Source organism: Mesorhizobium sp. M6A.T.Cr.TU.017.01.1.1 (assembly GCF_004023115.1).
Lineage (GTDB): Bacteria > Pseudomonadota > Alphaproteobacteria > Rhizobiales > Rhizobiaceae > Mesorhizobium > Mesorhizobium mediterraneum.
Genome location: NZ_RZTA01000037.1, coordinates 1 through 54,107, shown reverse-complemented (window position 1 = coordinate 54,107; position 54,107 = coordinate 1). Strand labels below are relative to the sequence as shown.

The following is a 54,107-nucleotide window of genomic DNA, read 5'->3' as shown; positions in this document are numbered from 1 at the left end:
CGGGCTGGCACCCTGCGGGCGACGACCCTGAACCCGGCGCGAGCGAAGGTGGAGGCGTATCCACAGCCGGAGGCGCTGGGCGATACATCGGCATCAAAAGGATAGGCTTCGAGCGCAGGGGCATTCGCACGCCTTGCAGCTTCCAGCGCCGCTGCGATCAGGTGTGACGTGACGCCATGCCGGCGGTACCTTTTTCGCACGTAGAGGCAGGACAAGGACCAAACCGGCGCATCATCCACCCGCCTGAGCTGCCACAGCCGATCGAGCCAAGGCACGGCATCTCGCGGTGTCACCTGGCACCAGCCGACAGCAGTCTCGCCGTCGAAAGCAAGTATGCCTGGGGAGGGACTATTCTCGACGGCTTGCCGGAACGCGGCCTTGTTTTCCTCACCTGGTCGCTTTCGATAAGAACTGCCAATACGCCCGTACATACACCAACAGCGACTGCAGACGGCGCTCTCACCGAACAGGTCCCCGAGCGCGGGCCATAGATCAGGCGTCAGAGGGTGAAAGGTAAGCTTCATGTCAGGTGCTTCACGATGAAACCACAGGTCTGCATGATGGACGCGGGCGGCTTCGGAATTCAGGCTCTACCATAGACGGCGCACGCCTCTGGCGTCACTGAGGCTTCCGGCTTCCCTTGTGAAAAAGGTGACTGGCCCTCAAGTCCTGTTGCTTTTAGGCGTGTAGAAAGGACGTCAAAATCCCCTCTCGAACGTTGTTCCAGCGACGCTATGGGGTCAAGTCCAAGACTGCTGTCCGGCTCCGCATGTCGACGGAGAGGGAAACGTGCTCGTGCGTGATCGTCCATCTGTCTCCAGATCGACGAAATGCATTGCTCACGCGCACCCAGTAGTCGACATTCGCGCCTGTTTTCAGGGCGCCATGCGCTCGGATAAGCATCCATGCGGCGGCAACCGCGTCGCCGGCTGCGACATCCAGTTGGCCAAGCTCCTGGCCGATCGGACCAGACCAGCGGGGAAACCAATCTAAGAACCGCTCGCGAAGGGCGTTGGATCCCACATAGCGAAGCGGCGGTACGAGGTCGAAATAGACTATGTCGCTGGAGTAAAGGGATATAAGCCACTCGATGTCTTTGGCGCCCGTGGCGGCCGATCGACTCTCCAGCAGTTCCCTAATCGCGGCTTCAACGCCTGGCATCGTCTCCTCCAATCTCATCGTTTCGCCCGCTTGCCGGGCATGAGGCTGTCCTCCCAAATTGCCATCAAGGTAACCACCGATGGTGCTCCCCGACAACCAGCGTTCACCACTTGAAACAATCACGGAAATCATCCTGGCGGGCGACGCGCGAATCCGGTGGCACAAGCGCCGAGACTTCCCGCGGTCGGCTCCATCCGCTACGCGCTCATTGGCAACGGACGCCAATAGCCGAGCTTCAAACTGCGACATTGCCGGCTGGCGGCGCGTTGACGCACCGTTGCCATCCCGATACGGGATCGGGAGAAGATCGATATCGAGGGAAATTTGGCGCATGGTGCATTATGCGGATGGACGGCCGATCGGCGATCTGACGCTCAGGACGTTGGCCATGCCTTCGGACGCCAATGCGGCGGGCGATATCTTCGGCGGCTGGGTGATGGCGCAGATGGACCTTGCCTGCGGCATCCGCGCCGCCGAGCGCGCCAAGGGCCGCGTGGTGACGGCAGCGGTGAAGGAAATGTCGTTCGCCAAAGCGATGAAGATCGGCGACACGCTGTGCATCTATACGCATGTCGAGCGCGTTGGCCGTACCTCGATGACGCTCAAGGTCGAGGCATGGGCGCAGCGCTACCTCTCCGACCTGATGGAGAAGGTCACCCATGCCGATTTCGTCATGGTGGCGCTGGACGGCGAAGGCAAGCCGAAGGCGGTTCCGGCGGAAGGCTGATCGGCTGGATGTAGTCAGCTGGAAGTCAACGGCACCGCCGCTGCCAGCCTCCCGCAAAGAGATGCGAATAGCGATGCTGTGTGATGCTTCGCGTTTGCACGTTTCCGTGACCATGTCCGGTAGGGCATGGGGGAAAAGACAATGCGTCAACGATTGCTGAACGGCGCATTGGCAGGCGCTTGTAGCCTTGTTCGGCCAGTTCGCCGCAACCGCCTAAACCGAGATCAAACGAGACGAGGCCGAAGCCAGTGGCGCCTCCGAAAACCACACTCTCAAGCGGCAAGTGATCAGGAGCGGAATCCGCGTTGCAACGACGTGGGACACCGGCGCGGTGACGGCAAAGAGGCGGCCTGCGCCATGCAGGGTGGTCAATCGGGCCCGAAGTCGAAACGCACCGAAAGCCGTCTGCGGGCCGGAATGCAGATGCAGCCGAAGAATTCGTCTTCGCTACGCGCCGCGCGCAAACCCTTGCAGCGCAAGAGTTTCAGGCATGAATCCCATCGAACCTCGCCCGCGCGGCCTTGACACGCTCGGTGTTCTTGCGCGCCCATTCGCCGAGCGCACCGACCGGCACAAGAAGCTCGTAGCCAAGATCGGTCAGCTCATAATCGACGCGCGGCGGAATGGTTGGAAACACGGTCCGGGTGACGAAGCCGTCGCGCTCCAGCCCGCGCAAGGTGGTGGTCAGCATCTTCTGCGAAATACCGCCAACGGCGCTGCGCAGCTCGTTGAAGCGCAGCGGCCCGTCACCGAGCTTGCCGACGACCAGCACGGTCCATTTGTCGCCGACGCGCTGCAGGATTTCCGAGATGGCGCGGCAGTCCTCGGTGCGGTGCGGGTGCCTTGGTAACAAAAAGGTGCCTCCTTGCGCGTCATCAGCTCGGTCACTCATATAGCTCAGGTATCTAAACGATACCAGAAATTTGCCTAAAGGAGAGCCCCTCTATGTCCAAGCCCAAAATCGCCATTGTCGTCGGTTCGACCCGCGCCGCACGATTTGCCGACGTTCCGACCCAGTGGATCGCCAAGATCGCCAAGTCGCATGCCGACATCGACGTGGAAGTAGTCGACCTGCGCGACTTCCCGCTGCCGTTCTTCGACGAGGTCGCATCGTCCGCCTGGGCGCCGTCGCAGAATGAAGTGGCGCAGCGCTGGCAGAAGAAGGTTGCGGAATTCGACGGTTTCATCTTCACCGCCGCCGAATACAATCATGGCCCGACTGCCGTGCTGAAGAACGCCATCGACTACGCTGCCAATGAATGGAACAAGAAGCCTGCCGGTTTCGTCGGTTATGGCAGCGTCGGTGGCTCGCGCGCAGTCGAGCAGCTCAGATTGTATGCCGTGGAATTGCAGATGGCGCCGGTCAAGTCCGCCGTCCACATTGCGTGGGGCGATTTCCTTGCCGTCAGGCAAGGTGAAAAGAAGCTCGAGGAACTAGAGCACCTGAATCAGGCGGCCACCGCGCTGGTCAACGACGTCGCATGGTGGGCCAAGGTACTGAAGGCGGCGCGCCAGGCCGATGCCGTGGCCGAGGAAGTCAAGGCGGCCTGAACCGCAGACCAGAACAATCCTCCCAAGGATTCCGGGGCGGCGCTTGCGTCGCCCCTTTTGATTCAGGCGATGGCCGGCTGCTGTGTCTGCCGTGGCCTGATGATGCAGTCGGCAAGGCGGTCTACCTCATTTAGCTCATCTGCATGGTGCTGGCCCCACTCACAGAGCGCTAGAAGGATAGGCTCGAGACTGAGGCCGAGGCTCGTCGCCGAATATTCGACGCGTGAGGGAATCTCGGCAAAGATCTCGCGTCTGACAAGTCCATGTTCTTCCATTTCGCGAAGCTGCTGGATCAGCACCTTCTGCGTGATGTTGGGCACCAGCGTCTTCAGCACCGACAGTCGCCTGGGGCTGTCGAAGAGATGGTAGAGAATGACAGCCTTCCATCGACCCGAGATCACTTTCAGGGCGCGTTCCGCCGGCAGCATCGGCAGTCTTTTGGTTGGCAGCTTCTTGGTCAGCTTGGCCATGGTCACCTTCTGGTCAGCAGCGGACAAATGAGTGTGTAGTCGCGATCAGGCAGATAGTGGCAAACAGCAGCCGATGCCATAGCGATGGGTGCATGCCATGAGAGCCATTCAACTGAATCGTTTCGGCGCTCCCGACGTCCTCGACGTCGTCGAAATGCCGAAGCCTGAGCCGCAACCAGGCGAGGTGCTGATCCGCGTTCATGCAGCCGGCGTGAATTTCTTCGAAGTGCTGATGCGCGCGGATCGCTATGCGGTGACACCGGACTTGCCGATGGTCCTCGGCGTCGAGGCTGCCGGGATCGTGGAGGCGGTCGGGCAAGGAGTGGACACGTCGCTGACCGGGAGACGCGTCGCGGCGCCGCTGTTCGCTTCAACGCGTCCCTTTGGCGGCTATGCCGACTATGTGACGATCGACGCAAAGCTGGCCGTGCCTCTGCCGGACACGCTCTCATTCGAAGCCGCGACGGCCTTGATGGTGCAGGGACTGACGGCCTTCCATCTGCTGCGGCAAAGCCCGCCAAAGGGCAAGTCGGTGCTGGTCCTTGCCGCCGCCGGCGGTGTTGGCTCGTTGCTGGTCCAACTGGCCAAGCGCCAAGGCGCCGGCGCAGTGATCGCTGCCGCCGGCAGCCGGGCCAAGCTCGATCTTGCCCTGTCGCTTGGAGCCGATGCGGGCATCGACTATTCCAGTGTGGATTGGGTAGCGCGGGTCCGGGAAGCAACAGGCGGCGCTGGCGTCGATATCGTCTACGATACTGTCGGCGGCTCGATGACGGCGGCAACGCTCGCCGCGCTTGCGCCTTGCGGCGAACTGGTGTTTGCCGCCCTGGGCAGATACGCGCTCGGCGCCTCCGATCTGGAGGCGATGATCAATCGAAACCAATCGCTGAGAGGGTTTGCCCTGCTGCCGCTGCTTTCTCCAGACGTGCTCCGCGGTAGCCTGTCAGAGCTTTTCCATCTAGCCGCCAGCGGAGAGCTTTTGGTGACGACAGGCAGCCGCTTCGCGCTCGACCAGGCCAGCGAAGCACACCGGGTTCTGGACAAGCGCCGCTCGACCGGCAAGGTCGTGTTGATACCTTAGTATCGTAGTCAATTAAATTGCCACACTTTGGAATTTGTCTATGTCGGCCGTAAAGATCAGCTTTGCTGATTCCTGGAAGCAGACAGCGCCGGTCACCGCGCTGGAAGTCGTGGTTGCGCCAATACTGCATTGACCTCCCGCTCAAAGAACGCTCTTTTCAGGGCCATAAGCTTTGGCGAGACGGACCATGCCTTTCGTTCGAAGGCGTTGGTACCAATAGAAAAGTATCATCAAGCCGGTTGTTGTGCCGGCACCAAGGCACAGTGCAGGCGCCAACGCTGATCCGATATATAGTGCTAGAAGGGTCACGCCCGCCGCCGCGACAATGCCATTTACGAAAGCGATCATCGTCGCGGCTGTGGTGAGATGCGCCAGGAGCGGCCCGGAACGCAGCGACGGTTCGGCGTCGTTTTCTGGCCAGCGGCCGAACTCTTTGGAAAACTGAAAAGCAGCATCGTCCCCCAGCGTTCGATAGTAGGCTCTGATCCGGGCGATGCCGATATGGGCCTGCATGTTCTCGGCGGCTATATCGATCAACCTTAGGACGGTGAAGCTACCCAGCAAAAAGAGCGATGGCAGCACGGCTAGGAGAAACGGCTGAAGGAATTCAGGCGACTGCGCGACAAAGCCCGTCGCCACTAGAGCGCTCGATAGAGACATGATGTAGATGGTCGTTCGCGACGCCATTTCGCTGATGGTTGCGCCGATCGCCGATTGCTGCACGAAATGCTCTGTCGTGAGGGCCGTGAGAAGCGCGGTGTGGGGTGTTGTCGTGTCGGCCATTGCATATATCTCCTGTGGTGAGCATGCCGCCGCTGGCGCATCCTGAGCGACAGAGCCGTCGACACAGGCCTACGCGATTGTGCAGATGTTCAAAGAGTGTGCGTCAACTTGGGAATTCCGTTTAAATGGCGCCGGAGACACCATCAGCCCGCCCCAGGGACTGCAGGGAGCGGTCGCGCCTCGATGAAGCGCCGCTCCTGCGTGCGTCCGCCGAAACCATAGGCATCGGCCCTGACCTCATGGACATGCACGTAACTTTCGTGATGGAGGGGTCCCAGCAGTTGGCCCATCGCCTCGAAAATGCCGGTTATGAAGCGCTCCCGCTCTTCTTTGGTGCTGGTGCCTTCAACGATCCGGATCTCTAGCCAGAAGCTCGCCAGCGCGTGCTCTGCAAGGCTGTTGCCAGCAATGAACCACCGAGATTGATCTACGGGCTCGGCGATGACGGCTGTCAGGTCAGCGCGCTTGCGCAAAAAGCTGGTGGATGCTGCCGACGCCGCACTGGCCACGTCCTCGGGTCTCACCTCGTGGCTTGTTGCGTATCGGACGGTGATGATTGGCATTGGACTGGTCTCCTCGATGGCGGCATATCTGGGCGGAAGTCAGCCACTGGACGCGATATCAGGGGCTAGGAATCCTCGACAGTATTTCCATTGGCTGCCAGCCGCCCAACGGTTTGCGCTTCTCAATTTCAAACTCAAACCAGCACCCGCCACCGCCCGGTCCCTGGTCGAACCGGCGATCAATGGCAAAGCCCGATAAGGCACAAAACAAGAGCGTGCCGATGCCGCCATGCCCGACGAACAGCACATCGCCTACCCCCGGGCTGGAGAGGCAGGTCTCGACCTCTTCCACAATCCTGCGCTGCGCATCCTGAGCCGTCTCCCAGCCGCGAACGCTTTGCGACGGGTTGGCAAAGAAGGCATCTGCGGTGTTCTCGAATTCTTCTGGAGGGAGGAAGCCGGTCGCGCTGCGGTCATTCTCGTGCATGCGAGGGCGCATTTCCAGATCAACGCCGAGAGCATTTGCAATCGGTTGCGCGGTCTCGATCGCCTTGGTTTCGTTGCTACAAACTACCCGCCGTGTCAGGGCGAGCAATCCAGGACGCGATGCCAAGGCGACGACCCGCCCCGCGCCGATCTCGTTCAGCGACCAGTTTGGCACGGTCTTCTCGGGCTCGATCCGAACCTGCGGATGGGTCAAATAGCGAACAGTCCTAGGCATGATGCATCCTGAGTTTAGATGTTGGTGAACCCCCCGCTCACACATTCTAAATCAGGGGTTCAGGACGTGAACCTGGACATTGCTGCCGGTTCGACAATTATTGCGGGTATTTTGCCGCTATCTGCATACAAACTCTCGGCTCCATGGTTCAGACCCGGCGCCGTCAAGCACCGAGCGAGCTAATGAGACGCCGGGCCGCCCTCGAGCGGACGCTCACTCTTTCAGCCGTGTATAGACGCCGCGCGTGGCCAAGGCCTCTTGCTGTCCGGGACGTGTGAAATAGAGCTCAAAGACATGGCGATCGTTGTTCTCGATTTTGATTACTGTGCGCATGCCGACCGACTTGCCGACCGTGTCTTCGCCCGCGACGCCTTGGTCGGTGAAGGCCCCCGACATGCTGATCGGCCTTTGATTTCCCGATCCGGCGGCGCCTTTGTAGTACATCATGGTTGTATTGACAGGATCGATCGTGATCCACTCGTATCGGTCGTCCATGATGCTGTAGCCGAGCCAGCCTTTGCGCCAGATTGGCGCTCCGTCCAGCGTCCCCTCCATCGTATCTTCGATATAACGCTCGCCTGCCAACCACTGCCGACGGCTCATGAGATCGTCCGTCACGAGCGGCGGCTGATCGGGGCTGCGGCCGAGCGTGCCGTACAAGCTCAACTGGACCCGCCAGGTGCCAACTAGTGGCGCCAAAACCTCATGCGCCTGACCCGGCAATCCGCGACTAAGCCATTTCGGCAACTCGGACTGCGTCGGGGGCGCGGCCGCGGCCGAGCCATCTTGAGCCAATGCGCCGAAAGGAACGGGCAGGGCGAACGCAACGACAAATAGGGCAACGTGTAGTGTCTCAATGATTCTTTTCATCTGCGGTCCATTTGTTTATTTGAAATGTCAGTAACGCGCTTGATTGATGGTCACCGTTGTGAACTTGCCGCATGAATCCGATGGATACTGATCTCTTAACCCTTGAGACTTAATCTGTTAGATCATTCGATGCTGACCAGTGTTTCGCCTCCTGACACTTCTAGAATAGCGCCGGTCACGAAATCATTAGTCATCAGGAAAAGTGCGGCCTTGCCGATATCGTCGACCTTTCCAACCCGACCCGCTGGGAAGCGCTCGCGTACCAACGCGAAAAACGCCTCGCGCTTGGTTTGCGGCATGCCGGCCCACATCTCACTGTCTATGACGCCTGGACGGATTGTGTTGACGCGGATCGGACCGAGTTCGAGCGCAAGGGCTCGTGTCAGCGCCTCCAGAGCAGCGAACGCGACCATCATCATCGAAGCGCCCATGCGAGGCCTGGTCACCAAGCCACCAGTAGTGAATGTGATCGAACCGCCTTTCCGCATCTTGGGCGCCGCGTGCCGCGCGCAAGACCAACTGCCCAGGAACTTGCCAGACAGAACGGCCTGCGCGTCGGCCATCGTTTGGAAGAGGAAGGTTCCTCCAGGACTCGGTGGAGTTGCGGTGATGAGAAGGTGGTCGAGCGCTCCCAGTGTTTCGAACGCTTGCTCGACCGCCGCATCATCGGTCATGTCCAGCGACTGGAACGTGATCGAACCGTGGGCGCTTTGCTCTGCAGACAATTTCGCCGACGGGCGCCGCCCGAGCGCAATGACCTCGGCGCCTGCTTGAGAGGCTGCCCGGGCCGCCCCCATACCCATGCCACTTGTGCCGCCAACGATCACGACGCGCTGATTCAGAAGAGGCTGCGCGTCACCGATCATCGCGGATCTCTGCCGCTGGCATATGGGCTCAGCATCTCGAGCCACTGCGTCTCCATGTCGCCAGGCTCATATTCGCCGGCATCGGCGACGAACCTCTGGACATAGGCCTCGCCGAAGTGACTTTTGAGTGCAGCGATACTGCGCCAGACTTCGTAGATGACGATGAGATCAGGGTCAGATCGATCACGATGGATGTGGAACTGTAGACAGCCCGTTTCTGATCTCGTCGCTTCGAGATCCTCAAGCATCCGGGTAACGAGCGCTTCGCCTTGACCAGGAGCGGCGCGATGCTTGGCGATAATGCAATAGGGCGTGTGTTCGCCAGTGGCTGGTGGGGGAAGATCAGGCAACACCAACGCCATATGAGTCTCCTTCTGGTAGCGGCCTAGGAGGTATTCTGCATTCACGCGTCATGCGTTCATGGCGCATGCGAGTGCCGGCTATTGCTCCTTCGATAATCCACCGCGACGGTCGTTGCTGGCTCGCGAATCGGTCGAAGTGGTTACGGCATTTGGGAATTTGCAGATCCTGGTGCGGCGCCGCTATGGCAGAAACGCTTGAATGTCTGGCCGTTTGTCGCGCCGATTACATCGGCTGTGGGTCGGATCAGGCGATATGCAGGACCGATGTCGTCTCTGTTATGCTCACCCGCGGCCGGAATCTCGGACCGCACCTGGCGAGACGCCTATGAAGCGTTTGAATGCCCTGCTGAAGGATGCATCGGACTCATATCCCAACTCCGACGCGACCTGTGACAGCGACATATATCCGTTCCGCAACCAGGATTCCGCCAGCCTAAGCCTCCATTGCAGGAGATAGCGGGCGGGGGATACGGATAATAGACTCTTGAATCGCTGCGAAAACCTCGATCGCGACAGCCCAGACAATGCCGCCAGGCGATCGACTGGCCAGTCTTCCCCGGGGGAGCGATGGATTCTTGCAAGCGCCGCCCCGATTTGTGGATCCTGCACGGCCGCCAGCCAACCGGTCAGATCGTTGGAACACGTCTCGACCCAGGTTCTGATTACCTGCGTCATGACAATATCGGCGAGGCGCGCCATTACCGTTGCCGAGCCGATTCTTTGCCCTTCAGCCTCGCGCGCCATCATCGCAACGAGGATTGGTAGGTCGGTATCGCCGTGCTCGGCATGACGGATATGCATCACCGGAGGCAGCAGTTCCAGCAGCGGATTTGCCGTCGGCCCCTCAAAGCCGATCGTGCAGCATGCGATCAACGATCGCGCACCGCTGCCGCCAGACTTCAACTCGTAAGTTCCGTTCCCAATCAACGCCGGTTTGACATCCGCAAGCGGCAAGGCTCGCCGTTTGGGCAGGTCGGACATGGTGTGCTCTGTTCCATGGGGCAGAAGAAGCACATCGCCCTTTTCGAGCAGCAGCGGCGGCAAGCTCTTGGCTTGTATCCAGCAATGACCTTCCAGCATCGCATGAAAACGTACACCCTCCCTGAACGGCACGGCGATGCCCCAGGGCGCCGTCAATTCGCTGCGGCCATATCGAGCATGGGCAAGACGCAAGTCGCGCAGAACTTCGCTCAGCAAGTCACTCTCGGCCGGCTGGTAGCCCATCGTTGCACGTCCAAGACCGGGCCGATTCATGGATCTAAGCGGATCGTCCATATGCATTCCTTTGCCTCGAACCTTTGCATACTCTTTATGCATTCCGTTAACTCTCGGTCGGCAAGCAGAAACTGCTGCGAATCGATCCTCTAGGGTCCTAAATCCAATAGGTCTGCATGATGCGGCTGCGCGACCACCGAATTTTCTCCGGCTCGCGCGTTCCCATGCCGAAGCGACGGCGCAATGTCTGGTATTTGGCAGGCTAGGTCGTGTGGCTGATCTGCTCGAACGGTAGAGTTTCAATCAAGTCCAGCTCTTTCGTGCGAGATATGGGAAGTCCGCAATGGAAAGTCCGCAACGGGACATCAGCGCTGGTTGCCGCGAATGTCGGTTATCCGATAGCAAAATGTGTTGATGAAGGTCGACTCGAGTCAAGATTAGGCCCGAGCCTGCGCCGAGCTGAATGTCTGCTCACTTACATCTCACACTAGAAGCTGCCTGTCCGCTATGCGGCCACAGAGCTGACACTCGAACAGGCCTACAATCGTGTTGATTGTTACCGCACGATTTCGCGATGGCCGCCGGGCAGGCGCGTGGCGATGAGCTTGTCGATACGGCGGCCGTCGAGGTCGACGACCTCGAAGCGCCAGCCCTGCGCATCGACGCATTCGCCGGTCGCCGGCAGATGGTGCATGTGCGACAACACGTAACCGGCGACGGTCTCGTAGTCGCGGTTCTCGGGCAGGTCGATGCCGAGAACGTCTGCCATCTCGTCGGCCTGCATGTATCCGGCGAGCAGCCATGAGCCGTCCTCGCGCTTGACGGCGTTCTCCTCGTCGCCGGCGTCGAGATCCGCCCGGAAGACGCCGGTGATGGCCTCCAGTATATCCGCCGGGGTGACGATGCCTTCGAAATGGCCGTATTCGTCATGGACCAGCGCCATCGGCACGTTGGATTCCTTGAGTGTCGAAAGGACATCCAGCGCGTCGGCCTGGTCATGGACGATGGGAGCGGCGCGCACGTGCCGGCGCGGGTCGAGCGCGCGACCGCCAAGCATCGCGGCCAGCACGTCGCGGGTCTGGACGACGCCGATCATGGCGTCGACGCTGCCATCGCCGGCTGGGAGGCGCGAATGCTGCGTCTCCATCAGGAGCTTGCGGGTCGCCGCGTCGTCGGACTGCAGGTTGATCCAGTCGACCTCGGTGCGCGGCGTCATCACCGCGCGGACGGCTCGGTCGCCGAGCCGCATGACGCCGGCGATCATGCGCCGCTCGTCCGATTCGATGGTGCCGTGATGTTCGGCCTCGGCGACCAGCATCTTGATCTCCTCGTCGGTGACCTTCTCCTCGCTTTCACCGCGCTGGCCGAGCAGCCACAGCATGGCGCGGCCGGAGATGTCGAGCAGGAACACCAGCGGTGCCGAGACGGTGGCAAGGATGGTCATCGCCGGAGCAACTTTGGCGGCGACGCGCTCGGGATCGCGCAGCGCGATCTGCTTGGGCACCAGTTCGCCGATGATCAGCGAGAAGTAGGTGATGAGGGCGACGACGATGCCGACGCCGATCGGGTCGGCAAGGCTTTCGCGCACACCCGTCGATTCCAGGAACACAGACAGCCGCTCGCCCAGCGTGGCGCCGGAAAACGCGCCTGATAAAACACCGACCAGGGTGATGCCGATCTGCACCGACGACAGGAATTTGCCGGGATTGGAGCCGAGCGCCAAGGCACGGCCGGCACCCGTGACGTTGCGGTCGATCATTGCCTTGAGACGGGCAGGCCGCGAGGAGACAATGGCAAGCTCGGACATTGCCAGAAGGCCGTTCACGCAGATGAGGACGACCACGATAGCGATTTCAACGTAAAGCATGAGGGGTCAATAGCATTGCGGCGAGGTCTTCGAAAATAGATGGACGTCATTTTTCATGGCGGCGGGGGCAACCATCTCATGCGGCGTCCCATGTCGGCGACGAAAAATGCTCGATCAGGGCGTCGACGACGACACGGACCTTTGGCGTCAGGCTGCGTGTCACCGGCCAGACGGCATGCACCACGATGTCTTCGACGAGACAGTCCGACAGGACCGTCTCGAGTTCGCCGCTCTTGAGGCTGTCGGCCGCCAGCCAGGTCGGCAGAAAGACGATGCCGCAGCCGGCAAGGGCTGCATCCAGCATCGGTTCGCCGTGACCGAGGACAAGCCGCGCCCTTGGCACGAATTTTCCAACATGGCCGTCGGCATGCTTTACGGTCCAGGGCCGGACAACGCCGTCGCGGCCGTAGCCGATGACGCCGTGGTTTGCGAGATCATCAACCGATCGCGGCCTGCCGTGTTTTTCGAGATAGGAGGGCGCCGCGCAGATGGCCGAGCGCTGGGCGTAGATGCGGCGCGCGGCGAGCGACAGGCTGTCATCCAGGTCGCCCATGCGGACCGCCAGATCGATGCCTTCCTCGATCAGGTCGACGCGCCGGTCGTTGAACGAGATTTCGATCGTCAGATCCGAAAACCGCTTGGATATCTCGAAGAGCACGGGTGCCACGCATCTGCGGCCGAAGGCCAGGGGCACGTCGACGCGAAGCCGGCCGGAAGGCACCAGCCGGCGTGCGGCAAGCAATGACTGGGCGGCTTCGATTTCGGACAGTGCCCTGACGCAGGCTTCATAATAGCCCAAGCCTTCACTGGTCGGGCTCAGGCTGCGGGTCGTGCGGTTGAGCAGGCGAACGCCCAGTCGCTGTTCCAATTGCGCGATCGATTTTCCGACCGCCGATTTCGTCACATGCAGCCGTCTGCCGGCATCGGTGAAGCTGCCGGCCTCGACCACCTGAACGAATGCGAGAATGCCTTGCAGGCCGGCTGGTTCCAACGCCGCTCTCCGTTTGTATATTTTTTCTCGTCAATCTGTTTCCAAATATGCACTACCGGAGAGTTTTATTCCATAGCGAAACCGCATAGATGTCCGGCGTAGTCACCAAACGCGGAGCACGGAACGAGATGAGCCTCGATATCAGCAGGTCCGGCATCAACAGATCCTGGCAGACGGGCGAATTCGGACTGTCCAGGTCGAAGCCTGTCCGGGCAGGATTCCGGAACGGCCGGTCTCGCGATCCTAACGGCAAAGCCAAAGCTGCGTGAAGGAGAACACCATGCCAGGACAACGCTTCAGGGTCGGTATTGTCGGATTGCAACCGGGCAGGAGTTGGGCGGCACGGGCCCATATTCCTGCGCTCAATGCACTATCGGAGAGCTTCGAGATCGTCGGCGTCGCCAACACCAACTTGGCCAGCGCCGAGAAGGCGGCCGGCGCGACCGGACTGCCGCGGGCCTTCGCCAGCGTTGCCGAGTTGATCGCGGCGCCGGAGATCGACATCGTCACTGTTACGGTGAAGGTGCCTCCTCACCTGGAGATCGTGAAAGCGGCGATCGGCGCGGGCAAACACGTCTACTGCGAATGGCCGCTTGGCAACGGGTTGGCCGAGGCTGAGGAACTCGCCGCGCTTGCCCGGGCCAAGGGCGTCCTGGGCGTGGTCGGAACCCAAGCGCGCGTTGCTCCCGAAATTGAGTATCTGCGACATCTGATCGCCGACGGGTTCGTCGGCGAGGTGCTGTCGACCACCCTGGTAGCGCGGGGCGGCGGCTGGGGAGGCTCCATCTCCGAAAAGAAGATCTACGCCTATCTGCTGGATCGCGCCAACGGCGCCACCATGCTGACGATCCCGGTGGGGCACACGCTGGCGGCGCTCAGGGATGTGCTCGGCGAAGTCGCGGAGGTATCCGCGGTGCTGGCCACGCGGCGGCCCACGGCGCTCGCCGTCGATACCGGGGAAACGCTGCCCGTGTCCGCCCCTGACCAGGTGCTGGTCAGCGGGGTCCTCGCCAGTGGCGCGCCCCTGTCCATCCATTATCGAGGCGGGGCAGCTCGATATGACGACGGCCTGGTCTGGGAGATCAACGGCACGGAAGGCGATATCCTGATATCGGGTCCTTCCGGCCACACGCAGATGGTGCAGCTTTCCCTCAAAGGCGCGCGGAACGGGGAGAAGGTGTTCCGGCCGCTGGAGGTCCCCGCCTCATACCGTTCCGGCTGGCCGGAGGATGTGGAGCCGGGGAACGTCGCCCGCGTTTATGCCAGGATGGCCAGGATCTGCGCGAGGGTACCCGCTCGGCGCCGAGCTTCGAGGATGCGGTCGCAGTGCATCGCATCATCGCCGCGATCGAGAGAGCAGCCGAAAGCGGAAGCCGCACCGCGCTGACGTGATCGGGCCGGCCAAGGATCGCCAGCGACGCGCCTACGGCAGCTGCCTGAGCACGCCCACCACCGCCTTGCCGTCGGTGAAGTAAGGGTCGCCACCGCCATTGCGCCCAGCCTTTGTCGCACCGATGCCTGGTATCTCGCTGGTCGAGATCAGCATGCCTGCGGCAGACAGGTCGCGGATCAGGAAATCGCGCTCGGCGTCGATGTCGGGACCGATATGGTGAGTGATCGCGCCGGTGTCGTGGCTGAGCCCAACGCCGCGATCGAAGCTTGCCGAACCCAGCCAGAGCGGCCGGCCATCGTCTCCGGTCGCGTCGGTCTGCCAGAAGCGGACGTGATGACGGCGGTCGGCACTGTCGCCGACCGGCTTCTCGAAGGCCAGATCCTGTGCACGGCCTTCGAATAACAACCGGCTGACCGGCGCGTCGGGATAGGGCCGATCGAACAGCACGCTTTCGCCGATCTCGATCGCGGTCTTCAGCGTGATGGCGTCGGCCGTGTCCCATCCGGCGACCGCGAAGGCATGGACCAGCTCTTTTTTGGTACCGACGAGGCCGACATTGATCGGATCGCCCGCAATGCCTTGCGGCGTGTGCGTCACCATCTCGAAGCGCTGTGTGCGGAAGTTGCGGTCCCGCAGGGTCCAGAATTCCGGCGCGGCGAAATAGGCGAGCACGAGATAGCCGGCACAGAACGCCACCAGCCAGGTCGTTGCGCGTCGTCGAAGGCTTCGTCGGCTCACGAGGTACCACCCCGGTGATATGGCGTCACTTTATGTGGCGTCATTCTACGCGGCGGCGCAGACCTTGGGCAGTGGGCATGCGCTCGGTGTCATGTTGTTTGGAGCATCGGGTTATCCCAAACCGGTATCCACTTTTGGGTCCGATGCTCTAGCGGCAGGCGCGGTAGCCGTTCTTGCGGTTTTTGATGTCGAAATGAAAATGGTTGCGGTGGTCGTAATTGTAGCCGGGACCAAGCACCGTGGTGAAATACTGACAGCCGTCGGCACGCACAGTGTTGAGGAAGCCGCGCGTGCGGAAGGCGAACAGCCCGGGCTTGCGCACGTCGATGTCGTTGCCATTGCTGAGTTCGATGCTCATGATGTCGAGGGCGTTGCCCTTGCCGTGCTCCGACAGCGTGCCTTCGCCGGCGATCCTGCGGCAGGAATAGCTCGAGCCCTGGCGAATGGTCCTGACGCCGGAGAAATAACGCCAGCGGGCGGACGGAACCAGTTCATTCCTGGTCCAGCCGGCGAAGGTGGCGGCCATGTCGCAGGTCAGCGTCGCGGCCGGCTTCATCCCGATGCTGCCGATGGCCGAGATCTTGACCGGATAGTCGATGCCGCACTGGCCTTCGTGGATCGGCGCAAGGTCGGTGTAGACGACGCCCAGACGTTTCAACTCCTTGCGGCAGTCGATTTCGCTGGCTGGCATCTGTTCGGTCGGCGCCATCGGCTCGTCCATGCGCGGATAGGCGGCGGTCATGTACGGGTTGGAGGGAACGAGGCTCTGCATGCCCGCGTAGTTCGGAACGGCTGATGTCTGGCTGCCGACATCGACGGCCGGTTCCAGCGAAAGCACGCTGCCTGTGGTGCAGGCCGAGATCGCTGCGATGGCAAGCGCACCGGCAACCATGCGCGCGCGTCTGGTTTGCCGCACGGCGACAAACGCGGCGCGAAATATCCCGGCCATCGACAAGATCCCTGTCCCCGAACCTGATCCCGATCAGGCTCTGTCTAATTGTTTGATCATGATCTTTCTCCGAAAACCGGATCCCACTTTTCGGGATCATGATCAGATGAGACAGAGCTTAACCGCCAAGAGTAAAGGAAAAATCAGCGGCCGCGTTTACGGCTGCGGCCAAATTGCGGCGCGCATGTCGGTCCGGGATCATGTCACTGGCAGAAGGTGCCGCCGTTGCGACGCGGGGCGAGATCGAGATGGAGATGCAGCGAATGATCCGCATCGCTGCCCGGGCCAAGCACGGTCTTGAACGGTCCGCAGGCTGCCTTGCGCACCGCGTTCAGGAATTTCGCGTCCTTTTCCGGCGGCACCGGGCCGACGTCGATCTTTCTGCCGTTCGAAAGCGTGAAGCTGGCGATGTCGAGCGCGTTGCCGAAAGCATGTTCCGACAGTTTCCCTCCGCCATGGCGCGGCCGGCAGACAAAGGCGGATGCCTGGCTAAGCGACTTGAGATTGGCGCCGAGCTCGGCCTTGGCCGCCGGCTGGATGATATCGATGGCGAAGCGCGCGGCGGCCTCGGCCATCTGGCAATTCAGCTCGGTTTCGGGGCCGATAGCAACGGATCTGCCCAACGTCTTCAGCGCGATCGGATAGGGGATCGAGCAGCCGACCGCCGCATCGTGCTCGGCCTTGCGTTCCTCGAAGTCGACGCCCATCGACTTCAGCCGCCTGCGGCAGGCAAGTTCCTCCTCCGGCATTTTTTCCTGCGGCACAGAGGCCGAGCGCGGGTCGGGAGGGATTTCTTTCCCCTGCGCTTGCGCCGGCTTCTCCGGCGGTTTCGGGGCGGTGGCCGGCGGTTCCGCCTCGGCGGGCTTTTGGCTTGGCGCTGGAGCGATTGCCGGTGGCTCCGGCCGGGTTTCCTTAGGCTGGTCCTGCTGGTTCAGCGTGTCGGTCGCGGGAGGCTTTGGCACATCAGGGCGCGGCTCGGGAACCGGCACGTCGGCAGGTGCGGCCTCTTGCGCCGATTGCGATCGATTGAACTCCGGGACGGGCACGGTTTCAGGCAATTCCGGAGCTTGGGCCAGCGCCGCTCCTGCGAACAGTATCGCCGCCGCCAAAGGCAGCGCCAATCTGAGCAATCCGGGAAGGGTGAGCGCCGCCATTCGATCTTAACGGCGGGCGAATGCGGAAGTTGCCCTGAATGAGGGTTTGGCCGATCACGAACGGTAACCGCGGCGTTACGCACCGATCGCTTCCAGCCCTTCCTCCAGCCAGTCGGCCAGCAGCGGCATGCCGAGCAGATATTTCGCCGTGCGCTTATTGGCGCGCTCGCGTGCGGCCGTCAACGCGTCCGTCCATTCCGAGGCGTCGTAGTCGCCGCGGCCAACCCAGGCGAGTGCTACGAGTTCGGCCGCCTCATCGACGTTGAGGTCGTTGATCAGCTCGCGCAGTTCTTCTTCGGTGAGGTTTTCGGAGCTTTCCTCGACGAGACCGTCATGGTGGTGGTTGTCGTGCGCCTGGCCGTCGAGCTCTACCTCGTGCTCGGCGCCATCGGCATAGTCTTCGTTGACGGCGGCGCTCAGCGCCTTCGCCTTGAGGATGAACAGGCGCACCGTGTCGGGACCGATCGAAAGCTCCCATTCCTTTTCAAGAGGCCGCCGCACTGGCATTCTCCGTATACTCCGTTTGCCGTTTGCCGTATGTTGGATGATAGCGAATTTGCAGCGCTCGTCACGTCATGTTCGGCTCTTCAATTTTTGCGGCCGGCACGGACCGTTTCCAAAACGTTTCAGCAGGCCACGAGTTTTTCCGGGATGAAACGGCTTTTGCCCGGCGTTAGTCCTGCATTGTCATGCTTCAAGGAGGCTTCGATGCGCAGACGATTGCTGATTCAGGTTCTGGCGGTTGCCGCCTTGCCGCTGTTTGCTGTTCCGGTGTTTTCGGCCGGTGAAGGTGGGGGCGGGAGCGACCAGACCACCACCCAGTGCAAGAAAGGCACGGTCTGGGACAAGAAGCTGAAGAAGTGCGTTGCACCCAAGCAGGGCATGCTGGACGACGACAACATCTATGAAGCCGGCCACGCGCTGGCGATGGCCGGACGTTATGATGAGGCTATCGCCGTGCTCAGCCTGGCCGCCAACAAGCAGGACCCACGCATCCTCAACTATCTCGGCTACTCGCATCGCCATTCCGGGCGCGTCACCGTCGGCCTCGGCTACTACGAGGAAGCGCTGCGCATCGATCCTGATTACACGCTGGTGCGTGAATATCTCGGCGAGGCGCATCTGCAGATCGGCGATCTCGCCGGCGCCCAGAAACAGCTCCGCGAGATCGAGAAGCGCACCGGCAAGGGATCTCGTGAATACGGCATGCTGTCTGAGCAGATAGACCATTTCATGAAGAGCTGATTCGACTTCAAAACGCTCTCATACCGGCTGCGAGCAATCGCAGCCGGTTTTTTGTTACCGCTCGCCCTGCCGGCCGCGCTGCCGTGACGGCATTTCCACAAATGGGCGGGTGAATTTTTAAAAACCGATTTTTTTGGCGTGAAAAACCCGCGAAGATTGCTATATTGGGGGAAATTGCGGTGAGACGGTTCCGTTAGCCCGAGGCTGCCGGACCGTTTTCTTTTTGTACCCATCGACAAGGTCGCTCCCGGAATGCGGGGGCGGCGGCAGGAAAGGTCAGGCATCATGAACAAGGTCCCGATGACAGGCGAGGGGTTCGCGTCATTGAAGGAAGAACTGCGCTGGCGGCAGCAGGAAGAACGGCCGCGCATCATCGAAGCGATCTCCGAAGCGCGCTCGCATGGCGATCTTTCCGAAAACGCCGAATACCACGCGGCGAAAGAGGCGCAGAGCCTCAATGAAGGCCGCGTCAACGAGCTTGAGGACTTCATCGCGCGTGCCGAAGTGATCGACGTCACCAAGCTCAGCGGCGAAAAGGTCAAGTTCGGCGCGACCGTGGTGTTGGTCGACGAGGATACGGAAGAGAAGAAGACCTACCAGATCGTCGGCGACCAGGAAGCCGACGTGAAGTCCGGCCGCATCTCGATCTCCTCGCCGATCGCGCGGGCGCTGATCGGCAAGGAAGTCGGCGATGCGATCGAGGTCAACGCGCCAGGCGGTGCGCGGGGCTACGAGATCGTCCAGGTGCAGTTCATCTAGGGCCTGTTGATAATTCTACTCTGGCGGCCGACTAGCGACTCGCCAGAGCGAATTCTGAAAAGGTCCTATGTCGCGGCCTGCGATTTGAGCGCCAGCAGCCTCTCGGCCTCCGCCACCACCTCCGCAGGCGCGACGTGACCGCCAGGCGCAGCCAGCAGCGTTGACGAGAACGGCCCGCGCGGGCCGGTCAGGCCGGGTTCTGTCGCCAGAAACACGGCGACGGTGGGCAGGCCGAAGGCACTGGCGAGGTGAGTGAGGCCGGTGTCGGCGCCGATGATCAGCACCGAGCGGCCGATGATCGCGGCGATCTCGGCAAGCGGTAATTTCGGCACCAGCACGGTCTGCCGAACGGCCGCGGCAATCGCTTCGGCAACCGCCTTTTCTCTGTCGTTAGACCAGGTGGTGACCGGCGTCATTCCTCTCTCCACGAGAAGCCCGGCAGTCTCGATCCAGTCGCCTACCGGCCATTTCTTGTCCTCGCGGCTGGTGCCGTGCAGCAGCAAGGTGGGGTTTTCGCCGACAAAGGTCGAACCGCCGGCTGGCGGCACGATGCCGGACTCAAGCCTGGAAAAATCCGGTTCATAGCCGAGCGCCAGCCCGAACAGGCGCCTTGTGCGTTCGATGGCGTGCAGATCGCGCGGCACGGCATAGCGGCGGTCGTAGAACAAAGTCGCCGAAGGCTCGCGGGCGCTCGAGCGGTCGAAGCCGGCGATCGGCGCCGCGGCCAGTTTCGCCACCAGGGCCGATTTCAGCAATCCTTGCGCATCGATGACGAGATCGTAGCGGCAATCGCGCAAGGCGCGACGCAATCTTGCCGCCTCGCGCCATGTGCCGCGGCCGAGTGGGCCTGTGCGCCAGCGCCGGATCGCCACGGTGTGGATGGTTGCGATGGCTGGATGCAGCGCCACGATGCCGGCAAAGGCTTCTTCCACGCACCAGTCGAACGATACGTCCGGCCGGTAGCGGCGAGCATCCTCGACGGCCGGAAACGTGTGGATGACGTCACCCATCGAGGATGTCTTGACGATGAGCACCCTCATGCGGCGGCCGGCATTTCCAGCAGCCGTTCCGCTGCTGCCGCGACCTGTGACACCTCGAGCGTCTTCAGGCAATTGAGATGGCCGAGCGGGCAGATTTTCTGGTGGCAGGGCGAACAGGACAGGCCGAGCCAGACCAGTTCGCGCTGCTCGGCGAGCGGCGGCGTATTCTCAGGCGAGGTCGAGCCATAGACGGCAACGATCGGCGTGCCGACCGCGGCGGCGACATGCATCAGCCCGCTGTCGTTCGATACCGCAAGCCTGGCCGCGGCGATCAGGTCGATGGCGTCCTCCAGCCGCGTCTGGCCGGCGAGGTCGACAACCCCTGGTGCAAGCGTAGCGATTTCCGCCGTCACCTCGGCGTCGTTCTTCGATCCGAACAGTGCGACCCTAAAACCTTTCGCCATCATGTCGCCGGCAAGACCGGCATAGCGTTCGCTCGGCCAGCGTTTGGCGGGCCCGAACTCGGCGCCGGGCATAAGTGCCACGAATTTGTTCGCCTCCAGCCCGAAACGGCCCAGCAGTGCCGCCTGGTTTTCTGTGTCGATGGCGAGCCTCGGGGCCCGGAACGTGCCCCCTTGGGCGAGGCCGAAATAGGCCTGCGCCGTGCGCCGTTTCACCTGGTCGGGCAAGGGAACGATATCGGTCAGCAGCCCGTAGCGCATTTCCTTGAGATGGCCGATGCGGCGCGGAATGCGGGCAAAGAACGGGACCAGCGCCGACTTCCAGCTTCCAGGCATGATATAGGCCATGTCGTAATGGCCGCGCAGCAGGCGGCCGAAGCGCCTTCGGGTGCGGAATTCCAGTGCGCCGGATTTCAGCGGCAGTTCGACCTGCTGGCGTATTTCGGGCATGCGCTTGACCAGTGGCGCCGCCCATGCCGGCGCCAGCACGTCGATCGCGGCGTTCGGGTGAAGCTCCCTCAGCGCCGAGAACAGGCACTGCGCCATCACCATGTCGCCCACCCAGCGTGGGCCGATCACGAGGATCGTTGGGCTTTCAGCCATTCGACATAGTCTCTGACGCCGGTTTCCACTGTGCGAAACTGACCATTGTAGCCGGCGGCGCGCAACCGGGACATATCAGCTTGCGTAAAGCTCTGGTAGCTGCCCTTGAGGTGGTCGGGGAAGTCGATGAACTCGATCTCGCCTTTGCCCAGCGCGCCGATCACCGTTTCGGCAATGGCGCGGAACGGCTGGGCAAGGCCGGTGCCGCAGTTGAAGATGCCGCTTAAGCCGCGTTTCCACAGCCACAGATTGACGTCGGCGACATCGCCGACATGGATGAAATCGCGGCTCTGCTCGCCGGGTCCGAAACCTTCATAGGCGCCGAACAGCTTCGGGTTCTGGCCTTGCTCGACCTGATTGAACAAGTGGAAGGCGACCGAGGCCATGGCGCCCTTATGCGCCTCGCGCGGTCCGTAGACGTTGAAATAGCGCAGGCCCGCCACCGGCGAATGATCGGTATCGAAGACGGTGCGGCGGACATAGTCGTCGAACAGCTTCTTTGAATAGGCATAGACATTGAGCGGGCGTTCGCATTCCGGCTCCTCGCGAAACTCGGCGCCACCGCCGTAGACCGACGCGGAGGAGGCGTAGAGGAAGGGCACCCGCAGCGCGAGGCAGGCATGCAGCAGCCGCTTCGAATAGGCGTAGTTGACCTCCATCATGAACCTGCCGTTCCACTCGGTGGTGGTCGAGCAGGCGCCCTGGTGGAAGACGGCCTCGATGCGGCCAAGGTCCCCCGCCTCCATCCGCGGCAGGAAATCGTCCTTGTCGAGATAATCGGCGATCTGCAGATCGGCGAGATTGGCGATCTTGTGGCCGTCGGTCAGGTCGTCGACGACGAGGATGTCGCTAATCCCTTCGGCGTTGAGAGCGGCAACGATGTTGGAGCCGATCATGCCGGCGCCGCCCGTGACGATGATCATGAAAGCCTCTGGTATCTTGTGCCGATTCCGGCCCTTATAGGGGAGGCTGGCGAGGCTGTCGATAAAGCAGGTCGCAATCCGGCGGCTGGGTGAGCGTCACAGTGCCGCCGCAAAGCAATCGCTTCAGTCGGCGACTCACCGGCGAAGCGCGACAGGAGCAAGGCAATGCCGTCGACCGAACTGCTTATCGCCTTCTTCGCCACCACGGCGATCTTTGCCTACATTCCCGGTCCGGCGATGCTTTACGCTGCTGCGCAAACCATGGCGCGCGGCCGCTGGTCCGGCCTGACGGCGGCGCTGGGCATTCATCTTGGCGGCTATGCGCATGTCATCGCCGCTGCTGCCGGGCTGTCCGTGCTTTTCCACGCGGTGCCGACGCTCTACGTGGCGGTCAAGCTGGCCGGCGCGCTCTATCTGATCTGGCTGGGTGTCTCGCTGTTCCGCGCCAGGGCGCAAGACGATGCCGTCATCCCGGGCATTGTGCCGAAATCGGCCAGCCGCGCCTTTTTCGAGAGCATCACCGTCGAGGTGCTCAATCCCAAGACGGCGATCTTCTTCATGGCGTTCCTGCCGCAATTCATCGACGCGTCGGCGACATTTCCCGTCTGGCTTCAATTCCTCGTCCTCGGGACGATCGTCAATTTGATGTTCTCCTCGGCGGATGTCATGTGCGTGGTATTGGCAGGCGCGCTGATCACCAGGCTGCGGCGCTCGAGCCACGCGCAGCGCCTCATGCGGCGTGCGGGCGGTGCGGTGCTCGTCGGATTGGGCGTTCATGTGGCTTTGCAGAAAAGCTGATCCGCCAACCGGCGTTGACTCTGATCCGCTCGGCGCCCGCCGTTGCGTTGGGCCGAATTGCGGTATATCGGCTTCGCCATGAACGACCAGCCCTGCCAGTCCAGTGCTTTCGCAGCACCGGGACCGGTTCCCATTGCACGTCGCGGATGACATGAGCGAGCAATACCTGCCTTCTCCCGAACCCCTTCACCGTGCCATCTCGCGGTTCAGCAGCGTCACCGTGCTGGTGGTCGGCGACTTCATCCTCGACCGTTTCGTCAACGGCGTCATCGAGCGGATTTCACCTGAAGCGCCTATTCCGGTGCTGCGCGGGCGTGGCGAAACGTCGGCGATGGGCGGCGCCGGCAATGTCGTCTCCAACATCGTCTCGCTCGGCGCTGCGGCGATACCGGTCTCAGTGATCGGCAACGATCATGCCGGGAACAATCTCATGCGAATGCTCGCCGAGCTTGGTGTCGACACCGGCGGCCTGGCGCAGGACGCGAGCCGCATGACGTCGTCGAAAAGCCGGTTCAGCGCGCTCAACCAGCAGGTGCTGCGCTTCGACGAAGAGGAAATCAAGCCGCTGGGCGACGCGGAGCGGGCGACGCTGGTCCGACATTTCCGCACCGCGCTCGCGCAAGCCGACATCGTCATCCTATCCGACTACGGCAAGGGCATGTTGCTAGACGGCGTCGCCGGCGAGCTGATCTCGATCTGCCGCGAAGCGGGAAAGCCGGTGCTGGTCGATCCCAAGGGCCGTGACTATGCGTGCTATGCCGGGGCGACGGCGATCACCCCCAATCGCAAAGAACTTGGCGAAGCGGTCGGACGCGCGGTGTTTGCCGATGACGAGATCGTGGCCGCGGCGCGCGAGCTGATCTCTGCACATGGCTTCGATTTCGTCGTCGCGACGCGCAGCGAAAAGGGCATGAGCGTCGTCGGCGCGGACGATGCCCGGCACATCGCCACGCAGGCGCGGGAAGTGTTCGACGTTTCCGGCGCCGGCGACACTGTCATTGCGACGTTTGCGTTGGCTCTTGCCGCGGGCGCCGACCGCATCATGGCCGCCGCCATCGCCAATGCGGCGGGTGGCGTGGTGGTGGGAAAGCGCGGTACCGCGCGGCTGACGGTCGAGGAACTCACCGGCGCGTTGTTTCGCTCGCACGGACCGATTGCCCACAAGGATGCAATCCTTGATGCCGCCGCCGCCGCCCGGCTGGTGGCGACGTGGAAGGACGAAGGCCTGAGCGTCGGCTTCACCAATGGCTGTTTCGATATCCTTCACGCCGGCCATGTCAGCCTATTGCATGCGGCGCGCAGCCAGTGCGACCGGCTGGTTCTCGGCCTCAACAGCGATGCCTCGGTGCGCCGGCTGAAAGGGCCGGGGCGCCCGGTCAACGACGAGCATGACCGCGCCTGCGTGCTGGCGGCGCTTGCCTCGGTCGATGCCGTCGTCGTCTTCGAGGAAGACACGCCGCTCGGCCTGATCGAGGCGCTGAAGCCCGACATACTGGTCAAAGGCGCCGATTATACGATCGATCAGGTGGTCGGCGCCGAAGTGGTGCAGAAGGCGGGCGGCCGCGTTGTGCTGGTCGATCTCGTCGCCGGCAAGAGCACCACCGGCACCATCGGCAAGTTGCGCGCCGGCAATACAAACTGAGGGTTTCATGTCCGAACTGAACGATTACCTGGTCCGCTCGGCGGCCGCGATCACCGCGATGGTCGAGCGCGACCTCAGCAGCGAGATGGAGCGGGCGGTTACCGCTGTCGTCGCCGCACTTTCGCAAGGGAAGGCGCTGCTGATCTGCGGCAATGGCGGCTCGGCGAGCGACGCAATCCACATCGCCGGCGAACTGGTCGGCCGCTTCCTGAAGGAGCGCAAGGCCTACAACGTGATCGCGCTGCCGGCCAATGCGGCGGTGCTGACCGCCTGGGGCAATGATTACGGCTTCGACACGGTGTTTTCACGCCAGGTCGAGGCGCATGGCGCGGCGGGTGCTGTGCTGCTCGCCATCTCGACCAGCGGCAACTCGGCCAGCATCCTCGCCGCCGCCGAACAGGCGCGCATGATGGACATGACGGTGATCAGCCTGACCGGCGACACCGGCGGCAAGCTCAAGCCGCTCTCCGACATCCTGCTCAACGTGCCCTCGACCTCGACGCCGATCATCCAGCAGGGGCATCTATGCCTCTATCATCATCTGTGCGAAATGGTCGAAGCGCGCCTCTGCGATGGCTGACATCGGCCCTGTCGTGAGGTCGAATCCATACCCGCTCGAAGAGCCGGGCCTGTGGGTCGAGCGGATCGGTACCTCGGTCTTTCCAGCCGGCACGCCGGCGCTGTTCCTCGATCGTGACGGCACCGTCAATGTCGATACCGGCTATCCCAGCGATCCAGCTGACATCGTGCTGCGGCCGGAGATGCTGCCGGTGATCCGAACGGCCAACCTCGTTGGCCTTCCTGCGATCGTGGTCTCCAACCAGTCGGGCATAGCTCGCGGTTATTTCGGCTGGCCGGATTTCGCCGCAGTCAATGCTCGGCTGCTGGCGCTTCTCGAAGCACAGGGTTGCCGGATCGATCTGGTGCTCGCCTGCGCCTACCATTCGAGCGGGACGGGTGAACTGGCAGCAGGTGACCATCCGATGCGCAAGCCAAATCCGGGCATGCTTCTGCGTGCCCGCGATCTGCTGGGCGTGGATATCAGCCGATCAATCATCGTCGGCGACAAGGCCGATGACATGGAAGCCGGACGGCGAGCCGGGCTTTGCGAGGGCTGGTTGGTGCGCGGCAAATTCAATCGAGTCGCTGGCGATAGTACGTTCACGACGCGCAAACTGACGACCGGTAACGATCACAGCAAACTCTGCGACGCCATCGCCGAACTCGGCCGGGATTAAGTTCTCACTTCGCTGAAAGCCACCAAGCCCTCGTCCTTGACGCGGCGGATGGTCAGGGCCGTCCGCACCGTGTCGACATTCGGCGCCGAGGCCAGCTCCTCGATGACGAATGTCTGGAAGGCGCCGAGGTCGCTCGCCACGCAATGCAGCAGGAAGTCGGATTCGCCCGACACCATCCAGGCGTTGCGCACGATCGGCCAACCGCGGGTGCGTTCGGCGAAGGTTTTGAGCTCGGCGTCGGCCTGGTGATGCAGGCCGATGAGGCAGAAGGCGACGACGTCTAGGCCGAGCGCCGGCGCATTGAGCAAGGCGCGGTAGCCGCGGATGATCCCGGTCTCTTCCAGCCGCCTGACACGGCGCAGGCATGGCGGCGCCGAAATGCCGACGCGGCCGGACAGCTCGACATTGGTCATGCGGCCGTCGTGCTGAAGCTCGCGCAGGATCTTCCAGTCGATGGCGTCGAGATCGGCTTTGAGCGGCATGGATACCTTCGGCGCTTCACGCAAGAATCTTTCGTGATTTTGTAATTAAACGACTTTGGTGTCCATTCCATCCCTTCAGCCGGTGATTTTCGGACAGTCACTGCGCAAGATGTTCATGGATCGTCTGTTTGTGCCGAAGCTTTCCGGGGACGAAGGCCAGGTCGTCTTGCTGGCGTCGCCTGCAACACCTAGATTAGGGCCGATATCGATCCCTGTGCCGGACGCTTCATTCGCGTCCGGTTGTTGTGAAAGCCCTGCTATGACCACCAAGCATGCACCCGTTCTCATCATCGGCTCCGGTCCCGCCGGCTATACGGCGGCAATCTACGCCGCCCGTGCCATGCTGAAGCCGATGCTGGTCGCCGGTCTGCAGCAGGGCGGTCAGTTGATGATCACCACCGATGTCGAAAACTACCCGGGCTTTGGCGATCCGATCCAGGGTCCGTGGCTGATGGAACAAATGTTGAAACAGGCCGAGCATGTCGGCACCGACGTCATCAACGACATCATCACCGAGGTCGACCTCAATGTGCGGCCGTTCCGCGCCAAGGGCGATTCCGGCACCACCTATACCGCCGACGCACTGATCATTGCCACCGGCGCGCAGGCGAAATGGCTGGGCATCCCGAGCGAACAGACCTTCATGGGCTTCGGCGTGTCGGCCTGCGCCACCTGCGACGGCTTCTTCTATCGCGGCAAGGATGTCGCGGTGATCGGCGGCGGCAATTCGGCGGTGGAGGAGGCGCTCTACCTTTCCAACCTGGCAAAGAGCGTGACGGTCATCCACCGGCGCAGCGACTTCCGGGCCGAGCGCATCCTGAGCGAGCGGCTGTTCAAGAAGGACAATGTCCGCATCATCTGGGACACCGTTGTCGACGAGATCACCGGCCAGTCCGGCAAGATGCCGCTGCCGCCGTCGGTGGAAGGGCTGAAGCTGCGCAATGTGGTGACCGGCCAGGAGATGCATCTGACGGTCGACGGCGTGTTCGTGGCGATCGGCCATGCGCCGGCGGTCGAGCTGTTCGCCGGCAAGCTGAAGCAGAAGCCGAACGGCTATCTGTGGACGGCGCCGGATTCGACCTGCACCGACATGCCGGGCGTGTTCGCCGCCGGCGACGTGACCGACGACATCTACCGCCAGGCGGTGACGGCGGCGGGGCTCGGCTGCATGGCCGCGCTTGAGGCGGAGAAGTACCTTGCCGGGATCGAAGTTCACCGCGAAGCAGCGGAGTAGGGAAGCGGCCGAGAAAAGCCGCGTAAAAGCCTGATTTTTCATTCAGACGCCAAAAACAGAACGAGGGGCATCATGGCGTTGGACTGGGACAAGCTACGCGTGTTTCACGCTGCCGCGGAAGCTGGGTCGTTCACCCATGCCGCCGAGACACTGCATCTGTCGCAATCGGCGATTTCACGGCAGGTCAGCGCGCTCGAACATGACGTCGGCGTGCCGCTGTTCAATCGCCATGCCCGCGGCCTGGTGCTGACCGAGCAAGGTGAGATGCTGTTCCGCACGGCGCATGACGTGCTGATGAAGCTGGAGACGATCAAGTCGCGGCTGACCGAGGCCAAGGACCGGCCCTCCGGGGTGCTCAGGGTGACGACCACGGTGGGGCTTGGCGCCGGCTGGCTGACCGAGCGCGTGCAGGAATTCATCGAGCTCTATCCCGAGATCAGCCTGCAGTTGATCCTGGCAAACGAGGAGCTCGACCTCACCATGCGCCGGGCGGACTGCGCGATCCGGCTGCGCCAGCCGCAGCAGCCTGATCTCATCCAGCGCCGCCTGTTCACCGTGCATTTCCATCTCTACGCGGCGCCCTCCTACGTCAACAAGTATGGCAAGCCGGCGTCGATCGCCGAGTTGAAGGCCCATCGCATCGTCACCTTCGGCGTGCCGGTGCCGGCGCATTTGTCGGAATTGAACTGGCTGGAAACGGTTGGCGATTTCGAAGGCGGGCAAAGGGTGCCGACGCTGCAGATCAACGACATATTGTCGATCAAGCGCGCGGTACAGGGCGGCGCCGGCATCGCCATGCTGCCCGACTATGTGGTCAGCAAGGACTCAGGGTTGGTGCAGTTGCTGCCGGAGACCGAAGTGCCGTCCTTCGACACCTATTTCGCCTATCCCGATGCGATGAAGAACCAGGCGAAACTCCACGTCTTCCGCGATTTCATTATCGCCAAGGCGCGCAGCTGGTCGTTCTAACCCTTCTGCACGTCGCTTCCTGCCTTGCACCGCGGACGATCATCTCTTACTGGCCGCGCCATGGCGTCAGGCGGGGCAGCCAGCCTGGAACGGCATGGCGGTAGGCCTCGTAGTCGGCGCCATAGCGGCGGGCAAGCGTCGGTTCCTCGTAGAGCTTCACGAACGAGACCATGGCGATGGCGGCGATAGCGGCATAGGCGATGAGAGTCCAACTCGAAAACAGCAGTGCCTGGCCAAGGATGATCGACAGCACCGCCAGATACATCGGGTTGCGGACATGGCGGTAGATGCCGCCGATAACCAGTTGCTCGGTCGGCGCGACCGGGGCGGGCGTGCCCAGGCCTTCGAAGGCAAAACGGGCGAAGGCATGAAGCAGCAAGGCCGCTGCGACGACAATCAGGACCCAGCCGACCGGCACCAAGCCGGGCAGGGTAGACCATGGCAGACGATAGCGATCGGTCAACAGCCAGGGCAGCAATCCCGCGACCACGCCGGGCGCTGCAATGAAGAATAACGCGCTGCCGGCGATCGCCTGACGTGTCCTCATTGAGCTTCCTTCTAGAGTGGAGTGCTTCCACTTGGACGCACAAAGTACACTCTAGCGCTTGGAGTCTACGCGTCGTGCGTTTCGAACCGAAGGTTAGCGCAGCGAAAAATCGATTCCAATTTCGGGCCGATACGCGGCTGCTGCAAAAATAAACGCATGCTGCCTGATTCGACGTCATTCGTTGTCTTCTGCATTTGGAGCGAAAATCGGCTCTGATTCGCTATATCGCGTCGATTTTTTCCTGGCTGTGCATCGCATTTCGACGATTTTGCTGGTCCTACGAGGGCAAGGAATGGATTAGACCACAGCCTGTGTCATTTTGCATGCGTGTGTTGCAAAATAGATGCTTGTTTCTTGGGCATGATGAGCACATATATAGATCATCTCCTGGGCGCGTTCTCCTCCCATTAGCGCCCTCGAGTGTTCCCCTCTGGAGGTTAGCCCTAACAGGCACTTCCAATCAAACTCAGCCGGATCTTCATTGATCCGGCTTTTTTGTTGCCCGAAACCTGCTGGCGCTGAGGGAAAGCCGACCGAAATTGTCACGTAACAGTGACATGTAACCTCAGGTAACCTGTCACAGGCGCTCAGCATCGACTAAGCAGATCATAGGACGCGGTGTGGTTCGTGCGGGAGATGGGGGCATCACTCGGACGATCCGGGCTCAGGCGGCTACCGCGTCCGAACCATTCTTCCGCTGAGGCCGTCAGGCGCTGGCGGCATGTGCGGCGGACCTGCCGTTTCGCCTCCCACGAAGACGGTCCGCAAGAGAGCGGCGTCCGGATCATTCCGGACGCCGTTTCCTTGTGTTCAGCAGCCTGCGATACTGGCGCCAAATCCAGTGTCAGGCGGCCTTGCCATTGGCGTTCAACGCCTCGTCGGCCAGGCGACCGGTGAGTTCGGCCATATGGTCGAAGGCGGCACGATAGCTGGCCACGCCTGCGGTGGCCGAACGCAACTCGATGATCAGGTCGCCGATCTCGGCCTGCGGCATGGTCGCCTCGACCACATCCCATCCCGGCCAGCCAGGCCGCGCATCGTAGCCGAGAATCTGGCCGCGCCGTTGCGGGATTAGGGCGATAATCCTCGACGTCGCGTCGGACGGCGTGACGATCTCGACCTTCATGACCGGTTCGAGCAGCACTGGCGAGCAGGCCGCCATGCCTTCCTTCATTGCCAGCTTCGCCGCCATCTGGAAGGCCATGTCTGATGAATCGACGGCGTGATAGGAGCCGTCGGACAGATTGACGGCGACATCGACCACCGGAAAGCCGAGCGGGCCGGATTTCAGATAATCACGCACGCCGGTCTCGACCGACTGGATATAGGTTTTCGGCACGGCGCCGCCGGTGATGGTGTCGGTGAACTGGAAGCCGGAGCCGCGCGGCAGCGGCTTGATCTCGATCACGACGTCGCCGAACTGGCCATGGCCGCCCGACTGCTTCTTGTGGCGGCCACGCTGCTGCGCCGTTTTGCGGATCGTCTCGCGATAAGGCACGGCCGGCGGATGGCCTTCGATCGGGATCTGGTTCTTGCCTTCCAGCCGCTCGCGCACGACGCGCAGATGCATCTCGCCATGGCCCGACAGCACGGTTTCGGCCGAATCCTGATTGTGGCGCAGGCTGAGCGAGGGGTCTTCCTCGGCAAGGCGCTGGATGGCCGCCGACATCTTCACCTCGTCCTTGCGTTCCTTCGGGCGCAGCGCGAAGGCAAAGACCGGTTGCGGCGGCGCCAGCGTTACCAGCGGCTTGATGCCGCCTTTGGCCGAACTCAGCGTCTGGCCGGTCGTGACGTCGTCCAGCTTGCCGAGCGCGACCGTGTCGCCGGCCTTGGCCGAGGTGAGCTTGGACTGATCCTTGCCGAGCATTCTGTAGATGCCGGAGACTTTTGCCGTGGCGCCATTCGAAAGGAAGAGCTCGGAGGCGTCGGCAAGCTGGCCGGACAGTATGCGCGAGACCGACAGCTTGCCACCATGCGCGGTGTGAATGGTTTTCATCACCTGGACCACGGTCGCATTTTCGTCCGGTGCACCAAGGCGCTTGCGGGTCGCCTCGATGTCGGGCGCATCGTGGCGGATCGTCTTCAACAGGCGCAGCACGCCGTTGCCCTTCTCGGCAGTGCCGATCAGCACGGGGGTGACCGCGCCGTCACGCAGGTCGGCGGCGAGATCGTCGAAGATCGCGTCCTTCGGCGGCTCAATCTCTTCGAGGAGCTGCTCCATCAACTGGTCATCATGATCGGCGAGCGTCTCCAGCATGGAAAAGCGAGCCTCCAACTCGCGCGCCTTGTCGTCGCCCGGAATCTCGGCCACCTCGCTTTCGGCATATTCGCGATAGATGTAGGCGCGCTCCAGAGCGAGATCGATCGAGCCGATGACGACGCCGTTCTTCCGCAGCGGAACCTGGCGAAGCAGCAACGGCACCGAGCTTGCCGGCTGCAGCATCTTCAGCGTGTCGCGCACGCCTGATATCGCCTTGTCGACCTTGTTGAGGAACATGATGCGCGGCACGCCGAGATCGTCGAGCTTGCGCATGATCAGCTGCAGGGCAGGAATCTTCTTCTCGTCGGCCTCGGCGACGACCACCGCGATGTCGCAGGTGGCAAGCACCGGCTCTGCCTCGAAGGAGAATTCGATGGAGCCGGGACAATCGACGAAAGTGAGTTGCTCGCCCATGAATTCGGTGGTGGCAAAGGTTGCCTCGACGCTCATGGCGTGGGCGCGTGCCTCGGGCGAATGGTCGGAAACGGTGTTTCCCGAGGAAACGGGATTCTGGCGGGCAATGGCGCCCGTGCGGGCTAATATGGCTTCGAGAAGTGTCGTCTTACCGCTTGCAAAGGGACCGACTATGGCAATGCATTTCGGTCCCGTGCGTCGTCCTCCGGCGCGAGTTCCCATGACTGACCTCCACTCAGGCGTTTCCCTGGGAGCGGCGGCCGGCCTGTCGACCGTCGCGGGCGGGGCTTTTTTTCAGTTCGCCACCTGCCCAAAAGCATCGTCCCACGGGTTAGCCGGGAGGGCAAGGGATTTGAGGGCTGCCTGACGTCGCGGATGCTGAGCCGTGATCGGTGGGGCCGACGGGTGCGAGCCTAGGTTCCCCATCAAATCCCGCGACCGAGCCGTCACCGAACAGCCGCAAAAGCGGTTGCGCCATGATGGTTATCGGACGAAAGTGCCCGTTTCTTGCCACAAAAGAGGAACGGCCGTCGCCGACCGGTCCGCCATCAGCTTGAGGATTCGCGACGATGAAGATCATTGCCTGCGGCAGCGTGCCGACCGTCATTGCGCCGGAAAAGTACTTCACCGGCCGTGTGTTGCAGACGCCGATCATCGAGAAGGAAGCCCCGGCGCGTCTGCGCGCCATCATGGTCAGTTTCGAGCCCGGCGCGCGTACCCACTGGCACACGCATCCGCTTGGGCAGACGCTCTACGTCGTATCAGGCGCCGGCCTCGCGCAAAGCTGGGGCGGGCCGATACAGGAGATCCGGGCCGGCGACGTTATCTCGTTTGCGCCTGATGAAAAGCATTGGCACGGCGCTGCCCCGAAATCGGCGATGGAGCATATCGCCATGCAGGAGGCAATCGACGGCGTCCATGCCGACTGGCTGGAGAAGGTGACGGACGAGCAGTATGGCGGCTGAGCCGGGCGCTTTTGATCGGTCCTAAAAGCGCGTCGCGTCTGGTCATTATAGGTGATTTCAACACTTAGGTTTGGAGTCGTCATGTCGAATCGTCGCTTGCCTCTTGTTGCCGCCGTCTATCTCGGCACATTCGTCGCGCTGCTCGACATCAGCATCGTCAATGTCGCCCTGCCGACGATCCAGATTGCGCTCGGCATCGACTTCGCCGGGCTGCAATGGGTGATCGACGCCTACACGCTTTGCCTGTCTGCCTTCATGCTGTCGGCAGGCCTGATCGGTGACCGCTACGGGCGCAAGCGCTCCTGGCTGGCAGGCATCGGCATCTTCGTGGCTGGTTCTGCCATCTGTGCAATCGCGCCCAACCTGCCGGTGCTGCTGGCAGGCCGGGTGGTGCAGGGGATCGCCGGATCGCTGATCATTCCGGGCGCGCTGTCGATCCTGACGCAGGCGTTTCCCGATGCCCGCGAGCGCGCCGGCGTCATTGGCGGCTGGGCGTCGTTTGCCGCCATCTCGCTGCTCGCCGGCCCCGTCGTCGGCGGCATCCTGGTCGAAGCCGCCGGATGGCAGAGCATTTTCCTGATCAACCTGCCGCTCGGCTTGGCCACGATCGTGCTGGGTGCAGCTTCGATCGTAGAGACTTCCCACCCCGAGCATGCTCATCTCGACCTTGTCGGCCTGGCGCTCAGCATTCTGTGGCTGGGCGCGCTGACCTTTGGCCTGATATCGGCAGGTGAAAACGGTTGGGGCGATCCGCGGACGGTCACGGCCGTTGTTGCCGGCCTGGCCGGCTTGGCAGTCTTCCTTGCCTTCGAGGCGCGCACGCCGCGGCCGATGCTGCCGCTTGGCCTGTTTCGCGACATTCGCTTTGCCGTCGCCAATGTCGCATCGTTCGCGCTCGGCCTCACCTCCTACACCGGCGTCTTCCTTTATTCGATGTTCCTGCAGCAGGCCCAGGGCTGGTCGCCGACACAGACCGGCTTGCGCATGGCGCCGCTGTTCCTTGTCCAGATGGTCGTGTCGCCGGCGATCGGCGGGCTCAGTCAGCGCTACGGACATTCGGCGCTGATGGCCGCCGGCTATCTTTCGAGCGGGTTTTCCATGCTGGGCATGTGCTGGGTTGAAGCCTCAAGCCCCTATGTGACGATCGGCCTGCTGTTTGCCGTCGGCGGCCTCGGCAACGCGCTGTCGATCCCGACCGGCAGCGCCGCCGCGATGTCGTTTGCGCTGCGCGAGCGGTCGAGCATGGTGTCGGCGGTGATCAACGCAACCCGCCAGAGCGGGACCGCCATCGGCATCGCGCTGCTCGGCGCCCTGATGAGCATGCGGGCAGCAACCCTGCTGACGGGGCATCTTGAAAATGCTGGGGTCGCCAATGCTGGAGCGGTGGCTCGCGCCGCCGTTTCAAGACACGATTTCGCAGCCGATGCGGCGATGGGAGAGGACGGCCTGCGCGCTCTGTTCGCAGCCGCCTATGCCGGCGGCTTCCATGCGGCGATGCTGACGGCGGCCATCGTCTCGTTCGTCACGGCCGGGCTTCTGGTCGCCATTCTGGCGCCGGCCGAGGCACGTTCGGCGCGCGAAACCAATGAGCAGGGATGAGGCTGGTGCCTATCGCCTCGAAAACCCGGCTCGCGGCCGGGTTTTGGCGTTCGGGATGCCCTGATCAGGTCAGCGAGGCGGTGAAGCGCTGGATGCGCGTGCAGGCCTCTTCGAGCAACGCCTCGGATGTGGCGTAGGAGATGCGGAAGTTCGGGCCGAGGCCAAAAGCCGAGCCGAACACGACCGCCACGCCCTCCGCCTCGATCAGCTCCGAGCAGAAGGTCTCGTCGCTGTCTATCACCTTGCCGGCTTTGGTCTTCTTGCCGATCAGCTTGGCGCAGGACGGATAGACATAGAAGGCGCCTTCGGGCGATGGGCATGTGATGCCGCGCGCCTGGTTGAGCATCGACACGACGAGATCGCGCCGCGCCTGGAAGATCGCCTTGTTTTTCGCAATGAAATCCTGCGGACCGTTCAGCGCCTCGACCGACGCCCACTGCGCGATGGTGCAGGCGCCGGACGTCTGCTGGCCCTGGATCATGTCCATCGCCTTGATCAGCGCCACCGGCCCGGCCGCATAGCCGATGCGCCAGCCGGTCATGGCATAGGCCTTCGACACGCCGTTCATGGTCAGCGTGCGCTCATAAAGCTTCGGCTCGACCTCGGCGATTGTCTTGAAGACGAAGTCGCCATAGATCAGGTGCTCATACATGTCGTCGGTCAGCACCCAGACATGCGGATGCTTCAACAGCACGTCGGCCAGATCGCGCAATTCAGCCTCGGTATAGGCGGCGCCCGAAGGGTTCGACGGCGAGTTCATCAACAGCCATTTGGTGCGCGGTGTGATCGCCTTTTCCAGCGCCGCCGCCGTCAGCTTGAAGCCGTTGTCGATGGAGGTGTCGGCAAAGGCTGAGGTGCCGCCGCAGATCGCCACCATCTCGGGATAGCTGACCCAGTACGGCCTCGGTATGATGACCTCGTCGCCGGGGTTCAGCGTCGCCATGAAGGCATTGAACAGGATCTGCTTGCCGCCGGTGCCGACGATGGTCTGCTCCGGCCGATAGTCGAGATTGTTCTCGCGCTTGAATTTTTTCGCGATCGCCTCGCGCAGCGGCACGATGCCGGAAACCGGCGGATATTTCGTTTCGCCGCGGCGGATGGCGTCGATCGCTGCGTTCTTGATGTTGTCCGGCGTGTCGAAGTCCGGCTCGCCGGCACCCAGCCCGATCACGTCACGGCCGGCGTTTTTCAGCTCGCGCGCTTTCTGCGTCACTGCGATGGTCGCGGAAGGCTTAACGCGGGAAAGGACGTCGGCAAGAAAGGCCATGACGATATTGTCTCCTTTGGGGTGCAGGCGGTCCATCCAACCGCGGCGCATCTCATGTCGCATCATTCCGCCAAGCGCAAGCACTGTCGGATGAGCCAGATCTCAAATCCCCGGCAAATCCGGCAACAATAAATTCACTTACCGGCGGTAAAACCCCGAGTGGCTGGATCCATTCCGCCAGTCTCGCAAAGCGAGGAACCGTGTCGCGCAGCATCGGGCTTGCCCATATCGTCCGTCATGACGACGGCACCGCCAGCGGTGTCTGGGGCACCCATACGCTGCAGAGCGCTTTCCAGCCGATCTTCGCCTTCAGCAACGGAAAATTGTCGGTCACCGCATTCGAGGGGCTGATCCGGCCGTTCCGCGATGGCGAGCCGCAGGCGCCGATGAGTTTTTTCAACACCTGTCCGACGGTCGACCGCCTGCATATCGAGGCGCTGACAAGGACGCTGCACCTTCTGAACGCCGGTGCCAGCCTGCCGCCAGAGGCGTCCATCTTCATCAATTTCGACCCGTCCGTGTTCACCGATCGCAGCATCGCCGACAAGGCGCTGCGCGACATGCGGCTGGTGCTGCATGAGGCTGATATCGATGCGAACCGCGTCGTCTGCGAGGTGACCGAGCAGAAATCGGCGTCGCAGGAAACCCTCTACAATTTCGTCGAGGCGCTCAGGGCCAATGGGTTTCGCATCGCCGTCGACGACTATGGTGCCGATGAGTCCGACATCAACCGCATCAAGGAGCTCAGGCCTGATATCGTCAAGTTCGACGCACGCTGGATCATGCAACTGATGGAGTCCGGCGCCGGCTTCGCGCTGCTGACCGCCATGGTGGCAAGTTTCGAAGAGCAAGGCATCCGCACGGTGTTCGAGGGCATCGAGGAGGGCTGGCAGCTTGAATTGGCCGAGAAATCGGGAGCCTCGATGGTGCAGGGATTCGCGCTGGCGCGCCCGGAGCTTGCGCCGACCAGCTTTCACGTTTTCGGCAAGGACAGGCAGATGCCCGCGGCAGTGTCCAATGCCGGCGATGCGCCTGCGACTGTATCGTCCTCGCTGCGGCCGAAACGGGCTTTCGGCCGCAAGGTGGTGCCATGACCGGGCGGCACGACAGGCGGCGCAATGTCGGCGAGGCGATCTTCGCCGACGAAGTCGGGATCGAATATGGCGTCTATGGCGCGTTCCGGCTGAGGAGCGCCTACCAGCCGATTTTTGCGCCGCGCGGCAGGTTTTTGACGGCCGTTGCGGTCGAAGGCCTGATTGAACCGCACCGCGCCGGCAGGTCGGTCGCACCACCCGTGTTTTTTGAGGGCGTGCCCCTGCCGGATCGCCTGTTCGTCGAGACGATGTGCCGGGTGCTGCATCTCCGGAACTTCCACAACATCGGTGTCGACGGGCTCGACCTGTTCTTCAACTATAATCCGCTGCTCAATGATGACCCCGGGCGGGCGCTGGCCGAGATCAGGCTGATGACCAGGCATCTCGCCGAGTTCGACCTGCACCCCGGCATGCTGGTCTGCGAGATCACCGAGCAGGCGGCCGACGACAAGGTGCTCGTCAGCCTGGTGCGCGAGATGCGGCGTGACGGCATCCGCATCGCCATCGACGATTTCGGCACCGGGCATTCGACGGTAGAACGGGTCGCCCTTGTCCAGCCTGACATCGTCAAGATCGACGGCACCTGGTTTGCGGAATTCTGTCGCCATGTCGCCGCCGAACGATTCTTCCGGCCGCTGGTTTCGGCGCTGCACGACCGCGGCACCAAGGTGCTGGTCGAAGGAATCGAGAATGCCACTCGTTTGCGCGTCGCGCTGGATGGCGGCGTCGACCTTTTGCAGGGTTATCATCTGGCGCGGCCGGCGCTGGCCGGCACGGTCTTCGACGAGGAGCCGCTGCCCATCGACCGGCTGCTTGGCAGGGACAACAACGTCGTGCCGTTATTTGGATGATCTATCAGCGGCGCTGATGGTTGCGCCAAAACAAATCACTGGATCAAATCGTTGCCGCCGGGATAGAGCCTTGGCTGTCGTCGCACGAGCAATGGGAGCAAAAATGACCATACTTTATGGGATGATCGACAGCGGCAATTGCTACAAGCCGCGCCTTCTGATGGCCAAGCTCGGCATGGCCTTCACCAATGTCGAGGTGAGTTCGCATACCGGCGACACCCGCAAGCCCGACTATGTCGCCAAGAACCCGAACGCCATGGTGCCGCTGCTTGAGCTCGACGACGGCAGGCGGCTTGCCGAATCCAACGCCATCCTGCTCTATCTCGCCGAAGGCACGCGGTTCCTGCCGGCCGACAAATACGAGCGCGCACTGGCCTATCAATGGCTGTTCTTCGAGCAGTACAGCCACGAGCCCTATATCGCGGTGCGCAAGGCGCTGCTGATCTTTCCCGAACGGGCCAAGGACGCGACGCCGGAGCGGCTGGCGGTGACGCTGGAGCGCGGCAACAAGGCGCTCGGCGTGATGAACAAGCATCTGGCGGGCAGGGCATTCTTTGCCGGCGAGGCATTGAGCGTCGCCGACATCGCGCTCTACGCCTATACGCATACGGCCGAGATGGGCGGTTTTCAGCTCGACGCTTATCCGGCGGTGGCGGCCTGGCTAAAACAGGTCGAGGCGGACAAGGGGCACGTGCCGATGGAATGGCTGCCTTAGTTCTGTCCTCACTCCCGTCGCCGCTTCGCGGTTCGCTCCGGACGGGGCGCGCCACGAGGCGCGACGCCCGGTCGGGCCTTGCGGCCTTCGGCCGCGACACGAAAACCGAGCAGGGATGGAATCCAGACAGCAAAAAGGCGGGACAAAATCCCGCCTTCCATGCTTGGTAGCCTGATCGGGAGCGTCCGGTCCGGGCCGGCAGCAATCTGCTGCTTCGGCTTGTCGGGGTCTTTCCGCTCCGGTGCGCTTCTCGCGCGACTGTCAGTACATCCGTGACTTGCCGCGCGCCCCGAGCTATCGCCCGGCGCGCGCCATTCGCAAAATCAGGCTGCCTTGCTCAGAGATCCAGCGGACGACTTGCCAGTGCGGCGGTCCTGCTCGATCTCGAAGTTGATCTTCTGGCCTTCGACCAAGGTCGACAGTCCAGCGCGCTCGACTGCGGAGATGTGAACGAAAACGTCCGCGCCGCCGCTGTCAGGCTGGATGAAGCCGAAACCCTTGGTGGAGTTAAACCACTTGACCGTACCTGTTGCCATTTCGATAGTCCTTATACGTTTGCTTTAGATTGACCGAACCGAAGTCCAGCCGGTTTGTATCGAGATTTTGGAGATAGACGTCAGCAAACGCGAATATCGCGAGGCCCGGATCGATCGGCCGAAATATCAATGGACCTCATATAGTCCGCTTCTCCGCAAAAAACAAGACTTCGCGAAAAAAGGCGCTGACGCGGCGCTGCCCAACGGCCGCCCCAATCGCGTGAAAGCCTTGTAACGTCGCGTGTTGCGGTGGGTCGCATTGTTTATCGCGCACGCTGCGGGGAAGGATCGTGCCGCCTTCGAGCGTCCGGTCCTGTTTTTGGGAGAGGACCATGAAAACTGTTCTGCTTGCCGCCTGCCTGACGCTGGTGGCCGCCGAGGCGCAGGCGATCTCGCGCTATGACCCGAGCCGCATGAGCTGCGACAGGGTGCAGGCGACGATTGCGCGGGAAGGCGCCGTCATCTTGCGTTACCAGTCGACGCGCACGCCGGGGCTGCCGCTCTACGACCGCTATGTGCGGAGCCAGCGTTTCTGTAACATGGGTGAGGTCAGGGCACGGGCGTCGGTACCGAGCGCCGATACGAGGTCCTGCGTCGTCTACAAATGCAAGCGGGTGGACACAGACCGGCGTTTCCGCCGGCGCATCTTTCCGAACTAACACCCTAGAAGCCGAATGAGACCTGCGCCGGCGGCGGCGGGCCGACGCGCACGCCTTCCATCGCCAGCATCTTTTCCTTGGTGGTCGAGCCGCCCGGCGCGGAAAAACCGCCGATCTTGCCGCCGGCGGCAAGAATGCGGTGGCACGGGATGACCAGCGGCACTGGGTTGGCGCCGAGTGCTGCGCCCGTCTCACGCGCCAGCCCGGCATGGCCGGCGCGCTTGGCCAGCTCGCCATAGGTGGTGGTCTCGCCAAAGGCGAGCTTGCGCGCCGCGTCGTAGATGGCGAGGCGGAAATCGTCGACGCCGGTGAGATCGACCGGCACACCGGAGAAATCGACGTCTTCGCCGGCTGCATAGGCCTTTATCGACGCGATCAGCTCGGCAACCCATTGCGGTTGGGCGCTCGAAGCGGCGCTGCCGGTATGGTGCAAGAGCCGGCGTTCCACCGCGTCGCGGTTGCGCTGGGGCAGGCAGAGCCTCGTCAGTCCGGCTTTGCTCCAGGCGATGCCCATAAAGCCGATCACGGTTTCGAAGACCGCGTGGCCGGCGGTGGCTTGAGGGGTGCTTTCCATGATGTGCTCCTTTCCGAAGAAACGGATGGGAATCCAGTACATATCGAGAACGAGATATCGCATTTTCAGGTTATTGTCGCCACCCGAAAACCATCCGAAGTCCACAACAGGCTGCGGATTGCGGGGGGAAAGGTGCTGGTGTAAGGATTTTCTTAACAGACGAACCGGACCCGAGCGCGGCTTGCCAGCAAAAATCATCTTTTCCGCGATCGGCGTGATGCTCGCTGCGGCCGGCCTCAGCGGCTGCACCTCGACCTCGCAGACGAAGCCGGTGCCTTCCCTGACTGAAACCGCCGCCGCAGGCTCTGATGTCGGCTTTACGCTGGTGCTGCCCGACACGGTTTCGGTGCTGCCGGAATCGTCCGGCGTCGCGCCTGTCCAGACGGCGGCGCTGGCTGTCGACCCCACCGCGACGCCTGCCCAGCCAGCCGCCTTCGCCGGCCCGACCCCGTTGGCCGCAACTGCGCCTGCAGCCTTGGCGGGCGACGCCACGCCACCTGTCCATGCGACGGCCGCTGTGGCCATGCCGGTCACTGGCGAAACAAGCAAGACGATGCCCGGCGTGCAGCAGGCCGCCTATGTCGTGCCTGAAGATCCGTCCGACCTGCTTTCGACCAGCCCTGCCAAGGAGTACGCGACGGGACCGCGCGGCGAGATCGAGCGACTGATCGAGAAATACGCCGCCCTTTATGAGGTGCCGGTCGATCTGGTGCGCCGCGTCGTCAAGCGCGAGAGCACCTTCAATCCCAAAGCCTACAATCGCGGCCATTGGGGGCTGATGCAGATCAAGCATGCGACGGCGCGCGGCATGGGCTATGTCGGGCCGGCGAGCGGGCTGTTCGACGCCGAGACCAATCTGAAATATGCGGTGAAATACCTGCGCGGCGCCTGGCTGGTGGCCGGCGGCAACGCCAACCGCGCCGACCGGCTCTACCAGAGCGGCTATTATTACGACGCCAAGCGCAAGGGCATGCTGGAAGAAACCGGCCTTGGCCGCGACCGCGCTCGGCGTCGCCTGCAGCCCGATGCCTGACCACCATGCCTGAGCCGCGCCCGCTGGCGCCAAACGACATAAGACTGCGCAAGATCCTCGACGACACGCTTGCCCCGCCGCGCTGGCCGGAAGGCTTCGTCATGCGCGGGCTCGAGGCCACCGACGCGCTCGCTTTGCATGCGCTGCTGACCACCGTGTTCGACGATGGCGCCGACGGGCCGTTCGACGAATGGTGGCCGCGCGTTTCAAACGACGCGGAATTCGATCCTGCTTTGTGTTTCCTGGTCATCGACAGCAAGGGTCGGCTGGCGGGCGCGGCGCTGTGCTGGACGAGGGCGTTCGTGAAAGACCTTGCCGTCCACCCCGAGGCGCGCAGCCGAGGCATCGCCGAAGCGCTGATGTGGCACGTCTTCGCCGCCTTTCGCGCACGGGGCGCTGCGCATGTCGATCTCAAAACCAACACGGTTGAGAATGCCGCCGCCGTCAGGCTCTACGAGCGGCTGGGGATGTTCGAAGTCGACTGGGAAGGCTAGAGCCCGAGACGAACCTGCTTTGTTGCCGTTCAGATGTCGGGCGCGTTGCCGATCTTCTGCTTGACGCCGAGCGCCCAGGCGCGGCCTTCGTCGCCACCCCATAAAAGCCAGGCAATATAGCCGGCCGACGGATCCTGCTCATTGCCGGAATTGCGGCCGTTCTTGTCGACCTTATGGCGAGCGAAGTAGCTGACCATGCGCCGGACGGTGGAGGGCGAAAGCTTTTGCCGGTTCTTGAGCTGGGTGGCCCGCGCCACGCCGATCTCGGTCCCGCCGCGGCCAAATATGCCGCGCAGCCTGAGGCCCATGGCGGCGTTGTCTGCGACGATCTGCGGGCAGCGCAGGTCGATTTCGTCATTGTCGGCTTCGCGCATGGTTTTCTCCGATATGGACTTATAGTCCTGAACGAAGAATGCAGTGAGATGCATCCCGTCCCCGCAACACTATTGCTTCGCAGCCGTCGGAGCCGGCCTGAAAGGAACTGTCCACCAAGGCGACAGACTGCGTCTTGCCTGTATTCGTCTCACGGTTAAGCTTTGTTACAGCGGGAGCTTTCGAAATCGGAGAAACACGATGCGGCTTTTGCATTCCAAAACGGGTCTGGCCAAAACCGGTCTCGCCACCTTGATCCTCGCCGTTCCGCTGCTTGCCAACGCGGCGCGTGCCGACGATTGCGCCAACGCGCAGGACCAGGCGACCATGAACGAATGCGCCGGCAAGTCGTTCACCGAAGCCGACAAGAAGCTCAACCAGGCCTACAGGCAGATCGAGGGGCGGCTGAAGGACGATGCGGCGACGAAGAAGCTGCTGGTAGGCGCGCAGCGCGCCTGGGTCGCCTTCCGCGATTCCGAATGCGCTTTCCAGGGCGGCCCGCCCGATATGGCCGGCAGCATGTATCCGATGGTCATCGCCGGCTGCAAGGAGAGCCTCACCAACAATCGGCTGAAGGATTTTCAGGGCTACCTCAATTGCCAGGAAGGCGATACGAGCTGCCCGGTGCCGACAGCGCCGTAGCTGAAGCGGCAGCCCAGATTTTATCGCATCGCGGCCGGCGCAAATGTCGGAACCGCCTCCGTTCCCGCGTCTTTGAGAGGCAAGGCGTGTTGCCGCGTGCGGCGCGCCGCCAAAAGCACGGCTGATGGAGATGACGATGATCACTTTTCCCAACGAATCCCAGGAATACCGCGCCGCCCGCGAAACGCTGCTGCAGAAGGAAATCGAACTGCGCCGCGCCATGGAGGATGTGGCCGTCGCCCGTCGTGCCCTGCCGCCTGGCGGGCTGGTGCCTGAGGACTATGTGTTCGACGGGCTTGGCCCGGATGGCAAGCCGGCCCGCATAACACTGTCGGAGCTGTTTTCGCCTGGCAAGGACACGCTGATCGTCTACTCGATGATGTTTCCGCGCCATCCGCAGGAGACGCGCGACGTGGCGACGAGTGGCGGCACGGCCAAGCTCGCGCGGCCGGACCAGCCATGTCCGTCGTGCACGGCGCTGCTCGACCAGTTCGATGGCGCCATTGGCCATCTGGAGGCCGCCGGCTTCAATTTCGCCGTGGTGGGCAAGACCGCGCTCGAAAACCTGATCACGCTTGGCCGCGACCGCGGCTGGACGAACATGCGGCTGGTCTCCTCGGCCGGCAACAGCTTCAAGCGCGACTACCACGCCGAGGCCGACGATGGCGCGCAGTTGCCGATGCTGTCGGTGTTCCATCGCGACGCCGACGGCATCCGCCATTTCTGGAGTTCCGAGCTTGGCTTCGCGCCGTCCGAACCCGGCCAGGATCCGCGCGCCGTCGGCACCTGCGAGCCCTTGTGGAACCTGATGGATTTCACGCCGGAGGGCCGGCCGAACTGGGACGAGCAACTGCAGTATGCCGGCGCGTGCTGCCACTGAGGCGGGCCTTCCCTTCTCCCTTGTGGGAGAAGGTGGATCGGCGCGCTAGCGCCGAGACGGTAGAGGGGTGTTGGAAGAAATGAGGCGTTGGCAATTGTGCGTCTCTCGGCGTTGATGGGCGGTTGTGAGTGGGCGTAACGCCAAGCTGGAACACCCCTCATCCGACCTCGCTGCGCGAGGCCACCTTCTCCCACAGGGGGAGAAGGGAGGACGCTCCAATCTCCGCGCAACTTCGCCGCTTGAGTCGCGTTGGAACTCCGAGGACACATGAAACCCCGGAGGTTCCAATGAGACCGCATCTTGCCATTGCCGCACTTGCCCTGCTTGCTGCAACGTCGGCGGCCTTCGCCCAATCCGCAGCGCCGGCCGATTTACCTGCTGTCGGCGAAACCAAGATCGACACCGAGACCTTTACCAAAACCGTCCCCAGCGCCAACCGGTTCGAGATTGAAAGCAGCAAGCTGGCCGAACAAAAGAACGTCGCCGCCGATGTGAAGGATTTCGCCTCGCTGATGGTTAGGGATCACACCAAGGCTGGTGAGGATTTCAAGGCAGCTCTCGAACAGAGCCAGACCACCGCCTCGGTGACACCGAGCGGCCCCGCTTTGTTGCCGAAAGACCAGGCGATGCTGGACCAGCTAAAGACCCTCGACGGCGATGAATTCCAGGCGAAATACATCGTCCTGCAGACCGAGGCGCACAAGCAGGCATTGGCGCTGTTTTCCACCTATGCGCGGTCGGGCGAAGACCCGGCGCTGAAGGAATTCGCCAAGAAGACGCTACCGACGCTGCGGATGCACGAAGAGCGCATAAAGGATTTGGTGGCCGCCCACAGCTAGTGCATGTCGCCCAAAAGCATGCCCTCGGGCCTGACCCGAGGGTGCGCAGCGGTTTTGGGATAACGACATGCATAAAACAAGAACTTAAAGCGCGTCGCGATGCGCTTTAAGCTGGCGCTGCTCTCAGCTGGTTTTGATCTGCTCGACCGCGGTCACCAACAGTTCGGCCATGGCGCCGCGAATCTGATGATCCGACTGGGCGACGCCAGCCGCGTCGAAATCGGCGCGTACCTTGCGGAACACATCGTCGTCGCCTGCCTCTTCGAAGTCCGCGCGCACCACCTCTTTCGCATAGGCGTCGGCGTCCTCACCGGTCTTGCCGAGCTTTTCGGCGGCCCACAGGCCGAGCAGCTTGTTGCGCCGCGCCATGGCCTTGAACTTCGTCTCCTCGTCCATCGCAAACTTCTTTTCGAAGCCTTCCTGACGGTCTCTAATACTGCTCATGGTTTGCCTCGTTCAGGTGTTAAGTCTCCGACCTTCATCCGATGGAGAAGAAGAGCGGCAGGCCGAACATGGCGTGCATATACGTCATAAGCAAGACCGGACCGTTCATTCCGCGGGACAATCGCTGCAGACAAAACTGGCGCTCGACTGACCAATTGTCGATGTCGGTGCCGCCCCTCATCCGCCTGCCGGCACCTTCTCCCCGTATAGGGACGGGGAGAAGAGGCTGGCCGCAACCTCGGCACGTTTTCTGCATCGCTGGAGATTGGCGAAATCCTTTGCGAAAGCGTCTTTCTCCCCGTCACTATACGGGGAGAAATGCCCGGCAGGGAATGAGGGGCAGCGCCAACCTGAAGCGATTGCCTGTCGGCGATCGATCGGCCGGCGCCTGGGCGAACGGTCCATAGCGGTCATGGCCGACAGCCTTCGCACCGATGTGATTTGACGTTACCGCGCGGCGACCTACTCTCGAATACTGACGGGATGAGCCGAGGAGGCGAGCGATGCAGTCACCTTTCAACGGGATTCGGAACGTCACGCTGGCAGCGGCAGTGATCCTTGCCGCCGGCACCGCGGCTTACGCCCATCACGGCTGGTCGTGGACCGAGGACGGGTTTTTCGAACTCCGGGGCAAAATCACGGCCATCTATATCGGCAATCCGCACGCCACGCTGGATGTCGACGCAGAGGGAGAGGTCTGGAGGGTGGAGATGGCGCCGCCGTCCCGAACCATTGCCGCCGGCTTCACGGAGGAGGTTGCCAAGATCGGCGACGAGGTGACCGCGATCGGCCACCGCTCGCTCGACGAGGCCGAAAAGCGCATGAAAGCAGCCCGCGTCATTGTCAACGGTAAGGCTTATGACGTCTATCCCGACCGTGTGCCGCCGGCTTGAATGGACGAGTTCCTCGCCGGCATCGAGCAACTCGCCTTCGTGCGGGCATTGAAGGCCTCATTCGTCGCCTACCCCATAGTCAATGCGCTCCACATCATGTCGATCGGCGCGCTGCTGACCAGCGTCTGGCTCATGGACCTCAGAGTCCTCGGCGCCTTCCGCTCACTGCCGCAGGCGGCGTTCGTCGCGTTGCTGCGCCGCACCGCATTTACCGCGTTCGCCAGCGCGCTTGTCACGGGGTCGCTGCTCTTCTCAGTCAGGGCGAGGGAGTATGCGGCGATGCCGATTTTCCTCACCAAGATGACGCTCATCCTCCTCGCCGGCGCCAACTTCCTCGTCTTCATGCGCCGCGCAAAAGGCGGTGACGAGCCGGCCGGCGGGACCGTCACCATCCTGGCGGCGCTTTCGCTGGTGTTGTGGACGTCGGTGCTGTTCGCGGGACGGTTTATTGGGTTTCTCAACTGAGGGGCGAGCGGCGGAACTGGCCCTCCCAAGGCGGGCAGACAGCTCCCTGCAAATGGTTTCAGGCGAGATGGTGCGCGGCGACATCGAAACGCAGACCGAGGCGTCGCTGAGGGCGCTGAAACATTGCCCGGAGGCGGCGGGCAACCTCGCTGGATAATGTTGTGATGGTGCGTATCTACGCCGTCAACTCCGGCGTTCAACAACGCCGTCAACCGGATTTATGCGAAGTATCTCAACGTGAACCCCCGGTCGAACGCCCTGAGCCCGTGAAGGGCTGGGAATTCCTGGCACAAGTTTTCACTTGTCTTTCAAGTAAACTAGTCTTCAGTACCGATGGTTGCGACGTATTCAAATACCTAGCGCTACGCATTGCTTGGGGGGCCATATTGACGAAATTGACGGAAGACAGTCTCGATTTTGCGCGCCGTCATCTTGAGCGCTTTGAGGACAGTGATTTCTTTCCCAGGTTGCCGGCATACCAAGCTGTATGGGCTGACTGGGAGAATGTACGTGATCGCCTTATGTCATCTAATGTCAAGAAGCTTCCAATAGTTCCCGCAGATTCGATGCCAGTGGCTAAGGGAAAGTGTTCGTATAGAATTGTTCATCAACTGGACCCGTTGACATGTCTTAGTTATACGGCCTTAGCCTATCGAGTTGGACCGGTAATCGAGGCTGCCAGAGTCCCGGCTAGCCAAGGGGTTGCATTTTCGAATAGATTTTCACCGTTAGATGGTGCGTTTTTCTCGTCGGGCACCGGCTACGATGAATACAAGGAGAAGTCACGACAGCTCGCAAATAATCATGAGTTTGCCGCGACTGCTGACATTTCGGATTTCTTTAACCAGATTTATTCTCATCGCGTGCGCGGCTCAATAGAAGCTGCCGATCCCCGCTTGGATGAGGTGGCGCAAGATTTTGAATCAGTTATCCATTCAATAAATGCTGGCGCTTCAAAAGGGATACCAGTTGGGCCAAACGCTAGCAATTTAATTTCTGAGGCAGTTTTAATCGATGTAGATCAGCTTTTGATACGAAATGGATTTAAGCACGTTAGATATGTAGATGACATTCGAATGTTTGACAACGATAAGTATTCACTTCAATATGCTATAGAGCTATTGTCAATTTATTTATATGAAAACCATCGACTTAACCTTAATGGCAGAAAAACTAACATATATTCTCGGGAAGAGTTTTCGGAAAAAGTACTCCAAGATCATATGGATACCGAAACCAAGGCCGCGATGCAGAGGATATCGGCCCTTGATCCCTATGGTGAGCACGCCGACGTAGAAATTGGACCGGCACTAAGCGCCGAAATTCTGGATGAAACTGGGCGGACAATTAGAGAGAAGTTTAGTGCTGATGGGTATGTCGATCTTAATCTGATCAAGGCGTATATCAGGAGAGCCCGTGCCAGCAATTCTGATCAGTTTATCGATGTTGCGAGCGCTTCCCTTGATGCTTTCCTTCCCGTCTTTCATGAGCTTGCGAAGGCTCTGGACGGTGTAATTCAGTCTGGAGGGCATGAGATTGCCTTACCGCTAATCAGGCAGATCGCGGTATCTGGATACTATCGACGACAGGCTGTGCGCCGTTGGTGGGATTGGATTTGTGCTGGTAGTGCTAATCTGTTGCAGATCAGGCCGATCCAAAACGCCGTGTTCTCAGGAGAGATTCGTTCGCAAGCGAGAGCGGCTGTTTCTCTTAAGGACTTGGCTTGGGTGCGTTCTCACCGTTCAAGTTTTATGCAGTTTGCACCGATGGATCGAGCAGCTGTAGTGGGTGCAATGGAAATACTCGGGCGTGATGAGAGAAAAGCGATACTCAATCAGATAGACGACACACATGCCTCTCCAATTGACTTAGCAATGAAAAGATTTGTCCTTAGGTAATTTGGAGCGTGGCCGTTGCCGATGCTCCCCAAGGAGATCAGCCAATCACCTAGGCAAAATACTCCTGCAGCGGCCTCACTTCCAGGTTCCCCGCCCGCAGCGCCGCAATCGCCTCCGCCACAGCGGCCGCGCCCGACAGCGTCGTGTAATACGGCACTTTCTGCATTAGCGTCGCCCTGCGCAGCGATTTGGAGTCCGACACGGCCTTCTGGCCATCAGTCGTGTTGAAGACGATCTGCACCTGGCGGTTGCGGATGGCGTCCTCGATGTGCGGGCGGCCTTCCAGCACCTTGTTTATTTTCTCCGCCGCGACGCCGTTCTCGGCGAGGAAGCGAGCGGTACCCGAGGTGGCCAGCACCTTGAAGCCCTGGCCGGCCAGGCGCTTGACCGCCGGCAGAATGCCCTTCTTGTCCTCGTCGCGCACCGAGACGAACAGCGTGCCCGCGCGGGGGAGATCAACACCCGCCCCTAACTGGCTCTTGGCGAAGGCAAGCGCGAAGTCGCGGTCGAGGCCCATCACCTCGCCGGTCGAGCGCATTTCCGGTCCGAGCAGGATGTCAACGCCGGGGAAACGGGCGAAGGGGAACACCGCTTCCTTGACCGCGATGTGGCCGGGGTTACGCGGGTCGGGCATGGCGCCGTAATGGGCGAAGGCATCTTCCAGGCTCTCGCCGGCCATGATGCGGGCAGCGATCTTGGCTATGGGACGGCCGATGGTCTTGGCGACGAAGGGCACGGTGCGCGACGCGCGCGGGTTGACCTCCAGCACATAGACGGTGCCGTCCTGGATCGCATATTGCACGTTCATCAGCCCGCCGACGTTGAGCGCACGGGCAAGTGCGGCCGTCTGGCGCTCCAGCTCGTCGACGAGCTCCGAAGGCAGCGAATGCACCGGCAGCGAGCAGGCGCTGTCGCCCGAATGGATGCCGGCCTCCTCGATATGTTCCAGGATGCCGGAGACGAACGTCGACTTGCCGTCGCACAGGCAATCGACATCGACCTCGATGGCGCCCGACAGGTAGGTGTCGAACAGCAGCGGGTTCTTGCCCAGCAGCGTGTTGATCTGGCCGGTCTTGTCGTTCGGGTATTTCTGCTTGATGTCCTCCGGCACCAGGCCGGGCACGGTGTCGAGCAGGTAGGATTGCAGCATGCTTTCGTCGTGGATGATCTGCATGGCGCGGCCGCCGAGCACATAGGACGGGCGCACGACCAGCGGGAAGCCGAGCTCGCCGGCAACGAGGCGGGCCTGCTCGACCGAATAGGCGATGCCGTTCTTCGGCTGGCTGAGGCCGAGCTTGTGCAACAGCTTCTGGAAGCGGTCGCGGTCTTCGGCCAGATCGATCATGTCGGGCGAGGTGCCGAGGATCGGAATGCCGGCCTTCTCCAGCGCGTCGGCGAGCTTCAGCGGCGTCTGGCCGCCGAACTGGACAATGACGCCAACCAGCTCGCCTGACGCCTGTTCGGCGCGCAGGATCTCCAGCACGTCCTCCGGCGTCAGCGGCTCGAAATAGAGCCGGTCCGACGTGTCGTAGTCGGTCGACACGGTCTCCGGGTTGCAGTTGACCATGATCGCCTCGAAGCCGGCGTCGCGCAGCGCAAAGGCGGCGTGGCAGCAGCAATAGTCGAACTCGATGCCCTGGCCGATGCGGTTCGGCCCGCCGCCGAGAATGACGACCTTCTTGCGCGACGAGACCTGCGCCTCGTTGGCGAGCGCGCCGGCGAAAGGCACCTCATAGGTCGAGTACATATAGGCGGTGGGCGAGGCGAACTCGGCCGCACAGGTGTCGATGCGCTTATAAACCGGATGAACGTCGAGCTTGTCGCGAATCTTCTGGATCTCTTCCACGTCTTTCCTGACCAGGGACGCGAGGCGGGCATCGGAAAAACCCATCGCCTTCAGCATGCGCAGATTGGCGGCATCCTCGGGAATGCCGTGTTCGCGAATGCGATCCTCCATGGCCAGGATGCCGGCGATCTGTTCGAGGAACCACGGGTCGATCTTGCACATGGCGTGCACGTCTTCCAGCGAGGTGCCCATGCGGATCGCCTGCGCCACCATGCGTAGCCGGTCCGGCGTCGGCGTGCCGAGAGCGGCTCGGATGGCGTTGCGGTCGTCGGCGTGGCTGGCCGCGCCGTGCGCGATGCCGGGGATCTCGATCTCGTCGAGGCCGGTCAGGCCGGTTTCAAGCCCACGCAAAGCCTTCTGCAGCGATTCCTGAAAAGTGCGTCCGATGGCCATGACCTCGCCGACCGACTTCATCGCGGTGGTCAGCACCGGCTCGGCGCCGGGAAATTTCTCGAAGGCAAAGCGCGGGATTTTTGTCACGACGTAGTCGATCGACGGCTCGAACGAGGCGGGCGTCGCGCCGCCGGTGATGTCGTTCTCCAGCTCGTCCAGCGTGTAGCCGACGGCGAGCTTTGCCGCGATCTTGGCGATGGGGAAGCCGGTCGCCTTGGAGGCGAGAGCCGACGAGCGCGAGACGCGCGGGTTCATCTCTATGACCACTAGGCGACCGTCGGCCGGGTTGACGGCGAACTGCACGTTGGAGCCGCCGGTCTCGACGCCGATCTCGCGCAGCACGGCGATCGAGGCGTTGCGCATCATCTGGTATTCTTTGTCGGTGAGCGTCAGGGCCGGGGCGACGGTGATCGAGTCGCCGGTGTGCACGCCCATCGGGTCGATGTTCTCGATCGAGCAGACGATGATGCAGTTGTCGGCCTTGTCGCGGACAACCTCCATCTCGTACTCCTTCCAGCCGAGCACGCTTTCCTCGATCAGCACTTCGGTGGTCGGCGAGGCGTCGAGGCCGGACTGGACGATCTCGTAAAATTCGGCGCGGTTGTAGGCGATGCCACCGCCGGTGCCGCCCATGGTGAAGGACGGGCGGATGATGGCGGGCAGGCCGACATGGTCGAGCGCCTGCGCGGCGATCGCCATGCCGTGGCTGATATAGCGCTGCTTGCGGTCGCCCTCGCCAAGGTTCCAGCGCGTTTCCAGCGCGTCAAGCGCGGCGTCGAGGTTTTCGGGCTTCTCGGCCTTCAACGCGGCGCGCTCGGCCTCGTGCGTCTTGCGGTCGGCGTTCTTAACGTCGGTGGCGTTGGCCAGCATCGACTTCGGCGTTTCCAGGCCGATCTTCTTCATCGCCTCGCGAAACAGCGCCCGGTCCTCGGCCTTGTCTATTGCCGTGGCGTCGGCGCCGATCATCTCGACATTGTAGCGTTCGAGCACGCCCATGCGACGCAGCGACAGAGCAGTGTTGAGCGCGGTCTGGCCGCCCATGGTCGGCAGCAGCGCGTCGGGCCGCTCCTTGGCGATAATCTTGGCCACCACTTCCGGCGTGATCGGCTCGATATAGGTGGCGTCGGCCAGCTCCGGGTCGGTCATGATGGTGGCCGGGTTGGAATTGACCAGGATGACGCGAAAACCCTCTTCCTTCAGCGCCTTGCAGGCCTGGGTGCCGGAATAGTCGAACTCGCAGGCCTGGCCGATGACGATGGGGCCGGCCCCGATGATCAGGATCGACTTGATGTCGGTGCGTCTTGGCATATCGAGGGTCCGTTCGGCAGGCGGCTTGCACGAAAAACCGGACGGGAAGACCCGGCCGGTTGTGCTCGCGATTCTGGTATCAGGCTAGGAGGGCCTTATAGGGAAGAGTTTTGCCTGATGTAACCCCCTAAAATGCGGGTTTATGCGAGGCTTGCTCCAACCGAGCAAACAAGCGCCTCATTCCTTCGCGCCCCCCTCTGTCCTGCCGGACATCTCCCCCACACGGGGGGAGATCGGCCTTCATCTTTGATTTCGCCAACAGCCAACCTCGAAAAAGAGGCGCTGTCGGCGAAACAGCCAATCTCCCCCCTCGTGGGGGAGATGTCCGGCAGGACAGAGGGGGGCGCGGTCCCTCCAGCGTTTCGAATCTGCCTAGCCTCCGGTCGCCAAAGCATCAGGAATCTCGAAGCGTTCGGAAACGCCGACACGGATCAGGTTCAGGCTGCCCTCGCGGGTGTAGCGGAATTCGCCTGATGCATTCGAGCCGGCGGGCCGACCTGCCTGAAAGCTGATGACGCGCGTGCCGCCATCGGGCCAGGTCACGGTCACCTCGGCTTTGCCGTCGGCCAGCCGCTCGACATTGGCTCCGCATCTGGTCATCGGCTGGCCGACATAGCGCGCGCAAGGAATCTCGTTGCGGGCACCAGGGACTGGCGGCCCTGGCGGCTGCAGCCGCGCAACGGTTTGTGCATCGGCCGGAGGCGCCGCATTGGCGGCGCGATTCTGGATGGCGTCCTCCGTTGCCGCGAGCGGCGGCATCTCCCCGGTCGACGGACTTCCGCTGGCCGCGAGCGCCAAGGCATCCTCGATGGCGGCCCTGCCGATTGCCTCAGCCGCTGTCACCGTGGTTTCCTGACCGGCCGCGCCCAGGCGCGCTGTCAGGTCTGGCAGCGGCTGATCTGCAATTGCCGGGTTCGAGGCCTCGGCTGCAGGGGCCGTGCCTTCGCCGGCCGTTTCGGTATCCTCATCCGCAACGGCCGCCGGATTCTCGGGGTTCAGGTAGCGCGCGGGAGCCCATCCGGTCAGTTGCGGGTTGTCGATTTCTGCGACCTTGCACCAGCGGTAACCATTGACGTCGTTGCAGCCGAGATTGTTCACGCTCGTACCATTCGGCAGTCGAGCCTTGATCTTGCCCATCGCCGATGCCGTGGCGCGGACGTTCAGGAGATCGCCTGGTGCGAGGTCCGTCACGATGGAAACGAAAGGCGCCTCCTCGGCCCTGGCCGGCAGCAGCGCCGTCAGCAGGAGAGGGACGGCAATCAGCGCGTACAGCGTCGTTCGGAGCGTAACTGTGCGCCTCATCATTTTGGCCGTGGCGATAGATGCATTTCCGAAGGCGCGGCCAGGCACCGAAACGCCACCGCATGCCAGGTCGATTTTATAAGGGACGACATGGCGCTATGTAAGCCCGAAAATGCGGCCCCGGCATGAAGGCGGTTCAGCCTGAGGTATGAACGCGCTCCGCGTTCAGCCCGGCATAAATCCGGTTCGCAGCGCGTGGGCCCATTCCGGCCGTCCCGCCTGTTCGGCCTGCCGCGCCGCCGCCTCGTGGTCATAATCGACGGCGATGGCCTCGAAGCGGTCGGGGCGGCCCGGCTCGCCCAGCTCGACGATGCCGTAGCGGGCGTGCGGAGAGCCTTGCTCGGAAACATGCGCCGGTGGTGTCGAATCGTCATAGGCGGGACAGCCGATGCTGCCCGGATTGAAGACGACCGGGCCGTCGGGGATACGGATCAGCTCGCTGCGGTGGCTGTGGCCGCACAGCACGATGCGGCAAGCGGGATCGAGCGGGGCCAGCCGTCGCTTGATGGCGGCCAGCGGTGCGCGCACCAGCCGGCCGTCGGCTATCGTATCGGTCAGATATTTTTCGTCATGGGCGGGCCGGGCATGGAAGGCAGTCACCCCAGGCGCGATCTCCAGCGTGAGGGGCAAGGCGAACAGCGCCTCACGCTGAGCCGATGTCAGCCGTTCCTGCGCGTAGCGGTCGGACGGCCACATGGTTTCATCGGCGGTGTCGCGGGCGACGCGGCGATCGTGATTGCCGCGCACCGTCGGCAGGGCGAGCGCTTCTAGCCGCTCCATGGTTTCGCGCGGCCAGAGCGGGCCGGAGACGCAATCGCCGAGATTGACAACGAGGTCGGCGCCGCCGCGCTGCTGCAGATCGTCGAGCACGGCGTCCAGGGCGAGGACGTTGCCGTGGATATCGGCGAGGACGGCAATGCGCATATGGTTAGCTCCGTTGGGGTCGAATGACCAGTCGGGAAGGGCGGACCTGGCAGGACTTTGGTCCTCTCCCCTGTTACACCAGGACTATCGCAGGTGGAAAGCCGAGGGGAAAGTAAAGGCGCGCGGCAGCGTTCCCTCCACCTTGTGGGGAGGGTTAGGG

Annotated in this window: 57 protein-coding genes and 1 pseudogene; 27 read left to right on the top strand and 31 right to left on the bottom strand. The window is 62.3% G+C overall.

Annotated features, from left to right (window positions below; genetic code table 11):
- Positions 1 to 732: 732 nt before the first annotated feature.
- Positions 733 to 1,494, bottom strand: a complete 762-nt coding sequence (locus EOB36_RS14550; RefSeq protein ID WP_128285100.1) for a nuclear transport factor 2 family protein — start codon at positions 1,492 to 1,494, stop codon at positions 733 to 735.
- Here EOB36_RS14550 and EOB36_RS14545 point away from each other — a divergent pair.
- A complete protein-coding gene (locus tag EOB36_RS14545; RefSeq protein WP_023761257.1) occupies positions 1,493 to 1,888 on the top strand; it encodes an acyl-CoA thioesterase in 396 nt (131 codons plus the stop codon). The two genes, EOB36_RS14550 and EOB36_RS14545, sit on opposite strands and share 2 nt — an antisense overlap.
- A gap of 484 nt (positions 1,889 to 2,372) precedes the next feature.
- On the opposite strand, the gene EOB36_RS14535 is transcribed toward EOB36_RS14545, so the two are convergent.
- On the bottom strand, positions 2,373 to 2,741 hold the full coding sequence (locus EOB36_RS14535; protein WP_029350030.1) for a helix-turn-helix domain-containing protein: 369 nt from the start codon (positions 2,739 to 2,741) through the stop codon (positions 2,373 to 2,375).
- Positions 2,742 to 2,833: 92 nt separating this feature from the next.
- Between EOB36_RS14535 and EOB36_RS14530 the strand changes: the two genes are divergently transcribed.
- Entirely contained in the window at positions 2,834 to 3,439 is a 606-nt protein-coding gene (locus EOB36_RS14530) for an NADPH-dependent FMN reductase (protein ID WP_127294715.1), read from the top strand.
- Positions 3,440 to 3,501: 62 nt separating this feature from the next.
- Here EOB36_RS14530 and EOB36_RS14525 read toward each other — a convergent pair whose 3' ends face one another.
- Positions 3,502 to 3,909: a helix-turn-helix domain-containing protein gene (locus EOB36_RS14525; RefSeq protein ID WP_128285099.1), complete on the bottom strand. Its 408-nt coding sequence runs from the start codon at positions 3,907 to 3,909 to the stop codon at positions 3,502 to 3,504.
- A gap of 97 nt (positions 3,910 to 4,006) precedes the next feature.
- Between EOB36_RS14525 and EOB36_RS14520 the strand changes: the two genes are divergently transcribed.
- The gene (locus EOB36_RS14520; protein ID WP_126105304.1) at positions 4,007 to 4,987 is read left to right on the top strand and encodes a zinc-binding dehydrogenase; all 981 of its coding nucleotides are present in this window, start codon (positions 4,007 to 4,009) and stop codon (positions 4,985 to 4,987) included.
- 141 nt (positions 4,988 to 5,128) lie between these two features.
- On the opposite strand, the gene EOB36_RS14515 is transcribed toward EOB36_RS14520, so the two are convergent.
- From EOB36_RS14515 to EOB36_RS14475, 9 genes are all read right to left on the bottom strand, one after another.
- Complete coding sequence (locus EOB36_RS14515) at positions 5,129 to 5,770, bottom strand: hypothetical protein (RefSeq protein ID WP_128243247.1); 642 nt, start codon at positions 5,768 to 5,770, stop codon at positions 5,129 to 5,131.
- Positions 5,771 to 5,913: 143 nt separating this feature from the next.
- A complete protein-coding gene (locus tag EOB36_RS14510) occupies positions 5,914 to 6,333 on the bottom strand; it encodes a tautomerase family protein (RefSeq protein ID WP_128285098.1) in 420 nt (139 codons plus the stop codon).
- A 58-nt stretch (positions 6,334 to 6,391) separates the two neighbouring features.
- Positions 6,392 to 6,994 (bottom strand): histidine phosphatase family protein, encoded by a 603-nt coding sequence (locus EOB36_RS14505; RefSeq protein ID WP_128285097.1) that lies wholly within the window; start codon positions 6,992 to 6,994, stop codon positions 6,392 to 6,394.
- A gap of 213 nt (positions 6,995 to 7,207) precedes the next feature.
- Positions 7,208 to 7,864, bottom strand: coding sequence for a DUF1579 family protein (locus tag EOB36_RS14500; RefSeq protein WP_128285096.1), 657 nt, complete (start codon positions 7,862 to 7,864; stop codon positions 7,208 to 7,210).
- Between the two features lie 122 nt (positions 7,865 to 7,986).
- Positions 7,987 to 8,730 (bottom strand): SDR family oxidoreductase, encoded by a 744-nt coding sequence (locus tag EOB36_RS14495; RefSeq protein WP_095488883.1) that lies wholly within the window; start codon positions 8,728 to 8,730, stop codon positions 7,987 to 7,989.
- Positions 8,727 to 9,092 (bottom strand): putative quinol monooxygenase, encoded by a 366-nt coding sequence (locus EOB36_RS14490; protein WP_126105307.1) that lies wholly within the window; start codon positions 9,090 to 9,092, stop codon positions 8,727 to 8,729. The genes EOB36_RS14495 and EOB36_RS14490 overlap by 4 nt, the downstream gene beginning before the upstream one ends.
- A gap of 282 nt (positions 9,093 to 9,374) precedes the next feature.
- Positions 9,375 to 10,367 (bottom strand): AraC family transcriptional regulator, encoded by a 993-nt coding sequence (locus EOB36_RS14485; RefSeq protein ID WP_206073023.1) that lies wholly within the window; start codon positions 10,365 to 10,367, stop codon positions 9,375 to 9,377.
- A gap of 496 nt (positions 10,368 to 10,863) precedes the next feature.
- Positions 10,864 to 12,174: a hemolysin family protein gene (locus EOB36_RS14480; RefSeq protein ID WP_095488885.1), complete on the bottom strand. Its 1,311-nt coding sequence runs from the start codon at positions 12,172 to 12,174 to the stop codon at positions 10,864 to 10,866.
- Positions 12,175 to 12,250: 76 nt separating this feature from the next.
- Positions 12,251 to 13,165, bottom strand: coding sequence for a LysR family transcriptional regulator (locus EOB36_RS14475; RefSeq protein WP_095488886.1), 915 nt, complete (start codon positions 13,163 to 13,165; stop codon positions 12,251 to 12,253).
- 280 nt (positions 13,166 to 13,445) lie between these two features.
- Between EOB36_RS14475 and EOB36_RS14470 the strand changes: the two genes are divergently transcribed.
- Complete coding sequence (locus tag EOB36_RS14470) at positions 13,446 to 14,552, top strand: Gfo/Idh/MocA family oxidoreductase (RefSeq protein WP_245467797.1); 1,107 nt, start codon at positions 13,446 to 13,448, stop codon at positions 14,550 to 14,552.
- A 36-nt stretch (positions 14,553 to 14,588) separates the two neighbouring features.
- Here EOB36_RS14470 and EOB36_RS14465 read toward each other — a convergent pair whose 3' ends face one another.
- The 4 genes from EOB36_RS14465 to EOB36_RS14450 form a co-directional block, all read right to left on the bottom strand.
- On the bottom strand, positions 14,589 to 15,296 hold the full coding sequence (locus tag EOB36_RS14465) for an LssY C-terminal domain-containing protein (protein ID WP_095488887.1): 708 nt from the start codon (positions 15,294 to 15,296) through the stop codon (positions 14,589 to 14,591).
- A 148-nt stretch (positions 15,297 to 15,444) separates the two neighbouring features.
- Complete coding sequence (locus EOB36_RS14460) at positions 15,445 to 16,245, bottom strand: extensin family protein (protein ID WP_095488888.1); 801 nt, start codon at positions 16,243 to 16,245, stop codon at positions 15,445 to 15,447.
- A gap of 203 nt (positions 16,246 to 16,448) precedes the next feature.
- Positions 16,449 to 17,399 carry an extensin family protein gene (locus tag EOB36_RS14455; protein ID WP_127206369.1) on the bottom strand — a complete coding sequence of 317 codons (951 nt, stop codon included), beginning with the start codon at positions 17,397 to 17,399 and terminating at the stop codon, positions 16,449 to 16,451.
- A 75-nt stretch (positions 17,400 to 17,474) separates the two neighbouring features.
- Complete coding sequence (locus EOB36_RS14450) at positions 17,475 to 17,900, bottom strand: DUF3775 domain-containing protein (protein ID WP_095488890.1); 426 nt, start codon at positions 17,898 to 17,900, stop codon at positions 17,475 to 17,477.
- 207 nt (positions 17,901 to 18,107) lie between these two features.
- Here EOB36_RS14450 and EOB36_RS14445 point away from each other — a divergent pair, with 207 nt between their 5' ends.
- Positions 18,108 to 18,644, top strand: coding sequence for a tetratricopeptide repeat protein (locus EOB36_RS14445; RefSeq protein WP_095489220.1), 537 nt, complete (start codon positions 18,108 to 18,110; stop codon positions 18,642 to 18,644).
- 285 nt (positions 18,645 to 18,929) lie between these two features.
- Positions 18,930 to 19,403 carry a transcription elongation factor GreA gene (gene greA, locus EOB36_RS14440; protein ID WP_065012064.1) on the top strand — a complete coding sequence of 158 codons (474 nt, stop codon included), beginning with the start codon at positions 18,930 to 18,932 and terminating at the stop codon, positions 19,401 to 19,403.
- Positions 19,404 to 19,468: 65 nt separating this feature from the next.
- Here greA and waaC read toward each other — a convergent pair whose 3' ends face one another.
- Genes waaC through rfaD form a run of 3 tightly spaced genes read right to left on the bottom strand, consistent with a single transcriptional unit; the run spans position 19,469 to position 22,370 of the window.
- Positions 19,469 to 20,443 carry a lipopolysaccharide heptosyltransferase I gene (gene waaC / locus EOB36_RS14435; protein ID WP_095488891.1) on the bottom strand — a complete coding sequence of 325 codons (975 nt, stop codon included), beginning with the start codon at positions 20,441 to 20,443 and terminating at the stop codon, positions 19,469 to 19,471.
- Entirely contained in the window at positions 20,440 to 21,447 is a 1,008-nt protein-coding gene (gene waaF, locus EOB36_RS14430; RefSeq protein WP_095488892.1) for a lipopolysaccharide heptosyltransferase II, read from the bottom strand. The genes waaC and waaF overlap by 4 nt, the downstream gene beginning before the upstream one ends.
- Positions 21,420 to 22,370 carry an ADP-glyceromanno-heptose 6-epimerase gene (gene rfaD / locus EOB36_RS14425; protein ID WP_126105316.1) on the bottom strand — a complete coding sequence of 317 codons (951 nt, stop codon included), beginning with the start codon at positions 22,368 to 22,370 and terminating at the stop codon, positions 21,420 to 21,422. Before rfaD ends, waaF begins: the two co-directional genes overlap by 28 nt.
- A 165-nt stretch (positions 22,371 to 22,535) precedes the next feature.
- Between rfaD and EOB36_RS14420 the strand changes: the two genes are divergently transcribed.
- The 4 genes from EOB36_RS14420 to EOB36_RS14405 all read left to right on the top strand — a co-directional run bounded on the left by EOB36_RS14420 (position 22,536) and on the right by EOB36_RS14405 (position 26,048).
- The gene (locus tag EOB36_RS14420; RefSeq protein WP_095488894.1) at positions 22,536 to 23,168 is read left to right on the top strand and encodes a LysE family translocator; all 633 of its coding nucleotides are present in this window, start codon (positions 22,536 to 22,538) and stop codon (positions 23,166 to 23,168) included.
- Between the two features lie 151 nt (positions 23,169 to 23,319).
- Complete coding sequence (gene rfaE1 / locus EOB36_RS14415) at positions 23,320 to 24,810, top strand: D-glycero-beta-D-manno-heptose-7-phosphate kinase (RefSeq protein ID WP_095489221.1); 1,491 nt, start codon at positions 23,320 to 23,322, stop codon at positions 24,808 to 24,810.
- A 7-nt stretch (positions 24,811 to 24,817) separates the two neighbouring features.
- Positions 24,818 to 25,390, top strand: coding sequence for an SIS domain-containing protein (locus EOB36_RS14410; protein ID WP_095488895.1), 573 nt, complete (start codon positions 24,818 to 24,820; stop codon positions 25,388 to 25,390).
- Complete coding sequence (locus tag EOB36_RS14405) at positions 25,383 to 26,048, top strand: HAD family hydrolase (RefSeq protein WP_095488896.1); 666 nt, start codon at positions 25,383 to 25,385, stop codon at positions 26,046 to 26,048. Before EOB36_RS14410 ends, EOB36_RS14405 begins: the two co-directional genes overlap by 8 nt.
- Here EOB36_RS14405 and EOB36_RS14400 read toward each other — a convergent pair.
- On the bottom strand, positions 26,045 to 26,530 hold the full coding sequence (locus tag EOB36_RS14400; protein ID WP_126105317.1) for an Lrp/AsnC family transcriptional regulator: 486 nt from the start codon (positions 26,528 to 26,530) through the stop codon (positions 26,045 to 26,047). The two genes, EOB36_RS14405 and EOB36_RS14400, sit on opposite strands and share 4 nt — an antisense overlap.
- A 259-nt stretch (positions 26,531 to 26,789) precedes the next feature.
- On the opposite strand from EOB36_RS14400, the gene trxB reads away from it, so the two are divergent.
- Together trxB and EOB36_RS14390 are read left to right on the top strand one after the other, a co-directional pair.
- Positions 26,790 to 27,764, top strand: a complete 975-nt coding sequence (gene trxB, locus EOB36_RS14395) for a thioredoxin-disulfide reductase (protein ID WP_095488898.1) — start codon at positions 26,790 to 26,792, stop codon at positions 27,762 to 27,764.
- A gap of 72 nt (positions 27,765 to 27,836) precedes the next feature.
- Complete coding sequence (locus EOB36_RS14390; RefSeq protein ID WP_126105318.1) at positions 27,837 to 28,733, top strand: LysR family transcriptional regulator; 897 nt, start codon at positions 27,837 to 27,839, stop codon at positions 28,731 to 28,733.
- A gap of 46 nt (positions 28,734 to 28,779) precedes the next feature.
- Here the strand turns inward: EOB36_RS14390 and EOB36_RS14385 are convergent, their stop codons facing one another.
- On the bottom strand, positions 28,780 to 29,280 hold the full coding sequence (locus EOB36_RS14385; RefSeq protein WP_095488900.1) for an isoprenylcysteine carboxylmethyltransferase family protein: 501 nt from the start codon (positions 29,278 to 29,280) through the stop codon (positions 28,780 to 28,782).
- An 844-nt stretch (positions 29,281 to 30,124) separates the two neighbouring features.
- Positions 30,125 to 32,176 (bottom strand): elongation factor G, encoded by a 2,052-nt coding sequence (locus EOB36_RS14380; RefSeq protein WP_095488901.1) that lies wholly within the window; start codon positions 32,174 to 32,176, stop codon positions 30,125 to 30,127.
- Between the two features lie 347 nt (positions 32,177 to 32,523).
- Between EOB36_RS14380 and EOB36_RS14375 the strand changes: the two genes are divergently transcribed.
- Positions 32,524 to 32,919 (top strand): cupin domain-containing protein, encoded by a 396-nt coding sequence (locus tag EOB36_RS14375; RefSeq protein WP_095488902.1) that lies wholly within the window; start codon positions 32,524 to 32,526, stop codon positions 32,917 to 32,919.
- An 81-nt stretch (positions 32,920 to 33,000) separates the two neighbouring features.
- A complete protein-coding gene (locus EOB36_RS14370; RefSeq protein ID WP_128285095.1) occupies positions 33,001 to 34,518 on the top strand; it encodes an MFS transporter in 1,518 nt (505 codons plus the stop codon).
- 64 nt (positions 34,519 to 34,582) lie between these two features.
- On the opposite strand, the gene EOB36_RS14365 is transcribed toward EOB36_RS14370, so the two are convergent.
- The gene (locus tag EOB36_RS14365; RefSeq protein ID WP_095489222.1) at positions 34,583 to 35,785 is read right to left on the bottom strand and encodes a pyridoxal phosphate-dependent aminotransferase; all 1,203 of its coding nucleotides are present in this window, start codon (positions 35,783 to 35,785) and stop codon (positions 34,583 to 34,585) included.
- 200 nt (positions 35,786 to 35,985) lie between these two features.
- Between EOB36_RS14365 and EOB36_RS14360 the strand changes: the two genes are divergently transcribed.
- The 3 genes from EOB36_RS14360 to EOB36_RS14350 all read left to right on the top strand — a co-directional run bounded on the left by EOB36_RS14360 (position 35,986) and on the right by EOB36_RS14350 (position 38,445).
- Entirely contained in the window at positions 35,986 to 36,879 is an 894-nt protein-coding gene (locus EOB36_RS14360) for an EAL domain-containing protein (RefSeq protein WP_095488904.1), read from the top strand.
- Entirely contained in the window at positions 36,876 to 37,730 is an 855-nt protein-coding gene (locus EOB36_RS14355; RefSeq protein WP_128285094.1) for an EAL domain-containing protein, read from the top strand. Before EOB36_RS14360 ends, EOB36_RS14355 begins: the two co-directional genes overlap by 4 nt.
- A gap of 103 nt (positions 37,731 to 37,833) precedes the next feature.
- Positions 37,834 to 38,445 (top strand): glutathione S-transferase family protein, encoded by a 612-nt coding sequence (locus EOB36_RS14350; protein WP_095488906.1) that lies wholly within the window; start codon positions 37,834 to 37,836, stop codon positions 38,443 to 38,445.
- Positions 38,446 to 38,768: 323 nt separating this feature from the next.
- Here EOB36_RS14350 and EOB36_RS14345 read toward each other — a convergent pair whose 3' ends face one another.
- Positions 38,769 to 38,981: a cold-shock protein gene (locus EOB36_RS14345; protein WP_023678332.1), complete on the bottom strand. Its 213-nt coding sequence runs from the start codon at positions 38,979 to 38,981 to the stop codon at positions 38,769 to 38,771.
- Between the two features lie 136 nt (positions 38,982 to 39,117).
- Positions 39,118 to 39,315: a hypothetical protein gene (locus tag EOB36_RS34375; RefSeq protein WP_158302696.1), complete on the bottom strand. Its 198-nt coding sequence runs from the start codon at positions 39,313 to 39,315 to the stop codon at positions 39,118 to 39,120.
- On the opposite strand from EOB36_RS34375, the gene EOB36_RS14340 reads away from it, so the two are divergent.
- Positions 39,314 to 39,640, top strand: a complete 327-nt coding sequence (locus EOB36_RS14340; RefSeq protein WP_095488907.1) for a hypothetical protein — start codon at positions 39,314 to 39,316, stop codon at positions 39,638 to 39,640. The genes EOB36_RS34375 and EOB36_RS14340 overlap by 2 nt on opposite strands.
- A 4-nt stretch (positions 39,641 to 39,644) precedes the next feature.
- Here EOB36_RS14340 and EOB36_RS14335 read toward each other — a convergent pair whose 3' ends face one another.
- Positions 39,645 to 40,214: a methylated-DNA--[protein]-cysteine S-methyltransferase gene (locus EOB36_RS14335; protein WP_095489223.1), complete on the bottom strand. Its 570-nt coding sequence runs from the start codon at positions 40,212 to 40,214 to the stop codon at positions 39,645 to 39,647.
- 181 nt (positions 40,215 to 40,395) lie between these two features.
- Between EOB36_RS14335 and EOB36_RS14330 the strand changes: the two genes are divergently transcribed.
- Positions 40,396 to 41,247: a lytic transglycosylase domain-containing protein gene (locus EOB36_RS14330; protein ID WP_095488908.1), complete on the top strand. Its 852-nt coding sequence runs from the start codon at positions 40,396 to 40,398 to the stop codon at positions 41,245 to 41,247.
- 5 nt (positions 41,248 to 41,252) lie between these two features.
- Entirely contained in the window at positions 41,253 to 41,741 is a 489-nt protein-coding gene (locus EOB36_RS14325) for a GNAT family N-acetyltransferase (protein WP_128285093.1), read from the top strand.
- Between the two features lie 29 nt (positions 41,742 to 41,770).
- Here the strand turns inward: EOB36_RS14325 and EOB36_RS14320 are convergent, their stop codons facing one another.
- Positions 41,771 to 42,115, bottom strand: coding sequence for a hypothetical protein (locus EOB36_RS14320; protein ID WP_095489224.1), 345 nt, complete (start codon positions 42,113 to 42,115; stop codon positions 41,771 to 41,773).
- Between the two features lie 199 nt (positions 42,116 to 42,314).
- Here EOB36_RS14320 and EOB36_RS14315 point away from each other — a divergent pair, with 199 nt between their 5' ends.
- From EOB36_RS14315 to EOB36_RS14305, 3 genes are all read left to right on the top strand, one after another.
- A complete protein-coding gene (locus EOB36_RS14315; RefSeq protein WP_095488910.1) occupies positions 42,315 to 42,755 on the top strand; it encodes a lysozyme inhibitor LprI family protein in 441 nt (146 codons plus the stop codon).
- Between the two features lie 136 nt (positions 42,756 to 42,891).
- Complete coding sequence (locus EOB36_RS14310; RefSeq protein ID WP_095489225.1) at positions 42,892 to 43,635, top strand: DUF899 family protein; 744 nt, start codon at positions 42,892 to 42,894, stop codon at positions 43,633 to 43,635.
- Between the two features lie 287 nt (positions 43,636 to 43,922).
- Positions 43,923 to 44,474 carry a DUF4142 domain-containing protein gene (locus EOB36_RS14305; protein ID WP_127204727.1) on the top strand — a complete coding sequence of 184 codons (552 nt, stop codon included), beginning with the start codon at positions 43,923 to 43,925 and terminating at the stop codon, positions 44,472 to 44,474.
- Between the two features lie 123 nt (positions 44,475 to 44,597).
- Here the strand turns inward: EOB36_RS14305 and EOB36_RS14300 are convergent, their stop codons facing one another.
- The gene (locus EOB36_RS14300; RefSeq protein ID WP_095488912.1) at positions 44,598 to 44,918 is read right to left on the bottom strand and encodes a DUF1476 domain-containing protein; all 321 of its coding nucleotides are present in this window, start codon (positions 44,916 to 44,918) and stop codon (positions 44,598 to 44,600) included.
- Between the two features lie 503 nt (positions 44,919 to 45,421).
- On the opposite strand from EOB36_RS14300, the gene EOB36_RS14290 reads away from it, so the two are divergent.
- From EOB36_RS14290 to EOB36_RS14275, 4 genes and pseudogenes are all read left to right on the top strand, one after another.
- Positions 45,422 to 45,811: a DUF6152 family protein gene (locus EOB36_RS14290; RefSeq protein WP_095488914.1), complete on the top strand. Its 390-nt coding sequence runs from the start codon at positions 45,422 to 45,424 to the stop codon at positions 45,809 to 45,811.
- Positions 45,812 to 46,276 (top strand): DUF6644 family protein, encoded by a 465-nt coding sequence (locus EOB36_RS14285; RefSeq protein ID WP_128285092.1) that lies wholly within the window; start codon positions 45,812 to 45,814, stop codon positions 46,274 to 46,276.
- A gap of 52 nt (positions 46,277 to 46,328) precedes the next feature.
- Positions 46,329 to 46,522 (top strand): annotated as a pseudogene (locus EOB36_RS35965) (Rid family hydrolase); the annotation flags it as partial.
- A gap of 275 nt (positions 46,523 to 46,797) precedes the next feature.
- Positions 46,798 to 48,174: an RNA-directed DNA polymerase gene (locus EOB36_RS14275; protein ID WP_348631797.1), complete on the top strand. Its 1,377-nt coding sequence runs from the start codon at positions 46,798 to 46,800 to the stop codon at positions 48,172 to 48,174.
- A 49-nt stretch (positions 48,175 to 48,223) separates the two neighbouring features.
- On the opposite strand, the gene carB is transcribed toward EOB36_RS14275, so the two are convergent.
- The 3 genes from carB to EOB36_RS14255 form a co-directional block, all read right to left on the bottom strand.
- Entirely contained in the window at positions 48,224 to 51,721 is a 3,498-nt protein-coding gene (gene carB / locus EOB36_RS14270; RefSeq protein ID WP_095488918.1) for a carbamoyl-phosphate synthase large subunit, read from the bottom strand.
- A 372-nt stretch (positions 51,722 to 52,093) separates the two neighbouring features.
- A complete protein-coding gene (locus EOB36_RS14260; protein WP_095489226.1) occupies positions 52,094 to 53,023 on the bottom strand; it encodes an SH3 domain-containing protein in 930 nt (309 codons plus the stop codon).
- 165 nt (positions 53,024 to 53,188) lie between these two features.
- Positions 53,189 to 53,947 (bottom strand): metallophosphoesterase family protein, encoded by a 759-nt coding sequence (locus tag EOB36_RS14255; protein WP_095488919.1) that lies wholly within the window; start codon positions 53,945 to 53,947, stop codon positions 53,189 to 53,191.
- Positions 53,948 to 54,107 lie beyond the last annotated feature (160 nt).

What these genes read in the sequence shown, in the direction of transcription:
- EOB36_RS14505 (WP_128285097.1), bottom strand. Translation starts at nt 6,994, where the DNA reads ATGCCTAGGACTGTTCGCTATTTGACCCATCCGCAGGTTCGGATCGAG.
- EOB36_RS14310 (WP_095489225.1), top strand. Translation starts at nt 42,892, where the DNA reads ATGATCACTTTTCCCAACGAATCCCAGGAATACCGCGCCGCCCGCGAA.
- EOB36_RS14290 (WP_095488914.1), top strand. Translation starts at nt 45,422, where the DNA reads ATGCAGTCACCTTTCAACGGGATTCGGAACGTCACGCTGGCAGCGGCA.
- EOB36_RS34375 (WP_158302696.1), bottom strand. Translation starts at nt 39,315, where the DNA reads ATGGTCCTCTCCCAAAAACAGGACCGGACGCTCGAAGGCGGCACGATC.
- rfaD (WP_126105316.1), bottom strand. Translation starts at nt 22,370, where the DNA reads ATGATCATCGTCACGGGCGGCGCCGGCATGATCGGCTCCAACATCGTT.
- EOB36_RS14355 (WP_128285094.1), top strand. Translation starts at nt 36,876, where the DNA reads ATGACCGGGCGGCACGACAGGCGGCGCAATGTCGGCGAGGCGATCTTC.
- EOB36_RS14320 (WP_095489224.1), bottom strand. Translation starts at nt 42,115, where the DNA reads ATGCGCGAAGCCGACAATGACGAAATCGACCTGCGCTGCCCGCAGATC.
- EOB36_RS14340 (WP_095488907.1), top strand. Translation starts at nt 39,314, where the DNA reads ATGAAAACTGTTCTGCTTGCCGCCTGCCTGACGCTGGTGGCCGCCGAG.
- EOB36_RS14410 (WP_095488895.1), top strand. Translation starts at nt 24,818, where the DNA reads ATGTCCGAACTGAACGATTACCTGGTCCGCTCGGCGGCCGCGATCACC.
- EOB36_RS14335 (WP_095489223.1), bottom strand. Translation starts at nt 40,214, where the DNA reads ATGGAAAGCACCCCTCAAGCCACCGCCGGCCACGCGGTCTTCGAAACC.
- EOB36_RS14370 (WP_128285095.1), top strand. Translation starts at nt 33,001, where the DNA reads ATGTCGAATCGTCGCTTGCCTCTTGTTGCCGCCGTCTATCTCGGCACA.
- EOB36_RS14305 (WP_127204727.1), top strand. Translation starts at nt 43,923, where the DNA reads ATGAGACCGCATCTTGCCATTGCCGCACTTGCCCTGCTTGCTGCAACG.
- EOB36_RS14470 (WP_245467797.1), top strand. Translation starts at nt 13,446, where the DNA reads ATGCCAGGACAACGCTTCAGGGTCGGTATTGTCGGATTGCAACCGGGC.
- EOB36_RS14275 (WP_348631797.1), top strand. Translation starts at nt 46,798, where the DNA reads ATGTCATCTAATGTCAAGAAGCTTCCAATAGTTCCCGCAGATTCGATG.
- EOB36_RS14375 (WP_095488902.1), top strand. Translation starts at nt 32,524, where the DNA reads ATGAAGATCATTGCCTGCGGCAGCGTGCCGACCGTCATTGCGCCGGAA.
- EOB36_RS14315 (WP_095488910.1), top strand. Translation starts at nt 42,315, where the DNA reads ATGCGGCTTTTGCATTCCAAAACGGGTCTGGCCAAAACCGGTCTCGCC.
- trxB (WP_095488898.1), top strand. Translation starts at nt 26,790, where the DNA reads ATGACCACCAAGCATGCACCCGTTCTCATCATCGGCTCCGGTCCCGCC.
- EOB36_RS14325 (WP_128285093.1), top strand. Translation starts at nt 41,253, where the DNA reads ATGCCTGAGCCGCGCCCGCTGGCGCCAAACGACATAAGACTGCGCAAG.
- EOB36_RS14455 (WP_127206369.1), bottom strand. Translation starts at nt 17,399, where the DNA reads ATGGCGGCGCTCACCCTTCCCGGATTGCTCAGATTGGCGCTGCCTTTG.
- EOB36_RS14345 (WP_023678332.1), bottom strand. Translation starts at nt 38,981, where the DNA reads ATGGCAACAGGTACGGTCAAGTGGTTTAACTCCACCAAGGGTTTCGGC.
- greA (WP_065012064.1), top strand. Translation starts at nt 18,930, where the DNA reads ATGAACAAGGTCCCGATGACAGGCGAGGGGTTCGCGTCATTGAAGGAA.
- rfaE1 (WP_095489221.1), top strand. Translation starts at nt 23,320, where the DNA reads ATGAGCGAGCAATACCTGCCTTCTCCCGAACCCCTTCACCGTGCCATC.
- EOB36_RS14260 (WP_095489226.1), bottom strand. Translation starts at nt 53,023, where the DNA reads ATGAGGCGCACAGTTACGCTCCGAACGACGCTGTACGCGCTGATTGCC.
- EOB36_RS14550 (WP_128285100.1), bottom strand. Translation starts at nt 1,494, where the DNA reads ATGCGCCAAATTTCCCTCGATATCGATCTTCTCCCGATCCCGTATCGG.
- EOB36_RS14300 (WP_095488912.1), bottom strand. Translation starts at nt 44,918, where the DNA reads ATGAGCAGTATTAGAGACCGTCAGGAAGGCTTCGAAAAGAAGTTTGCG.
- EOB36_RS14480 (WP_095488885.1), bottom strand. Translation starts at nt 12,174, where the DNA reads ATGCTTTACGTTGAAATCGCTATCGTGGTCGTCCTCATCTGCGTGAAC.
- EOB36_RS14350 (WP_095488906.1), top strand. Translation starts at nt 37,834, where the DNA reads ATGACCATACTTTATGGGATGATCGACAGCGGCAATTGCTACAAGCCG.
- EOB36_RS14510 (WP_128285098.1), bottom strand. Translation starts at nt 6,333, where the DNA reads ATGCCAATCATCACCGTCCGATACGCAACAAGCCACGAGGTGAGACCC.
- EOB36_RS14385 (WP_095488900.1), bottom strand. Translation starts at nt 29,280, where the DNA reads ATGAGGACACGTCAGGCGATCGCCGGCAGCGCGTTATTCTTCATTGCA.
- EOB36_RS14495 (WP_095488883.1), bottom strand. Translation starts at nt 8,730, where the DNA reads ATGATCGGTGACGCGCAGCCTCTTCTGAATCAGCGCGTCGTGATCGTT.
- EOB36_RS14405 (WP_095488896.1), top strand. Translation starts at nt 25,383, where the DNA reads ATGGCTGACATCGGCCCTGTCGTGAGGTCGAATCCATACCCGCTCGAA.
- EOB36_RS14525 (WP_128285099.1), bottom strand. Translation starts at nt 3,909, where the DNA reads ATGGCCAAGCTGACCAAGAAGCTGCCAACCAAAAGACTGCCGATGCTG.
- EOB36_RS14365 (WP_095489222.1), bottom strand. Translation starts at nt 35,785, where the DNA reads ATGGCCTTTCTTGCCGACGTCCTTTCCCGCGTTAAGCCTTCCGCGACC.
- EOB36_RS14500 (WP_128285096.1), bottom strand. Translation starts at nt 7,864, where the DNA reads ATGAAAAGAATCATTGAGACACTACACGTTGCCCTATTTGTCGTTGCG.
- EOB36_RS14520 (WP_126105304.1), top strand. Translation starts at nt 4,007, where the DNA reads ATGAGAGCCATTCAACTGAATCGTTTCGGCGCTCCCGACGTCCTCGAC.
- EOB36_RS14390 (WP_126105318.1), top strand. Translation starts at nt 27,837, where the DNA reads ATGGCGTTGGACTGGGACAAGCTACGCGTGTTTCACGCTGCCGCGGAA.
- EOB36_RS14420 (WP_095488894.1), top strand. Translation starts at nt 22,536, where the DNA reads ATGCCGTCGACCGAACTGCTTATCGCCTTCTTCGCCACCACGGCGATC.
- EOB36_RS14530 (WP_127294715.1), top strand. Translation starts at nt 2,834, where the DNA reads ATGTCCAAGCCCAAAATCGCCATTGTCGTCGGTTCGACCCGCGCCGCA.
- EOB36_RS14445 (WP_095489220.1), top strand. Translation starts at nt 18,108, where the DNA reads ATGCGCAGACGATTGCTGATTCAGGTTCTGGCGGTTGCCGCCTTGCCG.
- carB (WP_095488918.1), bottom strand. Translation starts at nt 51,721, where the DNA reads ATGCCAAGACGCACCGACATCAAGTCGATCCTGATCATCGGGGCCGGC.
- EOB36_RS14285 (WP_128285092.1), top strand. Translation starts at nt 45,812, where the DNA reads ATGGACGAGTTCCTCGCCGGCATCGAGCAACTCGCCTTCGTGCGGGCA.
- EOB36_RS14545 (WP_023761257.1), top strand. Translation starts at nt 1,493, where the DNA reads ATGGTGCATTATGCGGATGGACGGCCGATCGGCGATCTGACGCTCAGG.
- EOB36_RS14485 (WP_206073023.1), bottom strand. Translation starts at nt 10,367, where the DNA reads ATGGACGATCCGCTTAGATCCATGAATCGGCCCGGTCTTGGACGTGCA.
- EOB36_RS14400 (WP_126105317.1), bottom strand. Translation starts at nt 26,530, where the DNA reads ATGCCGCTCAAAGCCGATCTCGACGCCATCGACTGGAAGATCCTGCGC.
- EOB36_RS14515 (WP_128243247.1), bottom strand. Translation starts at nt 5,770, where the DNA reads ATGGCCGACACGACAACACCCCACACCGCGCTTCTCACGGCCCTCACG.
- EOB36_RS14490 (WP_126105307.1), bottom strand. Translation starts at nt 9,092, where the DNA reads ATGGCGTTGGTGTTGCCTGATCTTCCCCCACCAGCCACTGGCGAACAC.
- EOB36_RS14460 (WP_095488888.1), bottom strand. Translation starts at nt 16,245, where the DNA reads ATGGCCGGGATATTTCGCGCCGCGTTTGTCGCCGTGCGGCAAACCAGA.
- EOB36_RS14255 (WP_095488919.1), bottom strand. Translation starts at nt 53,947, where the DNA reads ATGCGCATTGCCGTCCTCGCCGATATCCACGGCAACGTCCTCGCCCTG.
- waaF (WP_095488892.1), bottom strand. Translation starts at nt 21,447, where the DNA reads ATGGCTGAAAGCCCAACGATCCTCGTGATCGGCCCACGCTGGGTGGGC.
- EOB36_RS14380 (WP_095488901.1), bottom strand. Translation starts at nt 32,176, where the DNA reads ATGGGAACTCGCGCCGGAGGACGACGCACGGGACCGAAATGCATTGCC.
- waaC (WP_095488891.1), bottom strand. Translation starts at nt 20,443, where the DNA reads ATGAGGGTGCTCATCGTCAAGACATCCTCGATGGGTGACGTCATCCAC.